Origin of the sequence: Streptomyces zhihengii (assembly GCF_016919245.1) — a bacterium.
Lineage (GTDB): Bacteria > Actinomycetota > Actinomycetes > Streptomycetales > Streptomycetaceae > Streptomyces > Streptomyces zhihengii.
Map to the genome: position 1 here is coordinate 1540229 of NZ_JAFEJA010000001.1, position 56219 is coordinate 1596447.

Annotated in this window: 50 protein-coding genes (2 of these 50 running past the window's edge); 23 read left to right on the forward strand and 27 right to left on the reverse strand. The window is 74.6% G+C overall.

Features of this window, described 5'->3' with window-relative positions; translation table 11 throughout:
• Positions 1-1286, reverse strand: the 5' portion of a protein-coding gene (locus JE024_RS06515) for an Hsp70 family protein (protein ID WP_205372681.1). It extends 454 nt beyond the left edge of the window; only the first 1286 of its 1740 coding nucleotides appear in the window; the start codon lies at positions 1284-1286; its stop codon lies beyond the left edge, outside the window.
• A 309-nt stretch (positions 1287-1595) separates the two neighbouring features.
• On the opposite strand from JE024_RS06515, the gene JE024_RS06520 reads away from it, so the two are divergent.
• Together JE024_RS06520 and JE024_RS06525 are read left to right on the forward strand one after the other, a co-directional pair.
• Positions 1596-2474: a CAP domain-containing protein gene (locus JE024_RS06520; RefSeq protein ID WP_205372682.1), complete on the forward strand. Its 879-nt coding sequence runs from the start codon at positions 1596-1598 to the stop codon at positions 2472-2474.
• 114 nt (positions 2475-2588) lie between these two features.
• Complete coding sequence (locus JE024_RS06525; protein ID WP_205372683.1) at positions 2589-3161, forward strand: GNAT family N-acetyltransferase; 573 nt, start codon at positions 2589-2591, stop codon at positions 3159-3161.
• 431 nt (positions 3162-3592) lie between these two features.
• Here JE024_RS06525 and JE024_RS06530 read toward each other — a convergent pair whose 3' ends face one another.
• Positions 3593-3991, reverse strand: a complete 399-nt coding sequence (locus JE024_RS06530; protein WP_205372684.1) for a DUF6221 family protein — start codon at positions 3989-3991, stop codon at positions 3593-3595.
• A 205-nt stretch (positions 3992-4196) separates the two neighbouring features.
• On the opposite strand from JE024_RS06530, the gene JE024_RS06535 reads away from it, so the two are divergent.
• The gene (locus JE024_RS06535; RefSeq protein ID WP_205372685.1) at positions 4197-4856 is read left to right on the forward strand and encodes a DUF4232 domain-containing protein; all 660 of its coding nucleotides are present in this window, start codon (positions 4197-4199) and stop codon (positions 4854-4856) included.
• A 13-nt stretch (positions 4857-4869) separates the two neighbouring features.
• Here the strand turns inward: JE024_RS06535 and JE024_RS06540 are convergent, their stop codons facing one another.
• A complete protein-coding gene (locus JE024_RS06540; protein WP_205372686.1) occupies positions 4870-6165 on the reverse strand; it encodes a sensor histidine kinase in 1296 nt (431 codons plus the stop codon).
• Positions 6162-6851: a response regulator transcription factor gene (locus tag JE024_RS06545; protein ID WP_205372687.1), complete on the reverse strand. Its 690-nt coding sequence runs from the start codon at positions 6849-6851 to the stop codon at positions 6162-6164. The genes JE024_RS06540 and JE024_RS06545 overlap by 4 nt, the downstream gene beginning before the upstream one ends.
• A 36-nt stretch (positions 6852-6887) precedes the next feature.
• On the opposite strand from JE024_RS06545, the gene JE024_RS40915 reads away from it, so the two are divergent.
• Complete coding sequence (locus JE024_RS40915; RefSeq protein WP_244882627.1) at positions 6888-7475, forward strand: hypothetical protein; 588 nt, start codon at positions 6888-6890, stop codon at positions 7473-7475.
• A gap of 73 nt (positions 7476-7548) precedes the next feature.
• Here JE024_RS40915 and JE024_RS06555 read toward each other — a convergent pair whose 3' ends face one another.
• A complete protein-coding gene (locus JE024_RS06555; RefSeq protein WP_205372688.1) occupies positions 7549-8082 on the reverse strand; it encodes a hypothetical protein in 534 nt (177 codons plus the stop codon).
• A gap of 48 nt (positions 8083-8130) precedes the next feature.
• Complete coding sequence (locus JE024_RS06560; protein WP_244882629.1) at positions 8131-10176, reverse strand: hypothetical protein; 2046 nt, start codon at positions 10174-10176, stop codon at positions 8131-8133.
• Positions 10177-10433: 257 nt separating this feature from the next.
• On the opposite strand from JE024_RS06560, the gene JE024_RS06565 reads away from it, so the two are divergent.
• The gene (locus JE024_RS06565; protein WP_205372689.1) at positions 10434-11060 is read left to right on the forward strand and encodes a TIGR03086 family metal-binding protein; all 627 of its coding nucleotides are present in this window, start codon (positions 10434-10436) and stop codon (positions 11058-11060) included.
• A gap of 374 nt (positions 11061-11434) precedes the next feature.
• Entirely contained in the window at positions 11435-12991 is a 1557-nt protein-coding gene (locus JE024_RS06570) for a carboxylesterase/lipase family protein (RefSeq protein ID WP_205372690.1), read from the forward strand.
• A gap of 29 nt (positions 12992-13020) precedes the next feature.
• Here the strand turns inward: JE024_RS06570 and JE024_RS06575 are convergent, their stop codons facing one another.
• The 9 genes from JE024_RS06575 to JE024_RS06615 all read right to left on the reverse strand — a co-directional run bounded on the left by JE024_RS06575 (position 13021) and on the right by JE024_RS06615 (position 21729).
• Positions 13021-13635, reverse strand: a complete 615-nt coding sequence (locus JE024_RS06575) for a 3'-5' exonuclease (RefSeq protein ID WP_205372691.1) — start codon at positions 13633-13635, stop codon at positions 13021-13023.
• Between the two features lie 764 nt (positions 13636-14399).
• Entirely contained in the window at positions 14400-15758 is a 1359-nt protein-coding gene (locus JE024_RS06580) for a nucleobase:cation symporter-2 family protein (protein ID WP_205376407.1), read from the reverse strand.
• A 393-nt stretch (positions 15759-16151) separates the two neighbouring features.
• Positions 16152-17552: an 8-oxoguanine deaminase gene (locus JE024_RS06585; protein ID WP_205372692.1), complete on the reverse strand. Its 1401-nt coding sequence runs from the start codon at positions 17550-17552 to the stop codon at positions 16152-16154.
• A 75-nt stretch (positions 17553-17627) separates the two neighbouring features.
• A complete protein-coding gene (locus tag JE024_RS06590; protein WP_205372693.1) occupies positions 17628-19019 on the reverse strand; it encodes a nucleobase:cation symporter-2 family protein in 1392 nt (463 codons plus the stop codon).
• Positions 19020-19093: 74 nt separating this feature from the next.
• The gene (pucL, locus tag JE024_RS06595; protein ID WP_205372694.1) at positions 19094-20017 is read right to left on the reverse strand and encodes a factor-independent urate hydroxylase; all 924 of its coding nucleotides are present in this window, start codon (positions 20015-20017) and stop codon (positions 19094-19096) included.
• Positions 20018-20020: 3 nt separating this feature from the next.
• Positions 20021-20413 (reverse strand): hydroxyisourate hydrolase, encoded by a 393-nt coding sequence (gene uraH / locus JE024_RS06600; protein ID WP_205372695.1) that lies wholly within the window; start codon positions 20411-20413, stop codon positions 20021-20023.
• Positions 20410-20922 (reverse strand): 2-oxo-4-hydroxy-4-carboxy-5-ureidoimidazoline decarboxylase, encoded by a 513-nt coding sequence (gene uraD / locus JE024_RS06605; protein ID WP_205372696.1) that lies wholly within the window; start codon positions 20920-20922, stop codon positions 20410-20412. The genes uraH and uraD overlap by 4 nt, the downstream gene beginning before the upstream one ends.
• 163 nt (positions 20923-21085) lie before the next feature.
• Positions 21086-21457 (reverse strand): helix-turn-helix domain-containing protein, encoded by a 372-nt coding sequence (locus tag JE024_RS06610; protein ID WP_205372697.1) that lies wholly within the window; start codon positions 21455-21457, stop codon positions 21086-21088.
• Positions 21454-21729 carry a thiamine-binding protein gene (locus tag JE024_RS06615; protein WP_205376408.1) on the reverse strand — a complete coding sequence of 92 codons (276 nt, stop codon included), beginning with the start codon at positions 21727-21729 and terminating at the stop codon, positions 21454-21456. The genes JE024_RS06610 and JE024_RS06615 overlap by 4 nt, the downstream gene beginning before the upstream one ends.
• 331 nt (positions 21730-22060) lie before the next feature.
• Here JE024_RS06615 and JE024_RS06620 point away from each other — a divergent pair, with 331 nt between their 5' ends.
• The 4 genes from JE024_RS06620 (at position 22061) to JE024_RS06635 (ending at position 28391) form a co-directional block, all read left to right on the forward strand.
• Positions 22061-24703 (forward strand): FUSC family protein, encoded by a 2643-nt coding sequence (locus JE024_RS06620; RefSeq protein WP_205372698.1) that lies wholly within the window; start codon positions 22061-22063, stop codon positions 24701-24703.
• A 229-nt stretch (positions 24704-24932) separates the two neighbouring features.
• Positions 24933-25772, forward strand: coding sequence for a TIM barrel protein (locus JE024_RS06625; protein WP_205372699.1), 840 nt, complete (start codon positions 24933-24935; stop codon positions 25770-25772).
• A gap of 35 nt (positions 25773-25807) precedes the next feature.
• Positions 25808-26701, forward strand: a complete 894-nt coding sequence (locus JE024_RS06630) for a 2-hydroxy-3-oxopropionate reductase (RefSeq protein ID WP_205372700.1) — start codon at positions 25808-25810, stop codon at positions 26699-26701.
• A 226-nt stretch (positions 26702-26927) separates the two neighbouring features.
• The gene (locus tag JE024_RS06635; RefSeq protein WP_205372701.1) at positions 26928-28391 is read left to right on the forward strand and encodes a catalase; all 1464 of its coding nucleotides are present in this window, start codon (positions 26928-26930) and stop codon (positions 28389-28391) included.
• 646 nt (positions 28392-29037) lie between these two features.
• Here JE024_RS06635 and JE024_RS06640 read toward each other — a convergent pair.
• Positions 29038-29589 (reverse strand): YdeI/OmpD-associated family protein, encoded by a 552-nt coding sequence (locus JE024_RS06640; RefSeq protein WP_244882630.1) that lies wholly within the window; start codon positions 29587-29589, stop codon positions 29038-29040.
• A gap of 155 nt (positions 29590-29744) precedes the next feature.
• Positions 29745-31532, reverse strand: coding sequence for a glyoxylate carboligase (gene gcl / locus JE024_RS06645; RefSeq protein ID WP_205372702.1), 1788 nt, complete (start codon positions 31530-31532; stop codon positions 29745-29747).
• A gap of 330 nt (positions 31533-31862) precedes the next feature.
• Between gcl and JE024_RS06650 the strand changes: the two genes are divergently transcribed.
• Together JE024_RS06650 and JE024_RS06655 are read left to right on the forward strand one after the other, a co-directional pair.
• Positions 31863-32579: a hypothetical protein gene (locus JE024_RS06650; protein WP_205376410.1), complete on the forward strand. Its 717-nt coding sequence runs from the start codon at positions 31863-31865 to the stop codon at positions 32577-32579.
• A 122-nt stretch (positions 32580-32701) separates the two neighbouring features.
• Positions 32702-33499, forward strand: coding sequence for a TIGR04222 domain-containing membrane protein (locus tag JE024_RS06655; protein ID WP_205372703.1), 798 nt, complete (start codon positions 32702-32704; stop codon positions 33497-33499).
• A gap of 21 nt (positions 33500-33520) precedes the next feature.
• On the opposite strand, the gene JE024_RS06660 is transcribed toward JE024_RS06655, so the two are convergent.
• Both JE024_RS06660 and JE024_RS06665 read right to left on the reverse strand, forming a co-directional pair.
• Positions 33521-35128 (reverse strand): AMP-binding protein, encoded by a 1608-nt coding sequence (locus tag JE024_RS06660; RefSeq protein ID WP_205372704.1) that lies wholly within the window; start codon positions 35126-35128, stop codon positions 33521-33523.
• Positions 35125-36807: an AMP-binding protein gene (locus JE024_RS06665; RefSeq protein WP_205372705.1), complete on the reverse strand. Its 1683-nt coding sequence runs from the start codon at positions 36805-36807 to the stop codon at positions 35125-35127. Before JE024_RS06665 ends, JE024_RS06660 begins: the two co-directional genes overlap by 4 nt.
• 141 nt (positions 36808-36948) lie before the next feature.
• Here JE024_RS06665 and JE024_RS06670 point away from each other — a divergent pair, with 141 nt between their 5' ends.
• Positions 36949-37767 carry a helix-turn-helix transcriptional regulator gene (locus JE024_RS06670; protein ID WP_205376411.1) on the forward strand — a complete coding sequence of 273 codons (819 nt, stop codon included), beginning with the start codon at positions 36949-36951 and terminating at the stop codon, positions 37765-37767.
• Between the two features lie 157 nt (positions 37768-37924).
• Here JE024_RS06670 and JE024_RS06675 read toward each other — a convergent pair whose 3' ends face one another.
• Entirely contained in the window at positions 37925-38518 is a 594-nt protein-coding gene (locus tag JE024_RS06675) for a TetR/AcrR family transcriptional regulator (protein WP_244882632.1), read from the reverse strand.
• A 59-nt stretch (positions 38519-38577) separates the two neighbouring features.
• Here JE024_RS06675 and JE024_RS06680 point away from each other — a divergent pair, with 59 nt between their 5' ends.
• Complete coding sequence (locus JE024_RS06680; protein ID WP_205372706.1) at positions 38578-39543, forward strand: DUF1295 domain-containing protein; 966 nt, start codon at positions 38578-38580, stop codon at positions 39541-39543.
• A gap of 96 nt (positions 39544-39639) precedes the next feature.
• Here JE024_RS06680 and JE024_RS06685 read toward each other — a convergent pair whose 3' ends face one another.
• Positions 39640-40176, reverse strand: coding sequence for a helix-turn-helix domain-containing protein (locus tag JE024_RS06685; protein ID WP_205372707.1), 537 nt, complete (start codon positions 40174-40176; stop codon positions 39640-39642).
• A gap of 205 nt (positions 40177-40381) precedes the next feature.
• Between JE024_RS06685 and JE024_RS06690 the strand changes: the two genes are divergently transcribed.
• The 8 genes from JE024_RS06690 to JE024_RS06725 all read left to right on the forward strand — a co-directional run bounded on the left by JE024_RS06690 (position 40382) and on the right by JE024_RS06725 (position 49471).
• Positions 40382-41731, forward strand: coding sequence for an MFS transporter (locus JE024_RS06690; RefSeq protein ID WP_205372708.1), 1350 nt, complete (start codon positions 40382-40384; stop codon positions 41729-41731).
• A gap of 104 nt (positions 41732-41835) precedes the next feature.
• Positions 41836-43059, forward strand: coding sequence for an amidohydrolase family protein (locus JE024_RS06695; protein WP_205372709.1), 1224 nt, complete (start codon positions 41836-41838; stop codon positions 43057-43059).
• Positions 43060-43102: 43 nt separating this feature from the next.
• On the forward strand, positions 43103-43555 hold the full coding sequence (locus JE024_RS06700; protein WP_205372710.1) for a nuclear transport factor 2 family protein: 453 nt from the start codon (positions 43103-43105) through the stop codon (positions 43553-43555).
• Between the two features lie 10 nt (positions 43556-43565).
• Entirely contained in the window at positions 43566-44504 is a 939-nt protein-coding gene (locus JE024_RS06705; protein ID WP_205372711.1) for a dihydrodipicolinate synthase family protein, read from the forward strand.
• Entirely contained in the window at positions 44497-45699 is a 1203-nt protein-coding gene (locus tag JE024_RS06710; protein ID WP_205372712.1) for an NAD(P)/FAD-dependent oxidoreductase, read from the forward strand. Before JE024_RS06705 ends, JE024_RS06710 begins: the two co-directional genes overlap by 8 nt.
• Positions 45696-45989: a (2Fe-2S)-binding protein gene (locus tag JE024_RS06715; protein WP_205372713.1), complete on the forward strand. Its 294-nt coding sequence runs from the start codon at positions 45696-45698 to the stop codon at positions 45987-45989. The genes JE024_RS06710 and JE024_RS06715 overlap by 4 nt, the downstream gene beginning before the upstream one ends.
• Entirely contained in the window at positions 45986-47452 is a 1467-nt protein-coding gene (locus tag JE024_RS06720) for an FAD/NAD(P)-dependent oxidoreductase (RefSeq protein ID WP_205372714.1), read from the forward strand. The genes JE024_RS06715 and JE024_RS06720 overlap by 4 nt, the downstream gene beginning before the upstream one ends.
• Positions 47453-47581: 129 nt before the next feature.
• The gene (locus JE024_RS06725; protein ID WP_205372715.1) at positions 47582-49471 is read left to right on the forward strand and encodes an AMP-dependent synthetase/ligase; all 1890 of its coding nucleotides are present in this window, start codon (positions 47582-47584) and stop codon (positions 49469-49471) included.
• Between the two features lie 82 nt (positions 49472-49553).
• Here the strand turns inward: JE024_RS06725 and JE024_RS06730 are convergent, their stop codons facing one another.
• The 4 genes from JE024_RS06730 to JE024_RS06745 all read right to left on the reverse strand — a co-directional run bounded on the left by JE024_RS06730 (position 49554) and on the right by JE024_RS06745 (position 53401).
• Positions 49554-50669, reverse strand: a complete 1116-nt coding sequence (locus JE024_RS06730; RefSeq protein WP_205372716.1) for a winged helix DNA-binding domain-containing protein — start codon at positions 50667-50669, stop codon at positions 49554-49556.
• Between the two features lie 82 nt (positions 50670-50751).
• Positions 50752-51492 carry a PIG-L deacetylase family protein gene (locus tag JE024_RS06735; protein ID WP_205372717.1) on the reverse strand — a complete coding sequence of 247 codons (741 nt, stop codon included), beginning with the start codon at positions 51490-51492 and terminating at the stop codon, positions 50752-50754.
• 7 nt (positions 51493-51499) lie between these two features.
• Positions 51500-52036, reverse strand: a complete 537-nt coding sequence (locus JE024_RS06740; protein ID WP_205372718.1) for a DUF6879 family protein — start codon at positions 52034-52036, stop codon at positions 51500-51502.
• A 45-nt stretch (positions 52037-52081) separates the two neighbouring features.
• Complete coding sequence (locus tag JE024_RS06745) at positions 52082-53401, reverse strand: MFS transporter (RefSeq protein WP_205372719.1); 1320 nt, start codon at positions 53399-53401, stop codon at positions 52082-52084.
• 92 nt (positions 53402-53493) lie between these two features.
• Here JE024_RS06745 and JE024_RS06750 point away from each other — a divergent pair, with 92 nt between their 5' ends.
• Complete coding sequence (locus JE024_RS06750) at positions 53494-53949, forward strand: SAM-dependent methyltransferase (RefSeq protein ID WP_205372720.1); 456 nt, start codon at positions 53494-53496, stop codon at positions 53947-53949.
• A gap of 56 nt (positions 53950-54005) precedes the next feature.
• Here the strand turns inward: JE024_RS06750 and JE024_RS06755 are convergent, their stop codons facing one another.
• A complete protein-coding gene (locus JE024_RS06755) occupies positions 54006-56003 on the reverse strand; it encodes an FAD-dependent monooxygenase (protein WP_205372721.1) in 1998 nt (665 codons plus the stop codon).
• On the reverse strand, positions 56000-56219 hold the final stretch of the coding sequence (locus JE024_RS06760) for a truncated hemoglobin (RefSeq protein ID WP_205372722.1). It continues 305 nt past the right edge of the window; 220 of the gene's 525 nt are visible here — the last part of the coding sequence; its start codon lies off the right edge, out of view; it ends in the stop codon at positions 56000-56002. Before JE024_RS06760 ends, JE024_RS06755 begins: the two co-directional genes overlap by 4 nt.

Sequence of the window (56219 nt, forward strand, 5' to 3'; positions counted from 1 at the left end):
AACAGCTTCCGGGGCAGCGCGACGGCGGCGCCGTACGAGCTGCGGGCCCGGCGCGAGTGGACGATCTCCGGCCGGCAGGCGTAGTGCACGGCGCCCGCGAGGACCGCGCGGGCCGGGCTGGGCGGGATCACGACGCGCACCCGCTCGCCGAACTCCCGGGTGACGTCCTCCGTCAGCCGGGACCTGACGTACAGCGACTGCGCGAAGCCGCCCACCACCACGATCCGCAGCGGCTCGCCGGGCTCGCGGTCGGCCAGCAGTGCACGGGCCTGGGTCACCACCTGGCGCACCAGCGGGTCGACGGTGCCCTCGAAGAGCGTGCGCATCACGTCCGCGGTGAGGACGATCTCGTCGTCGACGCCGTTCTGGCTGGAGGCGAGCCGCTCCAGGCCGCCGTGCCGGGTGATGGTGTTGCCGGCGGCGAACGAGAGCTGGACGCGCACCGGTTCGTCGGAGTCGACGCGGAAGGACGTCTTCGCGCCCTCGAACCCGTCGAGCAGCGCCAGCAGTTCGTGCTCGCGCTCCTGGAGCGCGCGGTACGCCTCGGGGCCGATCCGCCGCGCCAACTCCCGCTCGAAGCGCCGGTTGATGTAGTCGGACCCCTGCTTCCCGCCGACGGGCGTGCCGAGTTCCTCCAGCGTGCCGTCACCGCGGTCCCGGTACCCGGCGATGTCGACGGTGCCGCCGCCGCAGTCGACGACCAGGGTCGGCACGGTGGCGTCGCCGCCGATACCGGCACCCTGGTCGACCGCGCAGTACACGGCGGCCGCCTCCGGCTCGGTGACCAGGATCAACCGCTCCCGCCCGGCGGGGAATCCGGCCTCCTCCGCGGCCTGCCGCATCAGATTGCGCTCGGCGTCGTCCCAGATGGCGGGGACGGTCAGGCACCACCGCACGTCGTCGGGGTGGAAGCCGCCGCCGGTGATCGAGAGCAGGGCCCGGTTGCGCAGCTCCCGCAGATAGGCGGCGACCAGCGCCTTCGCCTCCTCGGGGGTGCCGCCCTCCTCCGCGTCCGGCTTCAGCCAGGTCTTGAACCCGCTCTCGAAGCGGCCCTTGACCTTGTTGGCGCGGGCGCGGCGGGCCGCGTAGCCCCATTCCAGGACCCGGCCGTCGTCGTCGAGGAGCAGCGCGGACAGGTTCTTCGGGTAGCTGACCGGCTGGTCCTTCCACTGGTCGAAGAAGTCGATCCGCCGGTCGGCGGGCTCCTCGCCCTCGTTCACCGCGCACCAGGCGAAGCCCGACCCGTGCGTACCGAAGTCGATCGCGGCCGCCACCCGTAACCCCATGCCGCACGCCCCGTCCCTGCCCGTCCCGCACTCCCTGACCATCTGTCATCCAAGCGCCTGCGGGGCGCCGGGACCAGCGCATTGGACAATTGCGGCAGACCAATTCCGCTCCGGGACGCGTCCGGCGGCGGGACGGGCCGCCTGACGGGACTTTGGCGGCTTTCTTATGGCTTCTTGAAGAAGAGCCCGTGAGCACCCGCAGGGGCGGCGGCCGGGCTTACGCTCAGGACAACCCCCCACGGATCCCGGCGGGCGCCGAGGCGCCTGCCGGGATTGTGCGTGACCGACTACCACCGAGGTGCCGTACGCATGAGTTCCCACCGGGCCGGCAGACGGTCCCGATCCCGTTCGCACGCCCGCCCCAAGGGCGGGCTGGCCCGTAACGCCGTGCTGACGCTCGGCGCGTTCACGGTCGCGGCGGGCGTCGGTGCCACCGTCCTCACGGACGGCCGGGGGGACGGGGCGGCCGACGGTGTCGCCGCGGGCGCCCCCGACGTCACCACGGCGACGGGCCCGCAGGGCGGGGCCGTGCCGCGCCCCGCGGACACGCCCGCGGCGAGCGCGAGCCCGTCCCGGTCGCCGCTGCCCGGCGCGACGCTCTCCCCGCAGCCGGACCGCTCCGCTTCGGAGGCGGCGCGCAAGGAGGCGGCCCGGGCGGCGGAGGCGAAGGCCGCGGCGAAGAAGAAGGCGTCGGCGAGCCCGACCCGTGCTCCGGCGACGACGGGCTCCGGCGGCGGATCCCAGGGCGGCGGGGACTCGTCCGGCTCCGGTTCGAACTCCGGCGGCGGCTCGGACACGACGCCGGACGGCGTCGAGGCGCAGGTGCTGGCGCTGGTGAACAAGGAGCGCGCGGCGGCCGGCTGCGGCCCGGTGACGGCCAACGCGAAGCTCACGAAGGCGGCCGACGACTACAGCGACGTGATGGCCGCGTCCGGCGTCATGTCCCACACCGGGCCGGACGGTTCGACGATGACCAGCCGGGTCGAGGCCGCCGGGTACGCGTGGTCCACGCTGGGCGAGAACATAGCCCGCGGGCAGGCGGACGCCGAGGCCGTGATGGACGCCTGGATGAACAGCCCCGGCCACCGGGCCAACATCCTCAACTGCTCCTTCGACGAGCTGGGCGTCGGCGTACACATGGGCGACGGCGGCCCCTGGTGGACCCAGAACTTCGGCGCCGGGCGCTGACCTCCCCGGCCCCGAGGGGGGAGGTGTCCGGCCCCGGCCGGACACCTCGTATCCCACCGACGGCACGCCCCTGACCGGCGGGCGCCACCACCGGCTCCGTGACATCGTGGCGCCATGACCATCGAGGTACGCCCGGCATCGGTCTTCGCGGACGTCCGCGCGGTGCTCGGCCCCAAGTCGCCGACGGCGAACGTCTGCTGGTGCCTGAGCTACCGGATCCCCTCGCGGCTCAACCAGGAGCTCCGCGGGCCGGCGCGCGGCGAGTACACGGCCGGTCTCTGCCGGGCGGACCCGCCGCCCGGGGTCCTCGCCTACGACGGCGACGTGCCGGTCGGCTGGGCGGCCGTGGCCCCGCGCTCGGAGACGACGTTCGCGCGCAACCGCAAGATCCCTCACGTCGACGACCTGCCGGTCTGGTCGCTGTGGTGCGTCCGGGTCCGCCCCGGACACCGCAAGTCCGGCATCTCCCACCATCTCATCGCCGGCGCCGTCGCATTCGCCCGCGCCCACGGCGCCCCGGCGGTCGAGGCGTACCCGCTCGACAACGGCGGTGCCCGGGTCGACCTGACCATGGCCTACGCCGGTCTCCGCGCGAACTTCGAACGCGCCGGATTCACCCACGCCGCCGACACCACCTCCGTCCTCGCCGGCCATCCCCGCGTGCTGATGCGGCTCGACCTGCGGTGAGGGGGCGGGGGCGGGCCAGGCCCGCCCCCGGATGACGCGGAGCCGGGGCCGGGGAGCGGCCCTGCCGGACCGGCGGAGGCGGACGACGCGGGGCGGGAGGCCGGGGCGACGGCCCCGCGGCGCGGGCGGAGGCGGGGCCGCGAGGCCGGGGCAAGGCCCTGCCGGACCGGCGATGGCGGAGGCGGACGACGCGGGGCCCGGGAACGGCCCTGCGGCAACGGCGGACGCGAGGCCGGGAGGCCCCGGCGAGGCCCTGCCGGACCGGCGGACGCGGATGACGCAAGGCGGGAGGCCGGGGCGACGGCCCCGCGGCGCGGGCGGACGCGAGGCCGGGAGGCCCGGGCGAGGCCCTGCCGGACCGGCGGACGCGGGGCCGGGCCGGCGGCCCCGTGGCGCGGGCGGACGCGAGGCCGCGAGGCCGGGGCCGGGTGCTAGCGGATGAAGCGGGGCAGCCACCTGGCCTGGTAGCCGGGGTGGCCCGCGTAGTCGGCCGCGAGCTGGCGGACGGCGAAGCCGAGGCCGACCGCGCGGCCGGAGTCGAAGTCGTCGGCGGGGCGGTCGGTGTCCCGGTGGGCGATCTCGCGGTACTCGTCCAGCAGCACACGGCTGGTCTCGATCCGGGCCAGCACCCGGGCGGGATCGTGCAGGGCGATGTGGCGGTCGAAGCCGGCGCCGCGCACGGTGAACGCCACTCCGGAGGTCCGGTCGCACACCTCCCCGGGCCGGTCGGCCGGGCATCTCCAGTTCTGGCCGCCGGCCTCGCGCGCGATCTGTTCCTCCTCGGCGAGCCGCGCCTCGATGAAGGACACCATGTCTGCGTTGGCGGCCATGCGAGATCGCACCCCTTCCCTGACGTGCTCGTCGGACTGCGGGACATTCTGGAGGACCGGACGCCCCGTGATCCACCCGGGTCACCCGTGCGGGCCGTGGTCGAAACGGCGAACGCCCGTCACCGTGCTGTGAAGATGCCGCGGGACGCTGATGGCGGGGCCGGCGCACGGAGCGCCGGACGCATCTCATCCGGGGGAACACACCATGCGCACCGTACACAGAGCCGCCGCCGTCCTCGCCGCCGTCACCGCCCTCGCCCTGACCGCCGCCTGCGGGCCCGCGGAGGACGACGGGGCCGCGGGAGCCGGGAAGCCCACGCCCGCCGGCTCCGCGGCCCCCTCGGCGACCGCCTCGCCGTCGGCGACCGCGTCACCGTCGGCACCGGCACCGGCATCGCCCTCGGCATCGGCATCGGAGGACGGGGCAGGCGGCGACGGCCCGGGGGACGACGTCTTCCCGTGCGGAACGGCCGTGCTGACGTTCACCGCGACGCTCGCGGAGCCCACGACCGGCAGCTATCTGCTGAAGGTCACCAACAAGGGGTCCCGCCCCTGCCGGGCGCTCGGCCACCCCGTGGTGACCTTCGGCGACCTGGACGGGGCGGCGACCGAGCGGGGCGAGGCGCCCGGCATCGAGGACGCGCTGCTGCTCGCGCCGGGCGCGACCGCCTACGCCGGCCTCATGGGCGGTCCCGACGACGGCGGCCCCGGCACGACCGTCGGCTCGATCGCGATGACCATGGAGACGGACTCCGACCTGGAGCAGACGCCCCTCGGCGCGCCGACGCCCGGTCTCCATGTCTCGCCCGACACCAACTCCGTGACCCCGTGGGTGGACAACGCGGAGGACGCGCTGAGCCTGTAGCGCGCCCGGCAGGTCAGGCGTCGGCGAGGGCGAAGGAGACCTGCACCCGCGCCCCGCCCAGCGGGGAGCGGGTGATCCGCAGGTCGCCGTCGCAGGCGCGGGCCGCGCGGGCCACGATGTCCAGGCCGAGGCCGGTGCCCCCGGCGCTGACACCCCGGGTGAGGGCCGCCTCGGGGTCGTCGACGCCGGGCCCCGCGTCGTCGACGGTCAGCACCGCGTGGCCGCCGGTCCGCTCCACCCGCACGGTGAACGCGGCGCCCTGCGGGGTGTGCCGGAAGACGTTGCCGATCAGGGCGTCGACGACGGCGGCCAGGTCGTCGTCGCCGAAGCGCACCGGGGCGGGGCGCGGGGTGAACGACCGCTCGCAGACCCGGTCCTGCTGTCCCGCGAGCACCGACCAGAAGTCCAGCCGCAGCGCGACCACCTCCGTCAGCTCGGCGGTCCGAGAAGCCGCGGCGGCGCCCGGCGGGTGCGCCGCGAGCGGGGTACGGGCGGCGGCGATGATGGAGTCCAGCTCGCTCTCCAGCTGGGCGACGGCGGCGCTGATGCGCCGGGCGCCGGGGGTCCCGCTCAGCAGGTCCGCCTCCAGGTAGAGCGCGGTGAGCGGGGTGCGCAGCCGGTGCGAGAGGTCGGCGACCATCTCGCGCTCGACGGCCAGCAGTTCGGCGACCCGGTCGGCCATGGTGTTGAACGCGAGGCCGGCCTCCTGGAGTTCCGGCGGCCCGTCCGGCTCCACCCGTACGTCGAGGTCGCCCGAGCCGAGCGCCAGGGAGGCGCTCTTGAGCCCGCGCGAGGAGCGGACCACCCGGGCGCCGAGGCGGTCGGCCACCAGCACCGAGCCGGCGACCAGGCCCACCGCGAGCAGCGACATCACGCCCCAGGAAGCCCAGACGCCCCGGGTGAGGTCCGCGCCCGGCACGAACGCCTCCACGACGGCGACCCGGTCCTTCGGGAGCACCACGGGCTGGAGGTGCACCCAGCCCTCCGGGGTGTCGGCGGAGAGCGTCTCGCGGCGGCGGACCGCCCGGTCCAGGGCCTCTGGGGGCGCGTGGGTGGTGCCGACGAAGGAGCCGTCGGGCAGCCGCACGGCGAGCCGGTCACGCCCGCCGAGCTCGGCGACGGCCTGCTGGACGTCGGCCCGGTCCGTGGTCAGGGCCAGCACCGGCGACAGGGCGCCGGCGCGCTGTTCGGCTGCGGTGGTGACCCGGTCGCGGGCCTGCTCGCGCACGAGGAGGGCGAGCGGGATGAGGAAGGAGAGCGCCACCATCGACGTCACGGCCAGGGCGATGCCCGCGAGCGCCCGCCTCATGGCGCGGTGACCAGTTTGATGCCGATACCGCGCACTGTGTGCAGATACCGGGGGTCCGACGGCTTCTCGCCCAGTTTGCGGCGCAGCGCGGAGAGATGGACGTCGACGGTCTGGTCCTCCACGTAGGGCTGCTGCCACACGTCGGCGAGGATCCGCTTGCGCGACATCACCTGGTCCGCGTTGGCGGCGAGATAGGCGAGGAGGTCGAACTCCCTCCGGGTGAGGGTGAGTTCGCGTTCTCCGAGGTGCGCGGTGCGGGCCAGCGGGTCGATCCGCAGTTCGCCGACCTGCACCACCTGCCGGCGGTCGCGGTCGGCCCCCGCGGGGACGGAGCGGCGCAGCACCGCCGCGATGCGGGCGGCGAGCTGGCCGCCGGAGAACGGTTTGACCATGTAGTCGTCGGCACCCGCGTTGAGCAGCCGGATGATCTCGGTGTCCTCGTCCCGGGCGGTGGCGACCAGCACCGGGACGCGGGATATGCCCCGGATCATCCGGAGCACGTCGAGCCCGTCCAGATCGGGCAGCCCGAGGTCCAGGACCACGATGTCCGGCGGGTCCTGGGTGACCTCGCGCAGCGCCTCGAAGCCCTGGTGGGTGGTCCTGACCGCGTAGCCCTGCCCGGTCAGCACCTCGATCAGGGCCGCGCGGATCACGGGGTCGTCCTCGACGACAAGTACGGAGGCCATGAGCAGGCACGTTAGCCGGTCGGTCACTATGGTGTCGTGTCCCGCCTACCGCGCTACCTGCTGATCTGGCTGTCGTGCACGGCGGCCAGTGTCACGGCCGTCATGCTGACCGTCCACTTCGTGGTGGGTTCGACCCGGCCGACGGCGCCGGTCGCCCGGTCCGCGCCGGACGGCTTCGACGCCTCCCCCGCGGCCTCGGTCTCCCCGTCGCCCCCGCCGTCCCGGAAGCCGAGCCCCACACCGCCGTCGCGCAAGCCCGGCCCGGCGCCCACCCGGACGACGGCGGAGCCCCGGCCGAGCCCCTCCCCCACCCCGCGCACGAGCACCCCCGCACCGCCTCCGCCGACCCAGGGGGCCGGCGCCGACGGGGCGGAGGCGGGCTGCGCGGAGGGCGGCTCCGGGGTGCACACCATCGACTCCGAGGGCGGCAAGGCGACGGTGCGGTTCGGCAGCGGCGGGGTGTGCCTGATCTCGGCCGTCCCCAGCCAGGGCTTCACCGCGAGTACGCGGCAGAGCGCCCCGCAGGCGCTGACGGTGACCTTCGCCGCCGACCGCCACCGCTCGGAGATCACCGCGTCGACCGAACCGTCCGACCGGGCAAGCGTGCGCGAGACCTCGTTCTGATCCCGGCCCGTTCCGGACCGGCCCGTCCGGGGCGCGGCCTCCGCCGCAGCGCGCCCGCCTGCCGCCGTCACCGTCAGGAGGGCGGGGGCAGGACGCGCCACTGGCCGCTGTGGCCGGGCGCGAGGGCCATGTCGTCGCGGACGGCCGCGTAGTAGTCCCGGCGCGCCTCGCGCTGGCGCGCCAGCAGCGCCTGCCACGCCTGCGGGTCCCGCCGGCCCTCGCGCAGGAAGCCCTCCATCTCCAGCACCACCTCCACCCAGGCACGGGCGCCGTCGACGGCCTCCCGGGAGCCCAGCATCAGCAGCGCCTCCCCCGACGGATCCCGCCCGTCGCTCGCCGCGGCGAGCAGCGGCGCCGCCTCCTCGGGGCTCAGCGGATGCGGATGCGGATCGTTCCCCAGGTGCGCGGCGACCCGGTAGTTGAGCGTGACGCTCTTCTTCAGCGACCGCGCGTAGTCGGCGTACACCTCCAGCCGCCGCTCCTCCCACCGCGCCGCCCGCTCCCGCCTGAACCGCGCGCGGTCACTGCGCATGATCGCCGTGTAGGAACCGAGAGCGCCGATCACGACGCCTATCAGCGCGGGGAGTTGCTGTATGAAGGCGGACATGCGGTCACGGTAGCGGGGTGCGGGCCGGGCGGGTGGCGGGAGCGGGGGTCAGTGGCGGGTGGGGTGGGCCGTCTTGCGGGCGTGGGCGGCCGCGTTCGCCACCGCGCGGTCCGGGTGGTGGGCCTGGAGGGTGGCCAGGACGCGCGGCGCGGTGGCGGGGGCGGCGTGGGCGAGGGCCTCGGCGAGGGCGGCGGGGCCGCCGGGCCATTCCGAGGCGGAGGCGTCGAAGACGGGGAGCAGGGTGTCGGGCGGGATGTCCGCCGGGCCGGGGATGCCGGTGCCGCCCGCGGCGGTCCGGCGCTCCACGTGGGCGAGCATGTCGTCGATCCAGCACTGGTCGAGTTCCTCGGCGAGGACCGTGGCGCGGGCGGTGAGCGGGACCTGGTCCTCGGGGGCCTGCTCGCCCCGGGCGAGCAGCACCCGGCGGGCGGCGGCCCCGGTGACCGGGTCGGTGAGCGCGGCGCGCAGCGCGGTGCCGGGGACGCCGGCGAGATCGAGGCGGGCGAAGTAGTCGGAGGTGCGGGTCAGGGAGAGGTCGGCGGTCTTGACCGCGGCGACGGCGTCGAGCAGCCGCCCCCACGCCTCGTCCGTGCCGCCGTGCCGCGCGGCCCAGTCGGCGAGCGCGGCGGCGCCGATCCGGGCGGGCCAGTGCCGGGCGGCGCCCACGGTCCCGGCCGCGTCCCAGGTCGCGACGGTGTCCCGGTCGGGCGCGGCCACCCGGCCGACGGCGAGGACGTGGCGCATGGCCGCGGCGCCGAGCGGGGTGAGCCCGTAGGCGTCGCCCGTGCGGAAGACGCATCCGGTGGCCGCGAGCTGGTCGACGAGTGCCGCCAGGCCCTGGGCGGGGACGTCGAGTGCGGCGCGGTCGGCCTCGGTCACGGCGGCCACGCCGAAGAGGCGGGCCAGCTCGCCGGCGGACGGGAGCGCGTAGGCGGCGGGGGCGCCCGGGGAGAGCGGCGCGGGGGCGTCCTCCAGCTCGGGCGGCAGGCCGTCGGCCCTGGCGTCGGCGGTCTTGCGGGCGACCGATTCGGGTGTGGAGCCGCGTTCGTACAGCGAGTAGAGGAGGTGCGCGGCGTCGAAGGAGTACGCCTCCTGGGGGCCGGTGACCAGGGGCATGCGCTCCGCCTGGGCGGCCAGCACGTCCGCGGCGAGCTCGGTCAGCTCCGCGGGCGTGCCGTCGGTCCACACCGCGGTGGCGGGGCCGGGCAGTCCGCAGCGTTCGGAGACCTCGCGCAGGTCCTCGTCGTCGCCGAAGGTCCCGGCGGCGAGCGCCGCTGGCAGCGGGGCGGCGTGCAGCAGCTCCCGGACGGCGCCGGGCCCGGGGAGTGCGGGCGGGGGCGGCAGCGGGACGGCGGAGTCGCCGTAGTAGTCGAGGTGTTCGTCGAGCATCCGGTCCGCGAGCGCCGCGTGCGGCAGGGCGGCGGGGCCGGGCGCGAGGTCGGCGTGGGCTCCGGCGAGGGCCGCGCTCAGCCCCTCGGCCGTCCAGCGGTCGGTCAGGGCGTCGGCGATCTCCTCCAGCGCGTCGCCGAGCGCGTCGTCGGGCCGGTCGGCGGCGAGCGGCGGCGCGGGCAGCAGCGGCCCGGCCGGCCCGGGCTCGTGCGCGTCGCGGGCGAAGGCGGCCAGCAGCAGTTCGGCGAGCAGCGCCCGGACGGCGAAGGTCCGGGCGGCGACGTCGGCGCGGTGCAGGCCGCCGGGCAGCGGCACCCGGTCCGCGCGCGGGGTGCGGGCGTGGGTGTCGAGCCAGGCCCGCACGGCGGCCCGGTCGCCGGCGTCCGTGCCGTCGGCGCGCAGCCGTGCGGCGTACCAGCGGTGCCAGGTGAGCCGTGCCGGGTCGTCGACGGCCTCGCCGAACTCCGGCGCGGCCTCGTCGACGGCCGCGAGGAGCCGTGCGTGGCGCTTGGCGTTCAGGCGCCCGGACTGGCGGACGCAGTCGGCGAGCGAGCGCAGCACGGCCGGGACGGCGGCGGCCTCCTCGGGTGACGCCCCCAGCAGGCCGGGCAGGTCCTCGCGGAGGATCCGGGCGACCAGGCGCGGCGTCGGTTCGGGCACTCCCGCTCTGCGGTCGGCGCCGTGCAGCGCGAGCAGCGTCAGCACCGCGTGCCCGGGAGCCGGGCGGCGCGCCGCCCGGCTCCCGGGCGGCCCAGTCGAGGAAGTCGTCGAGTCCGGTGTTGAGCGCAGGAGTAGGTGTCACGCGGGGAGCGTATGAAACCGGGCCCGCCCCACGGGGCCCGCCGGACGGTGGGTAGCCCGATCGGGGGACCGTGATCCGGGGGAAGGGCCCTGATCTGCGGGAAACGGGTGGCCGGGGCGGGCACCGATGAGTTCCGGCGCCCGGGCCGGTCCTTACCCGTATGACTGACGCAACCGAGACGACCGGTCCCTCCGGGACGACGCTCCCCGATCTCGCCGCCGCGGCGGCGGGTGTCGCCGCGCTGCTGCCCGGAGTGCGCGACGACCGCCTGGACGATCCGACCCCGTGCCCCGACTACGCGGTGCGCGAGATGCTCGCCCACCTCCTCGGTCTGGCGACGGCCTTCCGCGACGCCGCGGCGAAGGAGACCGGGCCGACGACGGCGACCTCGCCGGACGCGTCCAGGCCGGTGCTCGCCGGGGACTGGCGGACGGCACTGCCGGAGCGCCTCGCCGAGCTGACGGCGGCCTGGCGGCGGCCGGACGCCTGGGAGGGCATGACCCAGGCGGGCGGGGTGACCCTGCCCGGCGCGGTCGCGGGGCGGGTCGCGCTGAACGAACTGGTCGTGCACGGCTGGGACCTGGCCGTCGCCACGGGCCAGCCGTACGACGTGGACGAGGCGAGTCTCGCGGTGTCGCGGGAGATGCTGACGCCGACGGGCGACGACTCGATGCGGGACGCCATCTTCGGGCCGGTGGTACCCGTGCCCGAGGGCGCGCCCCTGCTCCACCGGATCGTGGGGCTGAGCGGCCGTCGCCCGGACTGGAGCGCCGCGCACCCGGCGTGAGCGCCCCGGCGCCGGGGGTGGCGCCGAGCGCCGAGGGTGAGGGCGGAGGCCGGGCGCGGCGCCGGACGCCGGGACGGGGCCCGACGCCGGAGGCGGGGCGGGGCCCGACGCCGGAGGCGGGGCGGGGCCCGACGCCGGAGGCGGGGCGGGGCCCGACGCCGGAGGCGGGCGGGGCCCGACGCCGGAGGCGGGGCGGGGTCGCGCCCGGCGAGGCGACGGCTCCGGCGTCCCCGGCGCCCGGCGCCCGGCGCCGATTGACACCGTCACCGCGTGAATGGGGCCGCGACCGGTGTTGGCGCCGCGGGCGCCGGTGGACCAGGCTCGTGGGCGGGCGCCCGCCGCGGGCGTCCGCCGACGCGAGGAGAGACCGCCGAGTGACCGCATTCTCCGGGGAGTTCCGCACGACCGCCGGTCCGGTGCGGGGCGCCGTGACGGCCCCGGACACCGTGGCCGTGCTGGGCATCCCGTACGCGGCGCCGCCCTTCGGGCCCGACCGCTTCCGGGCGCCGCGCCCGCCGCTCCCCTGGTCCGCCGTGCGCGACTGCACCCGGTTCGGTCCGGTGGCACCGCAGTCCGCGCGGCTGCCGGGGGCGCCGTACTGGTCGCCCGGCGACGAGGACGTGCTGACCCTCAACGTCTGGACGCCCGCACGGCGCGACAGCGCGGGCGGCGGCGGGGCGCTGCCGGTGCTGGTGTGGATCCACGGGGGCGCGTTCACCTTCGGGTCCTCGGCCCAGCCCGACTTCGACGGCACGGCGCTGTGCCGCGCCGGGCTCGTCGTCGTCACGGTGAACTACCGGGTCGGCTTCGAGGGGTTCGGGCATGTGCCCCCGGCGGGCGACGGGGACGACCGGCACCCCGACAACCGCGGTCTGCTGGACCAGATCGCCGCCCTGCGCTGGGTGCGGGACAACATCGCCTCCTTCGGCGGCGACCCGGGCAACGTCACGGTGGCCGGCCAGTCGTCGGGGGCCTCCTCGGTCGCCTGCCTGACGGTGGCGGAGGCGGCGCGGGGGCTGTTCCGGCGGGGCATCGCGCACAGTCCCGTCAACTCCTTCTCCTCCCCGGCGCTCGCCGCGGAGACGACCGGGCGGATCGCGGCGTCGGCGGGGGTGCCGGCGACGGCGGCGGGGCTGCTGTCCGCATCGCCGCAGGCCCTGGTGGCCGCGTCGGACGCGGTCGTCGCGGACTTCCGTGGTGACCCGGAGACGGAGCCGCGGCACTACGACCCCGTCCTCTACGCGCCCGTCGCCGACGGGCGCACCCTCGCCGCCGACCCGCTCGTCGCACTGGCCGGGGGTGCCGCGCACCCGGGCGTGGGGCTGCTGGTCTGCCACACCGCGCAGGAGTACTGGCTGCTGCACGCGGTCGGCAGCAGTGCCGAGGTCACCACCGAGGAGGGGCTCGCACGGTTCGCGGCGGACCTCCGGCTGCCGGCCGGACTGGTGGAGGAGTACCGGGAGCTGATGCCCGGGGCGCCGGTGCTCGACGTGTATCTCGCCCTCTACGGCGACGCGGTGTTCGGCGAGTACGGCTGCCGGCTCGCCGAGGCCCATGCGGCCGCGGGCGGCCGGGCGCACCTGTCCCGCTTCACCCGGCACCGGACGGACGCCGCGGGCGGCACCGTCCGGCCCTGGCACTGCGCCGACGTGCCGTTCGCGTTCGGCACCCTCGGGCAGGAGAGCGTGCGTTTCCTCGTCGGCGGCGGCGTCCCGGACACGGCCGACCACGACCTGTCCCGCCGGATGGTGGCCGCCTGGGCGTCCTACGCGGCGACCGGCGACCCGGGCTGGCCGCCGCTCGGCCCGTCCGGGGAGCCGGTGCGGCTGTGGACGACACCGGACGCGCACGAGGCGGCCCCCTGGACGGACGGGGGCACGGCGGTGCGGGCGGCCTGGCGCAGGGCCGGTCTGCCGCTGCTGGAACCGTGACCGGCGGGGCGGGGTCGCGAGGCTCCCGGTCAGCGGCCGGTGGACGCGGACGGGTCCCAGGCCATCAGGTTGCTGAAGAGTTCGGCCTGCTCGACGGCGTCGTCCAGGGCGTGATGGGTGTGCGGCCGGGCGGGCAGCAGCTCGCGCGGCATGGTCCGCTTGGAGACCGCGCGCAGCGGGAGCCCGGCCTTCACGGCGTACAGCGTCTTCATGTCCATGCAGCCGGAGTGCCCGAAGGGGCTCGCCCCGGTGAACCGGATCAGGTACCAGTACAGGAACGTCCAGTCGTACGAGGCCGGGTACCCGCACATCACCGGCTGCGCGCCGGCGGCCCGCGCCACCTCGCGCACCCAGTCCGTGAACTCCGCCATGGCGCGCGCCGGTTCGGCGCCGTCCCGCAGCAGCCGTTCCCGGTCGAGGCCGCTCACCGCGAGCGCCTCGGGGTCGAAGTCGGTCCCGATCGGGCGCAGTTCCCGGTAGAAGGTGTCGGCCGCGGGGTCGGCGGGCGTGTATCCGTCGGCGTCCTGCCGCCCGGCGACGGCGGCGCCGAGGCTGAGCATCGCGTAGGGGCCGGGGACGGGGCCGTCGGCCTCGACGTCGACGGAGATGTAGAGGCTGGGCTTCGGCGGCGTGTGTCGTGCCATGCCCGGCAGCATGCCAGCGGGGCGGCGGGGACCGCCCTGCATTTTCCGGGGCCGCCGGGCACCGGGGGCGGCGGCGCCCGCCGTTCCGGACGGCGCGCCGCTCGGCGCAGGGCGGGGCTCCCCTGAACGCCGGGCCCGGGTAGGGCCCGCCGGCTCGGAGGGCGCACCTGGGTCCGCGAGTTCGGGCCGCCGCCCGGCGAGCGGGGGCGCAGGCCGAAGTGAGCCACCTCCGAGCGCCATGTCCGGGTGCGAGCCCTCCGCCCGGACAGCGGCCCGGGTCCGCGAACGCCGGCCGCCGCCCGGGAAGCCCGCGCGCAGGGCGCAGTGAGCCGCCTCCGAGCGCCGCGTCCGGGCGGGGAGCCTTCCCACCCGGACGACGGCCCCGAGCCACGAACGCCGGCCGCCGCCCGGCAAGCCCGCACGCAGGGCGCAGTGAGCCACCTCCGAGCGCCGCGTCCGGGCGGGGAGCCCTCCGCCCGGACCACGGCCCCGGGCCACGAACTCCGGCCGCCGCCCGGCGGGCCGGGCAGGGCCGGAGTGCTTCCGTGAAGCGCCCCTGCGCGCGCACGCCCCGCACGCGGGGGCGTGCGGGGCGCGGAAGCGCCAAGGTGGACCTGCGGGTCGGGCCGTGCGCGGGCTCGGCCAGGAGCCCGCGCACGCACCGACCCGGCCGGAGCCGGTGCCTGCACCGACCCGGCCGGAGCCCGCACCGACCCGGCCGGGAGCGCGCACCTGCGCGCCCGCCCGCGGCGGCACGCCGCCCGTCAGCGGGCGGGCTCCGTCTTGGGCTCGGAGGCGGTGCGCTGCGCCGAGATCTCCCCTCCCGGCTCCATCGGAGCCGTCACCTCGTCCGCGTCGCGCCGCTTGCCGAGGTGGTTGAAGAGCAGGTTGAGGATCACCGCGGCGACGCAGCCGGTGGAGATCCCCGAGTCCAGGATGATCTTCGCGGTCTCCGGGAACGCGTGGTAGAACTCCGGCGCGCTGATCGGGATGATGCCGACGGCCAGCGAGACGGCCAGGATGAGCACGTTGTTGTCCTTCTCCAGACCGGCCTTGACCAGCGTCTGGATGCCGCTGGCGGCGACGGAGCCGAAGAGGACGACGCCCGCTCCGCCGAGCACGGGACGCGGGACGACGGCGATCAGGGCGGCCGCCATCGGACACAGGCCCATCAGGACCAGGAAGCCGCCGCCGCAGGCGACGACGAAGCGGCTGCGGATCCGGGTCATGGCCACCAGGCCGACGTTCTGGGCGAAGGCGCTGCACATGAAGCCGTTGAAGAGCGGGCTGAGCGCGGATCCGAGGGTGTCGGCGCGCAGCCCGGCGGCGATGGTCTTCTCGTCCGCGGGCCGTTCGACGATCTCGCCGAGGGCGAGCATGTCGGCCGTGGACTCCGTCATCGACACGACCATGACGACGCACATGGAGACGATGGCCGCCAGCGCGAACTGCGGGGCGCCGAAGTGGAACGGCGTCGGGAAGCCGATGACGTCGGCGTCGGCGACGGGGCCGAAGTCGGTGAGCCCGAAGGGGATGGCGATCAGGGTGCCGATCACCAGGCCGATGAGGACCGCGATCTGCTTGACGAACCCGCGGGTGAAGCGCCTCAGTGCGAGGACCACGAGCAGGGTGAGGCCGGCCAGGCCGAGGTAGGAGGCCGAACCGTAGTCGTCCGCACCGGGGTTGGGCCCCTGGGCCCAGCCGAAGGCGACGGGCAGCAGGGAGATGCCGATCAGGGTGATGACGGTGCCGGTGACGACCGGCGGGAAGAAGCGCACCAGTTTGCTGAAGAAGGGTGCGGCGAGGAAGCCGAGGACTCCGGCGACGATGATCGCGCCGAAGATGATCGGCAGCGCGTCGTCCTTGTCCGCGGTGGTGTCGACGATGGCCAGCATCGGGGCGACGCCGGCGAAGGTGACTCCGTTCACGAACGGCAGCCGGGCGCCTATCTTCCATATGCCCAGCGTCTGGAGGAAGGTCGCCAGACCCGCGGTGAAGAGGCTGGCGCCGGTCAGGAAGGTGAGCTCCTTCGCGGAGAGGCCGACGGCCGCCCCCACGATGAGCGGCGGGGCCACCACGCCCGCGTACATGGCGGCCACGTGCTGCAGGCCGCTGGTGAACATCTTGAGAGGGGGCAGGGTTTCGTCGACCGGGTGCTTCCGGTCTGCTGCATCGGCGGTCGGGGTGAGCGCGGCCACGGCGGTGCCTCCGGTCGGGTTACACGTCGTCGGCGACGTGTGGTGTCAAGGAGGTGGTGCGGGTGGTGCAGGAGTGCACGTACCGGTCGCCCGATCCGGCGGTGCGGGGTTGCGGGCTCGGGTCGTCGGACACGAGCCCGTGGTGCGGGCTCGGGTCGATGACACGAGCCGGGTGGCGACCCGGGTCGTTGACACGAGTCACCGTCACCGGGAGGCGCGCGGTACGGACCGCGCACCCCCCGGCTTCGGCTGCCGTGGACCCCGCTCGGGTCCACGGCCGCCGGCCGGGGGCCGTCCCCCCCGGCCGGAGTCCTGGGGTCAGCCCTGCGCGGCGATGCGCGCCAGGCGGCGTGCCTCGTCCCGCGTGGAGCGGGCGACGGCGTCCTCGTCCACCGTCGTGAGGTGGTTCGCCTCGACGACGGGCCTGCCGTCGACGAGCGAGAGGGTCACCGGTGCGGCGGCGCCGAAGACGAGCGCGATCACCGGGTCGGCGATGGAGGAGTGGGCGAGGGTGTCCAGCTTCCACAGCACCAGGTCGGCGAGCTTGCCCGGCTCCAGGGAACCGATCTGGTCGGCCCGGCCGAGGACCTGGGCGCCGCCGTAGGTGCCGAGGCGCAGCGCCTGACGTGCGTTCAGAGCGGCCTCGCGGTGGGCGCCGAGGCGGTTGATCAGCAGGGCGTTGCGCAGCTCGGTGTGGAGTTCGCCCGACTCGTTGGAGGCGGTGCCGTCGACGCCGAGGCCGACCGGGACGCCCGCCTTCAGCATGTCCGGGACGCGGGCGATGCCGGCGGCGAGGCGGGCGTTGGAGGAGGGGCAGTGGGCGACGCCGGTGCGGGTGCGGGCGAACGCCTCGATGTCGGAGTCGTTCATGTGGACGCAGTGCGCCATCCACACGTCCTCGCCGAGCCAGCCGGTGGACTCGAAGTAGTCGGTGGGTCCCATGCCGAAGAGTTCCTTGCAGAACTGCTCCTCCTCGACGGTCTCCGAGCCGTGGGTGTGCAGGCGCACCCCGAGCCCGCGGGCGAGTTCGGCGCCCCGGCGCAGCAGGTCGGTGGAGACGGAGAAGGGGGAGCACGGGGCGACGGCGACCTGGGTCATCGCGTCGAAGGAGGCGTCGTGGTGGCGCTTGACGGTCTCCTCGGTGGCGGCCAGCGCGCCGTCGAGGGTCTCCACGGCGAAGTCCGGCGGCAGTCCGCCGTCCTTCTCGCTGCGGTCCATGGAGCCGCGGGCGAGCGTGAACCGTACGCCCATCTCGCGGGCGGCGCCGATGATGGCGCCGGAGAGGTCGCCCGAGCCCTTCGGGAAGACGTAGTGGTGGTCCATGGCGGTGGTGACGCCGCCGCGGGCCATCATGGCGAGGGAGCCCTGCGCGGCGGCCCGCACCATCGGCTCGTCGATCCGCGCCCAGGTCGGGTAGAGCGCCACCAGCCAGTCGAAGAGGTTGTGGTCGGTGGCGAGACCGCGGGTGATCCACTGGTAGAAGTGGTGGTGGGTGTTGACCAGGCCCGGGGTGACGAGGTGGCCGGTGCCGTCGACGCGGCGCACGACGTGTCCGAGCCCGGCGGGGGCCGCGCCCGCGCCGACGGATTCGATCCGGTTGCCGGCGACGACGACATGGCCCGAGGCGTACTCGGTGTCGTGGGCGTCGACGGTGGCGATCGCGCAGTTCTCGATGACGATGCGCTCGGTCGCGCCGTCGGGGGATGCCGAAGGTGCCATGGTGCGTCCTTCTTCTGTCGGTTGTGGCGGCGGTCCCCCGGGCCGGCCGGACCGGGGGGAGGGCACGGCAGGACCCTAGGAGGATTTGAGTGCCACAGCCGGGTGGCTGCGGGTGCCGAGATGGTGGAAGAACAGGTTGAGAGCGACGGCGACGAGCGCTCCGGCGCTGATCCCGGAGCCGAGGACGGTCTGCGCCCAGGCGGGGAATCCCGCGTAGAAGGTGGGCGCGGCGAGGGGGATGATGCCCGCGCCGAGGGCCACGGCGACCAGGATGATGTTGGAGCTGTCGTCGAGTCCCGCCTCGGAGAGGGTGCGGATGCCGCTGACGGCGATGGAGCCGAACAGGACGATGCCGGCGCCGCCGAGGACCGGCATCGGCACGAGGGAGACGACCGCGCCGAGGACGGGGAAGGCGCCGAGGACGAGCAGGGCGGCGCCGGCCACGGCGACGACGTAGCGGCTGCGGACCCGGGTGAGGGAGACGACGCCGACGTTCTGCGCGAAGGCGGAGGTGGGGAAGCCGCCGAAGACGGGGCCGAGGAGGGTGGCGATCCCGTCGGTGCGCAGTCCCCGGGTGATGGTGCGTCCGTCGCTGCGGCGCTCGCAGATCTCGCCCAGTGCGAGCATCCCGGCGCTGGACTCGGTCATCAGCACCAGCATCACGATGCACAGGGAGAGGATGGCGGCGGGCTGGAACTCGGGTGCGCCGAAGGCGAAGGGGCTAGGCAGCGCGGCCACCGGGGCCTCGCGCAGTGCGGAGAAGTCGGCCATGCCGAAGGGGATGGCGGCGAGGGTGCCGATGAACAGGCCGAGCAGCAGGGCGACCTGGCGGACGAAACCGCGGCCGAAGCGCTGGAAGAGCAGGATCACGAGGAGGGTGAAGCCGGCCAGTGCCAGGTACTTCGTCGCGCCGAAGTCCGCGGCCGTCGCGTCGCCGCCGCGCGCCCAGGCGACGGGTACCGGCATCAGGGTGACGCCGATGAGGGTGATGACGACGCCGGTGACGAGTGGAGGGAAGAAGCGCAGCAGCCGCCCGAAGAACGGCCCGACGAGGAGGCAGAACACACCGGCGACCATCACCGCGCCGTAGATGGCGGGGAGTTGGCGTCCGGGGGCGCTGGTCTCGGCGATGGCGAGCATCGGCGCGATGCCCGCCGAGGACGCGGCGTTGACGAACGGGAGCCGGTTGCCGGCGATGTTCGCGACGCCGACGGTCTGGAGGATGGTGGCGAGACCGGCGATCAGCAGGCTTGCCGCGATCAGCCGGGTCATGCCGGCGGCGTCGAGCCCGACGGCCTGGCCGATGATCAGCGGAGGGGTGACAACGCCCGCGTACATGGCGGCGATGTGCTGGAGCGCGGCGGGAACGAGCCGCGCGAGGGGGAGCTTCTCGTCCACCGGGTGGACGTCGGAGGTGAGGAGCGTGTCCGGTGCCGGGTGAGCCGGCCCCGTGGGGGGCTGTGCCATGGTCTTCCCTCCGGCCCGCGGGGCCGCCCCGCCCGAACTGCGGGCGGGCGAGGCGGCCGGCGGCCTGGCGTCCGTCAGAGGTTGGTCATGTCGACCGGGATCCGCGGTTCGACGCCGTCCCGGAGCACGGTGGCCTCGATCAGACCGTAGGGACGGTCCGCCGCGAAGTAGACCTCGTTGTCGTTCTTGAGCCCGAAGGGTTCGAGGTCCACCAGGAAGTGGTGCTTGTTGGGGAGCGAGAAGCGGATCTCGTCGATCTCGCTGCGGCTGTTGATGATCCGCGAACCCATCTGGTAGAGGGTCTGCTGGAGCGACAGCGAGTACGTCTCCGCGAAGGCCTGGAGCATGTGCTTCCTGGCCTGGGCGTACGACTTCTCCCAGTGGGGCATGCGCTCCTCGTCCGAGGTCCAGTTGTACCGCCACTGGGCGGCCACCTGGGTGGCGAGGATGCGGTCGTACGCCTCCTTGAGCGTCGTGTACTTGTCCTTGACGTAGCCCCAGAACTCGGAGTTGGTCGAGTTCATCACGACCAGGTCCTTGAGGCCGGAGATGACCTGCCACGACTCGCCGTCGTAGGTGATCTCGGTGGTGCGCACCTCCTGGCCCTGGCGGACGAAGGAGTGCTTGACCTCGTCGGCGCCGATGAACTTGGAGTTGCCGTCGGAGGTCTCGATGCGCTCCCAGGCGTACTCCTCGATGCGGATGCGTGCCCGGTGGATCGGCTCCTGGCTCGTCACGAAGTGGCGGGCGAGGTGGATGCCGAACTGCTCGGCGGACTCTATGCCGTACTCCTTGGCGAACGCGTACACCGTGTTCTTGGTGGTGTCGGTCGGCAGGACGTTGGCGTTCGAGCCGGAGTAGTGGACGTCCTCCATGTCGCCGGAGAGGGCGACGGAGACGTTCAGGTCCTTGATGTGGTGGGTGTCCCCGTCCCGCGTGATCTTGACGACGCGGTTCTCTGCCTTGCCGTACTGGTTCTGTCCCAGAATCGTGGGCATCTGCTAGCTCCCTCGGTATACGGAGTAGCCGAACGGGTTGAGCAGCAGCGGTACGTGGTAGTGCTCGCCCGGCACGACGGCGAACGTGATCGCCACCTCCGGGAAGAACACGCCGCTGTCCCGATTCGCGGGGGCGTCCTGCTGCGCCTCGGCGTCTTGCTTCTTCGTGAAGTACGCCTCGGTCTCGAAGTCGAGACGTACCCGGGTCGTTCCCTCCGGCAGAGCCGGGAGGTCCTTGCACCGTCCGTCCGCGTCGGTGGCCGAGCCGCCGAGCGGCCGCCACTCGGCCGCCGGCCCCCCACGGGCCGACAGCGAGATCGCGACGCCTTCCGCGGGGCGTCCGGCGCTGGTGTCCAGGATGTGCGTGGACACCGATGCGGTGGTTTCGGTACTCATGCTTCTTCCTGCTCTACGAGGCGGGTCAGACGGATGCGGTTGATCTTGCCCAGTTCGGTGCGGACGATCTCCCGCTCCTGTTCGGGCGAGTTGCCGATCCGTGCCCGCAGGGCGTCCCGCATCTGCTCACCGGTGCGGCCGGTGGCGCAGATCAGGAAGACATGGCCGAACGTGTCCTGGTAGGCCAGGTTCAGTTCGAGCATCTCGGCCTTCAGGTCCTCGGACGCCCCGGCCATGCCGCTCTGTTCGCGCGACGAGGTCGGGTCGCCCGGCTTGGGCCGGCCGATCGGCGGGTGACCGGCCATCGCCTCGGCCAGGTCCTTTGCCGTCAGCTCCGCCGTGGCGGCGTCGCTGGCGGCGAAGAGGGCTTCGGTGTCGGCGTACGGGCGCCGGGCGAGGATCCTGCTCGCCCAGGCGCCGCTGGCGCAGACCTCGCGCAGCGCGGTGTCGGCCGCGCTGTCCTCGGAGGCGTTGAACCGGGCGAGGCCCGGGTTCTCAAGTGCAGTCACGGGAGCCTCCGTGGCTTGATCATCTCGGTGCGTCGGACGGGCTGCGGATAGCTAACGCCCTCAGGAACACGACGTCAACACTTTGTTGAAAAGTCGCGGACACAAAAGCCGCCGTCCGGAACACCGGACGACGGCTCGTGATCTGCGGCCGGGGAGCGGCGGCTCAGTCGCCCTTCGCCGCGTTCTCCCTGTTCAGGTAGTTGTACACGGTGAAGCGGCTGACACCCAGTGCGCCGGCCACCGTCTCCACGCCGTGGCGCACCGAGAACGCCCCCCGCGCCTCCAGCGTCCGCACCACCGACTGCTTGGTCCTGCGGTCCAGCTCGGCCAGCGGGCGGCCGTGCTGCCGCTCCAGCGCGGCGAGGATGTGGTCGAGGGAGTCCGCGAGCTGCGGCAGCCGCACGGCGAGGACCTCCTCGCCCTCCCAGTGCAGCACCACGTCGTCCTGCCCCGCGTCGGCGGGCTCGATCAGCGTGCCGCCCATGGCGTCGACGAGCGGCTTGACCGCCTGCGCGAGGGCGTGGTCGAGGCTCATCCCTCGCCCTCCGCGGCGCCGTCGGCGTCCGCCGCACCGACCACGTTGACCTGGAGGGACACCCGGGTCGCCCCGTTGTGCAGCGCCTCGCGCAGCAGGGCGCCGACGGCGTCGAGCACCTCGTCCGTCCCGCCCTCCGCCGTGTTCCCGAACGGACCGACGTCCACCTTGTCCAGCCCCGCCCCCTCGACGACGTCCCGCGCGGCGAGGGCGTGCGCCGGCGGTTCGTCCAGGTCGAAGGGTTCGGTCGTGAACTCCACTCTCAGTCGCACCATGCCCCCAAGGTAGCCCTCGGGCGGGCGGCGGGACCGGGGGGTGGGGGAAACCCTCCGGGGTGGGCGGGGGGCGGGGCGCAGGAGCCATGGAGCTGCGGGGGCAGGGGGGTGCGGGGGCGTGGGTGGCGCGCGGGCCGGTGGCGGCGAGGCGCGTGGGCCCGGTCCTGCCGCCCGGGTGCCGGCCGTCGCCGTGTGCACGGCCTGCGGCCGTGTCCTCCATCGCCGGACGGGCTGGAGAAGCCGGCCCACGCGACGCCGGCGCAGCGACCTCCCGACACGACCCCGCAGCGAGCCGCGGCGCGGCGGCCTCGCCCGTAGGCTCGGCGGGGTGAGATGGCTGCGGGTCCTCGGGGCGATCCTGCGCGCCGGGCTGACGATCGAGCGCACCCGGCTCGAACCCCTGGTGGCGCTGCGCGCCGCCGCCGGAGTGGCGATCGTGGTCGGCCTGTTCCTGTGGCTGGTCTCCCCGGCCTACGCCGCCTCCTCCGCCCTGGGCGCGTTCTCCGCCGGGACGGCGACGTTCCAGCGGAGCTGGCGTCCGCGGAAGGTGCTGGCGCTCGGCGCCGGGGCCGGGCTCGCGATCAGCACGTTCTGCGGCTACGTGGCCGCCGGTCATCCGGTGTCGTTCCTGCTGGTGCTCGCCACCTGGACCTTCCTCGCCGGCATGGCGTGGTCGGCCGGGCCGACGGCGGGCATCGTCTCCTGCGCCACCGTCGCGGCGATGCTGGTCACCGTCACCCTGCCGACCTCGGTCACCGAGGCGCTGGAGCACGCCGGGGTCATCGCGTTCGGCGGGCTGGTGCAGGCGGCGCTGATCTGGGCCTTCCCCATCCGCCGCTGGGGCGCCCACCGGGACGCCCTCGCCGACGCCTTCGCCGCGCTGGCGGACTTCGCCCGTCGGCTGCGGCACGACCCCGAGGCGCCGTTCGACGCCGAGCCGATGACCACCGCCCGCGACGCGGCCACGCTGACGCCCTCGCAGGCCCGGCGGCGCCCCGCCGTGCTGCACGGGTCGCGCGGCCTCGCCGAACGCATCCGCCCGGTGCTGGCGACCCTCGCCGACCCCGAGGTCGGCGCCCCCGCCGAGGGCCCGGGCCGCGACCGCGCCCGGGACCTGCTGGCCACCGCCGCCGGGATCCTGGACGCCGCCGCCCGCGCCATCCGCCGCGGGGAGCCGGTCAACGTGCCGGAGCACTCCGTCGAGGCGCTGCGGCGCGACACCCGGGGCCCGGACCCCGCCGCGGGCGACGGGGAGGCCCGGGATTCCGGCTACGCCGAGTACGCCTCGTACGCCGGGTACGACGGTGACTTCGACCCGGGGGCGCTCGACGGGTCGGCCCTGCGCGCCGCCCGGCGCCTGGCCGACCTGCTGGAACAGGCGGTGGAGATCGCGGACAGCGGGGACGCCCTGGCTCCCACCCGCGCGGGCGGGAGCCAGGGCGACGGCGGGCCGCTGCGCCGGCCGACCATGCTGCGGCTGGTCCCCGTGCTGCACCGGGCGTTCCGGCGCGAGCTGCGCCGGGACTCCACGGTGCTGCGCCACGCCCTGCGCCTGGCGGCGGTGGCCTGCGCGGGCTACGGGATCGGGACGGTCGTCTCCCCCGACCACGGCTACTGGGTGCCGATCACGGCCGTGATGGTGATGCGCCCGGACTTCCACCAGACCTACGCGCGGGCGGTGGCCCGCCTCGCGGGGACGGCCGTGGGGGTGGGGCTCGCCACGGCCACCGTGCAGCTCGCGCACCCCGGCTCCTGGGTCACCGGCGCGCTGGCGGTGGTCGCCGCCGGGCTCACGTACCTGCTGATGCGCACCGGGTACGCCGCGTCCCAGTGCTTCACCGCCGCGTACGTGGTCTTCCTGCTCGGACTCGGCGGCGAGACCTGGCAGGAGACGGCCGGGGACCGGGTGCTGCTGACGCTGCTGGGCGGCGCGATGGCGATGACCGCGTACGCGCTCTTCCCGGCGTGGGAGACGCCGCGCATCCTCGACCGGCTCGCCGACCGGCTGGCCGGGACGGGCCGGTACGCGGCCACGGTGGTGCGCGGCTACGCGGAACCGGCCACGGAGAGCCGGTCCGAGGTCCATGACGCGCTGCTCGCGGGCCGCGCGGCGGACGCGGCGTGGAACGAGGCGTTCCTGCGGGCGAAGCAGGAGCCCGTCCTCCACCCGGGCCTGACCCGCGAGGAGGCCGAGGAGGCCGACGACGCGCTGACGTCGCTGGGGCGCGCGGCGATGCTGCTGGAGACCCATCTGCCGGGCCCGGACGCCCGCCCCTCCCCCGGCGCGAGCCGGTTCGCCGAGGCCCTGGAGGCCGACACCGAGCAGGCGGTGCGCGATGTGCGCCGCCGCCGCGCGCTGGACTGGGACCGGGTGGAGCAGGCGCTCGACGAGTGGAGCGACAACGACGACCCGGTCGTGCGCGGGGCGGCCGAGCTCCAGACGCGTGCGCTGGGCGAGCTGACGGCGGCGGTGAGCCGCTCGCCGCTGGAGCAGGACGTGGAGCCCACCCGCCAGGTCCGCCGCGTCCAGCGCGAGGTCGAGGCGGAGGAGTCGGGCACGACCCCGGCCCCGGCCCTCGCGGACCGCACCCCGCCCCCACCGGAGCCCGACACCCCCGAGGCCCCGGCCGACGGCGGCCGGACCGCCGGCCCCACCGACGACCGGGCCGCCGACCCCACCCCGGACCGCCCGGCCGACGCGGGTGCCGGCGGGGCGGCGGCGGCGCGGCAGGCGGCACCGGCGGGCGCAGGGCGGCGGCGGCGCGCGGCCGACCGCTCCGGCCGGAACCCAGCCGCCACCGGAGAACGCACCCCCGCCCCGAACCGCCCGGCCGACGCGGGCGGCGACAGGCCCGGCACCGCCGACGGCACCGGCCGTCGCGGGGCCGACGGCGCGCACGGCGCGCGGGACGGCGACGGCGGCCGGGACGCGTCGCGGTCCCGGCCCGCCGGTGAAGGCCGCCCGGACTGACGCCCGGCGGCGCCCCCGCCGCATCCCCGCCGCACCCTCGCCGAGCTGCACCGATCCCTCGTTCCGCGTGCTCCGGCGCCCTGCCGCCGGAGCGGTGCGGGCGGGGGCTCGGCGTCGGCCGGCGGACCGGGATTTTTGCCGGCGCGTCTTGACAGGCTCCGCACCCCCTGAGCAGAATTCCATTAAGCAGAAAGAAACTTCCGCAATACGGAAGGAGCGCACAACCCTCATGGGATACGCGGACCAGCGCTTCGATGTGAACCTCTCGATCCTCTTCACGGAACTCCCGCTCCTGGAGCGCCCCGCGGCCGCCGCCGCGGCAGGCTTCACGGCGGTCGAGCTGTGGTGGCCCTGGATCGACACCCCCACCCCGCCGCAGGCCGAGCTCGACGCCCTCAGGAAGGCGCTCGACGACGCCGGCACGCAGCTCGTGGGCCTGAACTTCTACGCCGGCGAGCTGCCCGGCCCCGACCGGGGTGCGCTCTCGCTCCCCGGCACGGAGTCCGACCGCTTCCGCGCCAACATCGAGGTGGCCGCCGACTTCGCCGCCTCGGTCGGCTGCACGGCGCTCAACGCCCTCTACGGCAACCGCGTGGACGGCGCCGACCCGCAGGTCCAGGACGCGCTCGCCCTGGAGAACCTCGCGCTGGCGGCCCGCGCGGCCGACCGGATCGGCGCGATCCTGCTCGTCGAGACCCTCAACAAGCCGGAATCGCCGCTGTACCCGCTGGTCAGCGCCCCGGCCGCGATCGACGTCGTCGACAAGGTGAACGCCGCGACCGGCCTCGGCAACGCCAAGTTCCTGCTGGACGTCTACCACCTGTCGATGAACGGCGAGAACGTCTCCGAGGTCATCGCCGCGTACGCCGACCGGACCGGCCATGTGCAGATCGCCGACAACCCCGGCCGCGGCGCGCCCGGCACCGGCTCGCTGCCGCTGGAGCGGCTCCTCGACGAGCTGCGGGCCGCCGGATACGAGGGCTTCGTCGGCCTGGAGTACAAGGCGGGCGACCGGCCCTCCGCGGAGGCCTTCGACTGGCTCCCGGCCGCGGCGCGCCCCGCCAACTGACCTCACGCAGTACCTGTTTCGAGAAAGGCACCCTCATGAGCAGCTCCCTCCCCAAGGTCGCGTGGATAGGTCTCGGCATCATGGGCTCCCCCATGTCCGAGAACCTGCTGAAGGCGGGCTACCCCGTCACCGGCTTCACGCTGGAGCAGGACAAGCTGGACCGCCTCGCCGCGGCCGGCGGCACCGCCGCCGCCTCGATCGCCGAGGCGGTCGCCGACGCCGATGTCGTGATCACGATGGTGCCCGCGTCCCCGCAGGTCGAGGCGATCGCCTACGGTCCCGACGGCATCCTGGAGAACGCGAAGCGGGGCGCGCTGCTGATCGACATGTCGTCGATCACCCCGCAGACCTCGATCGACCTGGCGAAGGCCGCCGCGGAGAAGGGGATCCGCGTGCTGGACGCCCCCGTGTCCGGCGGCGAGGCGGGTGCGATCGAGGCCGTGCTGTCCATCATGGTGGGCGGCGAGCAGGCCGACTTCGACACCGCGGAGCCGATCCTCGAGGCCCTCGGCAAGACGATCGTGCTGTGCGGCCCGCACGGCTCCGGCCAGACGGTGAAGGCCGCCAACCAGCTCATCGTGGCCGTCAACATCCAGGCGTGCGCCGAGGCCGTGGTCTTCCTGGAGAAGTCCGGTGTGGACCTGGCGGCCGCGCTGAGCGTGCTGAACGGCGGCCTGGCCGGCTCGACCGTGCTGACCCGCAAGAAGGACAACTTCCTGAACCGGGACTTCAAGCCCGGCTTCCGTATCGACCTGCACCACAAGGACATGGGCATCGTGACCGACGCCGCCCGTACCGTCGGCGCAGCGCTCCCGGTGGGCTCGGTCGTCGCCCAGCTCGTCGCCTCGCTGCGCGCCCAGGGCGACGGCGGGCTCGACCACTCGGCGCTGCTGCGCGCGGTCGAGCGCCTCTCCGGCGCCCAGGTCTGATCCACGGGCCCTCCCCCCGCCGCCGCCCGGCACCCGCCGGGCCCGCGGCCCCCGATACCCCGGTCGGCGTCGGCGCTGACACCTGTCCTGTCGCGCCCAGGCGCCGACGCCGACCGGAACATCACCCACCGCTTTCAACAAACTGTTGACGTTTTCTTCGCGGCGAATCTACGCTCCTCGAACCGTCAGCCAGTGCAGCTCCCGTACGGAAGGCCGAACCGATTCCATGACGCAGCGCGTGCTTACCACCGAGTCAGGCGCCCCGGTCGCCGACAACCAGAACTCCGCCTCCGCCGGTGCCGGCGGCCCGCTCCTCCTCCAGGACCAGCACCTGCTGGAGAAGCTCGCGCGCTTCAACCGTGAGCGGATCCCGGAGCGCGTGGTGCACGCCCGCGGTTCCGGTGCCTACGGCTACTTCGAGGTCACCGACGACGTCACCGCGTACACCCGGGCCGACTTCCTCTCCGAGGTGGGCCGGCGCACCGAGACCTTCCTGCGCTTCTCCACCGTGGCCGACTCCCTCGGCGGCGCGGACGCGGTCCGCGACCCGCGGGGCTTCGCGCTGAAGTTCTACACCGAGGAGGGCAACTACGACCTCGTCGGCAACAACACCCCGGTCTTCTTCATCAAGGACCCCATCAAGTTCCCCGACTTCATCCACTCCCAGAAGCGCGACCCGTTCACGGGCCGCCAGGAGCCGGACAACGTCTGGGACTTCTGGGCGCACGCCCCCGAGGCGACCCACCAGGTGACCTGGCTGATGGGCGACCGCGGCATCCCCGCCTCGTACCGCCACATGAACGGCTACGGCTCGCACACCTACCAGTGGACCAACGCGGAGGGCGACGCCTTCTTCGTGAAGTACCACTTCAAGACCAACCAGGGCGTGCGCTCGCTCTCCTCGGAGCAGGCCGCCGAACTGGTCGGCCAGGACGCGAACTCGCACCAGACGGACCTGCTCCAGGCCATCGAGCGCGGTGTGAACCCGTCCTGGACGCTGTACGTCCAGGTCATGCCCGCCGCCGAGGCCGCGGAGTACCGCTTCAACCCGTTCGACCTCACCAAGGTGTGGCCGCACGCCGACTACCCGCTCCAGCGGGTGGGCCGCCTGGTGCTCGACCGCAACCCGGACAACGTCTTCGCCGAGGTCGAGCAGGCCGCGTTCTCGCCGAACAACTTCGTGCCGGGCATCGGCCCCTCGCCGGACAAGATGCTCCAGGGCCGCCTGTTCGCCTACGCCGACGCCCACCGCTACCGGCTCGGTGTGAACCACACCCAGCTCGCGGTGAACGCGCCGAAGGCGGTGGCCGGCGGCGCCGACAACTACGGCCGCGACGGCCTGATGGCCACCCGCCGCGGCTCGCGCCACGACAAGAACTACGAGCCCAACTCGTACGCGGGCCCCGCGCAGACGGACGCCGCGCTCTCGGCCCCGCTCGCGGTCCAGGGCTGGACCGGCACCCACGCCGCGCCCGCCCACGTCAAGGACGACGACTTCTTCCAGGCGGGCGAGCTCTACCGGCTGATGTCCGAGGAGGAGAAGCAGCGTCTGGTCGCGAACATCGCCGGCGGCCTGTCCCAGGTCACCCGTGACGACGTGATCGAAAAGAACCTGGCCCACTTCCACGCCGCCGACCCGGACTACGGCAAGCGCGTGGAGGCGGCGGTCCGCGCCCTGCGCGAGGACTGAGCCGGCAAGCTGCGTCCGGGGCCCGACGGGAGGTCGGCCCCGGACGCGAACCCCGCGCCGTGCGGCTCCGATGAGGGGTGGCCGCACGGCGCGGCGCAGGCGAGGACCGCGGCGGTCGGGAGATGCCAGTGCGGTGGTGAAGGCCACCGGCGCCCTCTCCGACCTGACGTGAGGCGCGCCGGGCGGTCAATCGCCCCCGCCGCGGTCCCGGCCTCACCCGGGGATCCGTCCGGCGGTGCGAATGTTCCACCCAGTCGGCCTCGCACCGTCGGGCGGGCACACGTTCCCGGGTACCCACCCTCACTCCTCCCGGCTCGGGCGCGCGGCCGGTATACGGTCCCGTACCGCGCGTCCGACGATCAGGGCCCGGCCTCCGCACAGAGGCCGGGCCCTGTCGCATGCGCGGGCGCGGCTGACCGTGCGGGCGCGGTGCCCGGCATGTGGCACCAGGCGCGGTGCGGGGCCCGACGCGGCGCGGCTGCGGCGCCCCGTACGCGCGCGGAGCGTGCGCCGTGCGCGCGCCGGCTACGGCGCGGGTGCGGTGGCCCGTACGCGAGCGCGGTGCGCGGGGACGGCCCGCCCACGGCGCGGGGCGTACGCGCGGTGCGCGTGCGCCCTGTGTGCGGCGCGGGCGTGCGGCGCCGGCTCAGGGGACGCGGTCGCCCGCCGCGAGGGCGGTCACCGCGCGGTCGAGGCGGGCGCGGCGGGTGCGGTCCGTCCTGGCCTTCAGCAGGCCGAGCACGATGCGGTAGCGCTCCGTCCTGCCCAGCCCCTCGAAGGCCGCGCGCGCCGACGCGTTCTCGGCGAGCGCCGCTTCGAGGTCCTCCGGGACGCCGGCCTCGCGCTGCGAGGCGTACGCCGCGTCCCAGCGGCCGTCCGCGCGGGCGGCGGCGACCTCCGCGAGGCCCGGATCCCGCATCCGCCCGGCGGCCGTGAGCTCGGCGACCCGGGCGATGTTGACCTGGGACCAGGTGCTGCGGGGCCTGCGGGGCGTGATCTTCTGCAGATAGCGCACCCCGTCGCCGGAGCGCCGCAGTCCGGTGATCCAGCCGTAGCAGAGCGCGGCGTCGTTGACGTCGCCCGCCGTGGGCGAGGGCACCCCCGAGTCCTTCCGGGCGACGGCCACCCACAGGCCGGCGGCCGTGCCGTGGTGCCGCTCCAGCCAGCGCTCCAGGTCGGCCAGGCCGTCGAAGGCCACCAGCGGCAGCCCGTCCGGCGTCTCGATGAGGGCCTCCCGTGTCCGGTGCCGGGAACCTTCCGCGTCCGGTCCCCGGGAGAGGGAGCAGCATACGCCGAGGGGCCGTCCACCGGATCGGTGAACGGCCCCTGGGCGCGGGGAAGTCGGCGTGCCGGTCAGACCTTCAGCGGGCTGACGGCGGTCGGCGCGTGGCCGGGCTCCGTGGCCAGCTCCTCGAACTCGGAGATGTCGCTGATGTCCATCGTCCGGCTCATGGAGATGTTGGTGATCCGCTCCAGGATCGCCTCGACGACGACCGGGACCCGGTACTCCGCGGCGAGCTTCTTCGCCTCCTCGAAGGCCGGCAGCAGCTGGTCCGGCTCGGTGACCCGGATCGCCTTGCAGCCGAGGCCCTCGACGACCTTGACGTGGTCCACGCCGTAGACGCCGAGCTCGGGCGAGTTGATGTTCTCGAACTCCAGGTTGACCTGGAAGTTGATGTCCAGGCCGATCTGGGCCTGGCGGATCAGGCCCAGGTAGGAGTTGTTGACGAGCACGTGGACGTACGGGATCCGGTGCTGGGCGCCGACCGCCAGCTCCTCGATCATGAACTGGAAGTCGTAGTCGCCCGAGAGCGCGACGACCTGCGCCTCCGGGTCCGCGGTGGCGACGCCGAGCGCGGCGGGGACCGTCCAGCCGAGCGGGCCGGCCTGGCCGCAGTTGATCCAGTGGCGGGGCTTGTAGACGTGCAGCATCTGCGCGCCCGCGATCTGGGAGAGGCCGATGGTGGTGACATAGCGCGTCTCGGGCCCGAAGGCGCGGTTCATCTCCTCGTAGACGCGCTGCGGCTTCAGCGGGACGTTGTCGAAGTGCGTCCGGCGCTGGAGGGTGGCCTTGCGCTCGGCGGCGGAGGCGATCCACGCGCTCCGGTCGGGCAGCCTGCCCGCCGCCTTCAGCTCCCGGGCGACCTCGACGAACAGCTCCAGGGCGGCCTTGGCGTCGGAGGCGATGCCGTAGTCCGGGGCGAAGATCTTGCCGATCTGGGTGGGCTCGATGTCGACGTGGACGAACTTCCGCTCGCCTCGGTAGACGTCGAGCTTGTAGCCGGTGTGGCGGTTGGCCCAGCGGTTGCCGATGCCGAGGACGAAGTCGGACTCCAGGAAGGTCGCGTTGCCGTAGCGGTGCGAGGTCTGGACGCCGACCATGCCCGCGTTGAGCTCGTGGTCGTCCGGGATGGTGCCCCAGCCCATCAGGGTGGGGATGACCGGGGTGCCGGTGATCTCGGCGAACTCGACGAGCAGGGCGGCGGCGTCGGCGTTGACGATGCCGCCGCCGGCGACGATCAGCGGGCGCTCGGACTCCAGCAGGAAGCCGATCGCCTTCTCGATCTGGGCGCGGGTCGCCGTCGGCTTGTAGACCGGCAGCGGCTCGTAGGTCTCCGGGTCGAAGTCGATCTCGGTGAGCTGGACGTCGATGGGCAGGTCGATCAGGACCGGGCCGGGACGGCCGGAGCGCATCAGGTGGAACGCCTGCTGGAACACGCCGGGGACCTGCGCGGCCTCCAGGACGGTGGTGGCGGCCTTGGTGACCGGCTTCGCGATGGACGCGATGTCGACGGCCTGGAAGTCCTCCTTGTGGATCACGGCGACCGGGGCCTGGCCGGTGATGCACAGGATCGGGATCGAGTCGCCGATCGCGGAGTACAGGCCGGTGATCATGTCGGTGCCGGCCGGGCCCGACGTGCCGATGCAGACACCGATGTTGCCCGGGTGGGTCCGGGTGTAGCCCTCCGCCATGTGGGAGGCGCCCTCGACGTGCCGGGCGAGCGTGTGGTCGATGCCGCCGCCGGCCTGGAGGGCCTTGTAGAAGGGGTTGATCGCGGCGCCCGGCACTCCGAACGCGTGGGTGACGCCTTCACGCTTGAGGATCTCAACTGCCGCTCGGGCTGCGGTCATACGAGGCATGGGGTGCTCCTGCTCCGGCTGGGGGATCGGGCTCCGTCGCGCCACCTGGGAACGCCCGACCCCGTGTCGGTCCTTGTTTCCGCCCTGTTTCCACAATGCGGAAGTCATGTTCTGCTATACGGAAGCAATCTAAATCGCGCGCCGGGCGGCGTCAAGGGAGACGGCCGGGCGGCCACGGGCCGGGGGCGGGGGCCGGAGTGCGCCAGCGCACAAGGGGGCGCAGTCGGAGAAGTGCCTCCCCAACCGCCGTTCCGTGATGGACGATGGAGCTCAGCCGCAGCCGTCGAGGGGGAGCTGCCGCCACGCATGAGGGGAAGGTGTGCCGCGATGATCGAGAGCGTGCCGGTCCGCTGCCCGGCCTGCCGGCGCGACCACCTGTACGCGGCGCCGGTCTACCCGTGCGCCTGCGGCGCCCCGCTCGCACCGCCGCTGCTGCGCGCCGCTCCCCCGGAGGTCGTCACCCACCGCACCTGGACGGACGACTGGGTGACGGTCCGCTGCCCGGCGTGCGAACGGCAGGACCAGTGGCCCCAGCCGGAGCTCGGCTGCCCGTGCGGCGCGGTGCTGCGCATCGCCGTCCGGCCGGTGAGCGCGCCGCCCAGACCCGCCGCGGCGCCGCCGCCCGCACCCTCGCGGCTGATACCGCCGCCCTCACCGGCCGCCGCCCGCCCCACCTTCCGGCCCGTCACGATCCGCACGGCCCGCGACGCCGTGACCGCGGCCGCCATGTATCTGCGCTGGCTCGGCTTCACCGACGTCGTCCGGCCGGGCAACGGCGCGAGCGCCGGCATCGACCTGCGCGGCACAGGCGTCGTCGCCCAGGTCGACCCCTCCACCCGCCCCACCTCGCTGCGCGACGTCGAATGCCTCTGGCTCAACGGGCTCGCGGCCTCCGCCCACGGGGTCTGCTTCTCCCTGGCCGGATACGCGGACGAGGCACGCACCCGGGCCGACGGCCTCGGGATACCGCTCTTCGTGATGGACCTCACCGGCTGCCCCCAGCCCGTGAACGCGCCCGCGGACGAACTCATCACGACCGTCACGTAGCGGACGCATCCGGCGAAAGCTCAAGGAGCGCTCAAACTTGCCGTGTTCGGGCTTCGCACCCCGCCCGGCCCGGGCATGAATCCTCCAGGGGCGTGCACCGCCCCGCGGGGGAGGTGGGCGCGATGCCCGTCGACATGTGGTGGTTCATCGGCGGCGCCTGGACGCTGCTCGCGGCGGCGGGCGCCCTGCTGCTCGCACCGGCGCCGGGCGCACGTCACGGCGGCCCGGCGCCCGACGCGCAGTCGGTCGCCCTGCTGCGCGGCGGCCGCCGGGCCGCCGTGACGGTGGCGCTGGTCGCGCTCCAGCAGCGCGGCGCGGTCACCAGCGGACGCCGGGGCACGATACGGGTCGACGGCTGGGGCACCGCCGTGCGCGACCCGCTCCAGCTCGCCGTGCACACCTCGCTGCGGCGCGCCGTCGGCATAGGGGTGCTGCTCACCGCGCCCCGCGTGCGCAGAGCCCTCGACGCGCTCCGCGACGGCTGCGCGCGGGCCGGACTGCTCCGCGCCAACCGGCGCTGGCGGACGGCCCGGGGACTGCTGTACGCCGTGCCGGTGACGGTGGCCGCCGGGCTGCTGCTCCACCGGCCGGCCGTCCCGGACGCGCCCCTGCGGGTGGGCGTCGCCGCCCTGACGCTCGCGGCGGCCGCCGCGCTGTGGCGGGTGCGGCGGCAGACGCCCGCGGGCCTGCGCCTGCTCGCGTCCCTGCGCGACGCCCATCCCCTGGAGACCCGCCGCGCGTCCGGCCCCCGCGTCCTGATGTCCGTCGCCCTCCACGGCGACCGGGCCCTGCTGCTCCACACCCCCCACTTCGCCCGCGACGGCGGCCTGCTGGGCACGGGCGGCACCGACCACGGCTTCACCCCCGACGAACGCGCCTCCGGCCGGGGGACGGACACGAGCGCGGGCGACCCGGCCTGAACCGTGGGGCGGGCCCGCCCCTCACCCCCCGAAGCGGCGGCGCAGTTCGATCTTGCGGACCTTGCCGCTCACCGTCATGGGGAACTCGTCGAGGATCTCCAGGCGGCGGGGGATCTTGTAGTGGGCGAGGCGGTCGCGGCAGAAGGACGTGACGTCGTCCAGGGACGGGGGCCGGGCGGCGTCGCGGGGGATGACGCAGGCGAGGATCTCCTCGCCGTAGCGCTCGTCGGGCACGCCGACGACCTGGACGTCGGCGATGCCGGGGTGGGTGTGGAGGAACTCCTCGATCTCCCGCGGGTACACGTTCTCGCCACCGCGGATGATCATGTCCTTGATGCGGCCGACGATCCGGACGCAGCCGTCCTCGCGCATGACGGCGAGGTCGCCGGTGTGCATCCAGCGTCCCGCGTCGACGGCCTCGGCCGTCTTCTCGGGCTGCTCCCAGTAGCCGAGCATCACGCTGTAGCCGCGGGTGCGCAGTTCGCCCGCCTCGCCGCGCGGGAGGGTCACCCCGGTCGCCGGGTCGGCGATCTTCACCTCGACGTGCGGCAGGACCCGGCCCACGGTGCCGGTGCGGCGCTCCAGGTCGTCGTCGCGCCGGGTCTGGGTGGAGACGGGGGACGTCTCCGTCATGCCGTAGCAGATGGAGACCTCCGCCATGTGCATCTCGCCGACCACCCGCTTCATGACCTCCACCGGGCACGGGGAGCCGGCCATGATGCCGGTGCGCAGGGTGGAGAGGTCGTAGGAGGCGAAGTCCGGGAGGTTCAGCTCGGCGATGAACATGGTGGGCACCCCGTAGAGCGAGGTGCAGCGCTCCTGTTCGACGGTGCGCAGGGTCGCCGCCGGGTCGAAGGAGGGCGCCGGGATCACCATGCACGCGCCGTGCGAGGTGGCCGCCAGATTGCCCATGACCATGCCGAAGCAGTGGTAGAAGGGCACCGGGATGCAGACGCGGTCGTGTTCGGTGTAGGCGATCGTCTCGCCGACGAAGTAGCCGTTGTTCAGGATGTTGTGGTGGGAGAGCGTGGCCCCCTTGGGAAAGCCGGTGGTGCCCGAGGTGTACTGGATGTTGACGGGGTCGTCGCAGGACAGCAGGGCCTCGTGGGCGGCGAGCCGTTCGTCGTCGACGGTGCGGGCGGCGTCGAGGAGGAGGTCCCAGGAGCCGTCCCCGATGTAGTGCACGGCCCGCAGCCCGGGGCAGTCGGCGCGCACCGCGTCGACCATCGCGCGGTAGTCGCTGCCCTTGTGGCTCTGCGAGGCGACGAGCAGCGAGACCCCGGCCTGGTTGAGCACGTACTCCAGCTCGTGCGCGCGGTAGGCCGGGTTGATGTTGACCATGATCGCGCCGATGCGGGCGGTGGCGTACTGGACCAGCACCCACTCGGCGCAGTTGACCGCCCAGATGCCGACCCGGTCGCCGCGGCCGATGCCCGAGCCGAGCAGGCCGCGGGCGAGCTGCCGCACGGTGTCACCGAACTCGGCGTAGGTCCAGCGGGTCCCGGCGGCCACGTCGACGAGGGCCTCGCGGTCGGGCCAGGCGGCGACCGCCCGGTCGAGGTTCGCGCCGATCGTGTCGCCGAGCAGCGGTGTGTCCGACGCCCCGTGGGCGTACGAGAGGGCGGTCATCGCAGGTCCCCTTCGCTGTACTCGGCGGCCGAGCCCTCCGCCGTGAGGCGGCGCAGCTCGACCCGGCGGATCTTGCCCGACACCGTCTTGGGCAGGTCGGCGAACTCCAGCCGGCGGATGCGCTTGTAGGGCGCGAGGACGGCCCGCGAGTGCTCGAAGAGGATCCTGGCCGTGTCCGGTCCGGGCTTCCAGCCCTCCGCGAGGACGACGTACGCCTTCGGCACGGCGAGGCGCAGCGGGTCGGGGGCGGGCACCACGGCGGCCTCGGCGACCGCCTCGTGTTCGAGCAGCGCGCTCTCCAGCTCGAAGGGGCTGATCTTGTAGTCGCTGGCCTTGAAGACGTCGTCGGAGCGCCCGATGTAGGTGATGTAGCCGTCGGCGTCGCGGGAGCCGATGTCGCCGGTGCGGTAGAAGCCGCCGGCCATCGCCTCGGCGGTGCGTTCCGCATCGCCGTGGTAGCCGGTCATCAGCCCGACGGGCGCGGCGGAGAGGTCGAGCGCGATCTCGCCCTCCGCCGCGCCGGGTTCACCGGTGACGGGGTCGAGGAGCTCCACCGTGTAGCCGGGGCTGGGGCGGCCCATGGAGCCGGTCTTCAGCGGCTGGCCGGGGCTGTTGGAGACCTGGACGGCGGTCTCGGTCTGGCCGAAGCCGTCGCGGACGGCGACGCCCCAGGCCCGGCGCACGGCCTCGATGACCTCCGGGTTGAGCGGTTCCCCGGCGGCCACGACCTCGCGCGGCGGGGTCACGAGCGAGCCGAGGTCCGCCTGGATGAGCATCCGCCACACCGTCGGCGGCGCGCAGAAGCTGGTGACGCCCGCGCGGTCCATCTCGGTCATCAGCCGGGCGGCGTCGAAGCGGGTGTAGTTGTGGATGAAGACGGTCGCCTCGGCGTTCCAGGGCGCGAAGAGGTTCGACCAGGCGTGCTTGGCCCAGCCGGGCGAGGAGATGTTGAGGTGCACGTCGCCGGGCCGCAGTCCGATCCAGTACATCGTCGCCAGGTGGCCGACGGGATAGGACACATGGGTGTGCTCGACCAGCTTGGGGCGGGCGGTGGTGCCGGAGGTGAAGTAGAGCATCAGGGTGTCGTCGGCGCGGGTGGGCCCGTCCGGCTCGAAGGCGTCGGGGCTCGCGTCGGCGCCCGCGTAGGGCAGCCAGCCCGCCGCCCCGCCCGGGTCGCCGACGCAGACGCGGGTGAGGTCGCCGGGGACGCCGTCGAACTTGGCGACGTCCTCGGGGCGGGCCACCACGTGCCGGACACGGCCGCGCTCCACGCGGTCGACGAGGTCGGCGGTGCCGAGCAGGGGGGTCGCCGGGATCACGACCGCGCGCAGCTTCATCGCGGCGAGCGCGGTCTCCCACAGCTCGGTCTGGTTGCCGAGCATGACGAGGATCCGGTCGCCGGCCGTGACGCCCTGCCCGCGCAGCCAGTTGGCCACCCGGTCGGAGCGGCGGGCCATGGCGGCGAAGCTCACCCGGGTCTCGGTGCCGTCCTCCTCGACGATGTGCAGGGCGGTGCGGTCGTTGTCCCGGGCGATGACGTCGAACCAGTCGAGCGCCCAGTTGAAGTGCTCGAACCGGGGCCAGGCGAAGCCGTCGCGGGCCGCCGCCCAGTCCTCCCGGTGTCGCAGCAGAAGGTCCCGGGCGGCCCGGAACCTCTCCGTCGCGCTGCCTGACGTCATGTGTCCTCCTCGTTGCGGGACCGGCGTCCGCCATCGTGTAATCGGTGACGCAGGTCTCACTACCCCCGGACGGGGGTGTCGTCCCCGGGCGGCGACCGACGGGAGGTACGGGGCGTGGGCGGAGCCGGTGAAGCGGTGGAGATGCGGACGGCGCTGCTGCGGCTGCGGCGCTCGACCGGGCTGCCCGTCGCGTTCGGCGGTCTGCTGGACGGCGGCGGGCCGCTGCGCATCGCGGAGCTGACGGGCGCGGCCACGGGCGCGCTGCGGGGACTGGCGATCCGCAGCGGCAACGGGCTCGGCGGCCGGTCGATGGCGCTGTCCCGGCCGTGCGCGGTGACGGACTACCCGCAGGCCCGCCACATCAGCCACGAGTACGACGCGGCCGTGGCGGCCGAGGGGCTGCGGTCCGTGGTCGCCGTGCCGGTCGTCGTGGGCCGCGCCGTGCGGGGCGTCCTGTACGGGGCGCTGCGGCAACCGCTGGCGCTCGGCGACCGGGTGCTCGACGCGGCGGTGGCGGCGGCCCGGGACGTGGAGCAGGCGCTCGCCGTCCGGGACGGCGCCGAGGCCGCGATCGCCGTGGTCAGGGAGCCGGCGGGTGGTGAGGCTGCGGGCGGTGAGCCGGGCGCGTGGGAGGCGGTCCGCGCGGCCCACGGCGACCTGCGGGCACTCGCTCCCCGGATCGCCGATCCGCTGCTGCGCGAGGAACTGCTGGAGGTGTGCGCCCGGCTGGCCGGGGCGGGCGGCGGACGGCCCGCGGGGCCTGCCGTCGCCCTGGCGCCGCGCGAGCTGGACGTGCTGAGCTGTGTGGCGGGCGGCGCGACCAACGCGTCCGCCGCCGCCCGGCTGGGGCTGCGGCAGGAGACGGTGAAGAGCTATCTGCGCTCGGCGATGCGCAAGCTGGGGGTGCGCACCCGGCTGGAGGCCGTGACGGCGGCGCGCCGGGCGGGGCTGCTGCCGTAGGGCGGCGCGGGACGGCTGCGGCGCGGCGGCCGCCGGCTCGGCGGGGTCCGGCGCGGGGCGGCGCGCGGCCGTCGGTCGCCGGAACCCGTGGTGCCGTTCGCCGCCGCGAGGGCGCCGGGCGGCGCCGGGCAGCCGGTCACCGGTCACCGGTCACCGGTCACCGCAGGATGCGGCGGATCACGACCGCGGCGGCGGCGATGTCGGCCGGTTCGCCGGTGATCAGTTCGCGGTAGTAGAAGGACTCGCCGACCCGTGTGACGGCATAGGCGAGGGTCGCGGCGTCGGTGTCCTCCGGTTCGCCGATCTCGGTCCGGATGAGCTGGGTGAGCGTGGAGGTCATCCGGTGCTGCATGACCCCGTCGCGGGAGGTCATGACCTTCAGGGCGGTGTCGGCGTGCTCCGCGACGAAGCGCCGCATCGCGGGGAGTCGCGCACTGGTGTGGAGCAGGGCGTGGACGAGTTCGGCGATGCCGTCGGCGCCCCGCCCGCGGCAGCGGGGGTGCACGCGGGCGAACTCCTCGGTGGCGATGCTCCAGATCGCCTCGCCGAGCAGCCGGTCGCGGTCCCCGTAGCGCCGGTACAGGGTGGCGCGGCCGATGCCGGCCTCCTGCGCCAGGGCGCGGGCGTCGATCCACCCGTCGCGCCGGAACATCGCGACGGCGGCGCGCAGTACGGGGTCGTCCGGGGAGAGCGGCGCCGGGGGCTCCGGCGGTGCCTGGGGGGCCGGCGACGCTTGCGAGGGAGACATCATGACCCTAGTGTCTCACCTGAGACACTCCAAGCATGGTGTCTCAGGTGAAAGGAGTGCCTGTGGCCGTCCTGAAGCGAGCCGCGCCGTTCATGGTCTACGCAGTGGTGTTCGCCGCCCTCGCGTCCCGGAGCGATGTCGCGGTCTTCGCCGTCGTCAACCTGGCGGTTCAGCTCGCCGTGTTCGCGGTGGCCGCGTGCGTGCCCGCCCACCGGACCGGGTTCATGTCGTACGTGGACGTCGCCTGGCCGTGGGGCCTCGCGGCGCTCGGGGTCCAGGTCCTGCTCTTCGGCGACCTCACCTCCCCCGCGACCGTCGCGGTCGGAGCGGTCTATCTGCTGATGGGACTGCGCATGGGCGCGTGGGCCCTCCGCTTCATGGTGATCGCCCGGCTGCCCGCCGAACTGCCCCGCTACCGCTACCAGCGGCGCCGGTGGGAACGGGACGGCTTCCGCAGCGAGAGGCTGTCGCTCCAGGTCGAGATCATGGTGCAGTGCGGGGCCAACGCGTCGGTGCTGGCGATCCCCGCCCTCCTCGCCACCACGCCGTCGGCGTCCCTCGGAGCCGTGGGCCTGGCCGCCGTCGCCCTGTGGGCGGCGTTCTTCGCACTGGAGTCCGCGGCCGACCGGCAGAAGGCGCGGTTCGCCGCGCGGTGCCGGCGCGAGGGGGTGCGCCGCACCTGCGACACCGGCCTGTGGCGCCACAGCCGCCACCCCAACTACTTCGGTCAGTGGATGCAGTGGAACAGCCTGATCCTGCTGTCCCTCCCCACCGCGGCGGGCCAGTGGTCCGACGCGCCCGCAGCGCTCGGCGTACTCACCCTCGGGGGCCTGGTCTGGATCTCCTGGACGATGTACCACACGCTCGTCCACTACACGGGCGCCGTGCCCGCGGAGCACTTCAGCAGCCGCAGGCGCCCGGACTACGCGCACTACCAGCGCACGACCAACCGGTTCTTCCCCGGGCCCCGGCGACCGCTCGGCGACGGGGAGACCACACCCGGGACAGGAGCCGTCCGCGGCGCGTAGCGGAGGAAACGGCGGACCGGCCCCCGCCCGTCCCGCGCCGCCCCGCCCCGCGCACCGCGCGGGCGGCCAGGGGCCGGGCGGTCAGGGGTTGGGCGGTCAGGGGTTGGGCGGTGTCACCGAGACGATGAACTCGACGGTCTCCGGGGTCTCGTTGCGGTACCGGTGCGCCTGACGCCCGTCGAACGTGATCGCCTCGCCCACCACCACCGTGCGGCTCTCGCCGCCGAGTTCGACCGTGAGCGTCCCCGTGAGCACGAAGGCGCATTCCAGCGAGGGGTGCGCCCACAGCTCGTCGGACGTCGACTCCCCCGGCGCGAGGACCCCTCGCAGGACCTCCATCTGCCCGTTGCTCGGCGTCAGACGCTCGTAGCGGAGCCGGCCGCGCGGCCCGGTGATGGTGGAGCGCTCGCCGGGGCGGCTCACCCACACCGGCGGGCTGTGCTGGTCGTCGAAGAGCGAGGAGACGGACTCGCCGAAGAACGCGGCGAGGCTCCGCAGCGTGGCCAGACTCGGCTCCGTCACACCTCGTTCGATCTGACTGAGCAACGTCGCCGACACACCCGTCTCGGCGGCCAGAGCCCGCAGGCTCAGTCCGCGGGTGGTCCGAAGCATCCGCAGTTGCTGACTGATCATGCGCCCCTCGTAAAGCCTCACTGCACACACTGCGTGTAGCACTGCATGTCATTGTTATCTAAACCAGAGCTTTGTAAAGCTTGACTGCACACTGGTGCTCGACTTAGCGTCCGGATGACGGGCTGAGCGAGGGACGAGCCGCACGACGAGCTCCTGCCGCCCCCGTCCCCACCGAGCGTTCCACCAGCTGGCTAGGAGTCTACGTATGGCTGTTCCCGCGGAAATCGAACCCTCCGACGGCCGATCCCTGCGCCGGGTCGTGGTGTCGAGCTCCGTCGGCACCGCGATGGAGTGGTACGACTACTTCCTGTACGTGGCCGGCGGCACCCTGCTGTTCGACAAGCTCTTCTTCCCGCAGCTCAGCCCCGCCGTCGGAACGATCGCCGCACTCGGCACGCTCGCGGTCGGCTCGCTGAGCAAGCCGCTGGGCGGCCTGATCTTCGGCCATCTCGGCGACCGGCTCGGCAGGAAGACCACCCTGGTGCTCACTCTGGTGCTCATGGGGGCGGCGACCACACTGGTCGGCCTGCTGCCCACCGCCGCGACCATCGGCATCTGGGCGCCGGTGCTGCTGATCGTGCTCCGCTTCGTCCAGGGTCTGGCCGCCGGCGGCGAATGGGGCGGCTCGGTACTCCTCGTGGCCGAGCACACCCCGGCGCACCGCCGCGGCTTCTACACCAGCATGACGCAGTCGGGGATCGCCCTCGGATTCCTCGCCGCGACCGGCATATTCGCCCTGTTCTCGGGCGTGCTGACCCAGCAGCAGTTCGAGAGCTGGGGCTGGCGCGTCCCCTTCCTGCTCAGCGTCTTCCTGGTGGCCCTCGGCCTCTACATGCGGCTCAGGATCGGCGAGAGCCCCGAGTTCGCCGCCCTCCGGGAGGAGGGCAAGGCCGCCCGCGCCCCGATCGCCGAGGTGCTGCGCGACCACCGCAAGAGCTCCCTGGTCACCATCGGCGCCCGCCTCGGCGAGTCGGGATTCTCCTCGCTCGTGCAGCTCGCCGTCCTCGTCTACGGCGTCGACGTGCTCGGCATCAGCCCGACCGTGGCCCTGCTGGCGCTGATGACCGGCTTCGGGGTCGAGATGGTGACCATGGTCGCGTTCGGACGGCTCAGCGACCGCGTCGGCCGCAGGCCCGTGTACATGGCGGGTGCGGTGGCGGCCGCCCTCATGGCCTTCCCCCTCGTCTGGATGCTGGGCACCGAGAACACCCTGTTCGTGTTCCTCGCCGTCGTCCTCGCCTTCGGTGTCGGGCACGCCGGAATGATCGGCGCCGTGCCGAGCTTCTTCACCGAGCTCTTCCCCGCGAACCTCCGCTACAGCGGGATGTCGGTCAACCTGATCTCCGGCGGCATCACCGCCGTGTTCCCGCTGGCCGTCTCCTCGCTGATCCTGCTCGCCGGCGGATCGCTCTGGCCCCTGGCCGGACTCCTCGCCGTGATCGCCCTCGTCGGTCTGCTCTCCACCTACTGGGCCGACGAGACCCACCACCCCGCACCCACCGCCGTCCCCGGGCCGGAGCGGGCCCCGGCCGTGGCAGCCGGCCCCGCGGACTGAGCCGGAGCCGGGCTCGGCCGCACCGCGGCACGGCACACACCGCGCCCACCCCACACAGGACCGCGCACCGCGCGCAACACCGCACACCGCACGGGAGAACCGACATGCACGCACAGCCGAACGACCTGGTGATCGCCGGGGCACGTGTCTTCGACGGCACCTCGGACCACGCTCCGCAGCAGCAGGCCATCTGGGTCAGCGGGGACCGCATCCGACGGGTGGGCCCCGTCGACGAGGTCCTGCGCGAGGCGTCCGCCGCCGACCCGCGGATCATCGACGCGCCCGACGCCACCGTGCTCCCCGGGCTGATCAACATGCACGTCCATCTGGACCTCGCCCTCCCCGGCGACCTGGCCCGCGTGGCCATGCTCAGCGACCCCGAACTCGCCCTGCACATGGCGGAGGAGGCACGCCTCACCCTCCTCGCCGGCGTCACCACCGTGCGCCTGACCGGCACCTACGGGCACCTCGACTTCGCGCTCCGCAACTCGATCGAGAGCGGCCGCACCCTCGGACCGCGGATCCGCACGGCCGGTCAGCTCGTCTGCTCCACCGGCGGTCACGGGTGGCAGCGCAGCCGCGAGGCCGACGGCCCCGCCGGCTTCGCGAGCGCGGTCCGCGAACAGATCAAGCACGGGGCCGACTTCATCAAGCTCGCCGTGTCCGGCGGCATGGCCGGAGAGCACGAGAAGGTGACGACCTCGCAGCTCCGTGACGACGAACTCGACGCCGTGCTCGAGGTCGCGCACGCCTGGGGACGCAAGGTGACGGCCCACGCCGGCCCCGCCGGACCCACCGTCGAGGCCGTCCGCCGCGGCCTCGACTGCGTCGAGCACGGCTACGAACTGACCGACGAGCTGTGCCGGCTGATGGTCGAGCGCGATGTCACCTACGTGCCCACCATCACCGTCACCCGGTGCAGGGAGTTCTTCCAGCGGCACAACATGCCCGTCTGGATGCAGGACCGCGCGCTCGCCTGGGGGGACCGCCACTGGGAGAGCCTGGAGAACGCCGTCCGTCACGGCGTCACCATCGCCCTGGGCAGCGACATGCCGCCGCACGCCGAGTTCGACGGCACCTCGGCGACCGTGCGCGAACTCGAGTTCATGGTGGAGGCGGGGATGACCCCGCACGCCGCCCTCGTCGCCGCCACCTCGGCCGGCGCCCGCTGGCTGGACATGGACGGCGAGATCGGATGCGTCCGCGAAGGCGCCCTCGCCGACCTCGTCCTGGTGGCGGGCGACCCGCTCCGGGACATCTCCGCGATGCGCGACCTGCGCATGGTGGTCAAGGGGGGCCGCACGGTCCTCGACCGGCGGACGCGATGACCGCCCCGGCCCGCCCCCTCCCCTGCGACCCGAAGGACCACGGATGACCGACGTACACGCCGAAGGGCACGTGCGCGCCCTGATAGGGGACCTCTACGCGGCGCTCGGCGACTGGGACGCGTTCGCCCGCCGGCTCGACCCGCGGGTCACCGTCTGGGAGAGCGACGCGGACGGGATGCTGCACGGCACCGGCCAGGTCGACGCCCTGCGCACACGGCGCCGGGCCGGCCTCACCGCCGCCACCGTGCCGCTCTCCGTGACCCCGGAGGACCTGCTCGTCGACACCTGGCAGGACGGCGCCGTCGCCCGCTACGTGCTGCGCGCGGCCTATCCGGGACACCTGTCCGACCAGTGCTACCGGGTGACCGACGTGCTGCGCCGCTCGGACGCCGGCTGGCACATCGTGCATCACCACTCCGAGGCGCTGCCGCGGGAGCCCGCCGCCGCCGCGGGGCCGCGGAGCACCGGTGGGACGACACCTCCGCAGGCGCGGTGAGGGAGCAGCCATGGATCGCGACACCGTCACCTGGCGCGGGTACATACCCGCGGTCACCACACCGTTCACCCGCCACGGCGCCCTGGACACCGGGGCCCTGCACGCCCAGTTGGCGTGGCTCGTCGACGAGGGCGTCCACGGAGCGATCCTGGCGGGCACGAGCGGTGAGTGGTTCTCGATGTCGGCCGGGGAGCGGGCCGAGCTGTTCACCGCGGGCGCGCGGCACCGGAGCGCGGCGTTCCCCGTCATCGGGGCCTGCAACGCCTTCACCCCCGGGGAGGCCGTCGCGCACGCCCGCGCGGCACAGGCCGCAGGACTCGACGGCATCCTCCTCACCCCACCGCCCTACGTGGTGCCCAACCGCGCCGAGATCGTGGCCTTCTACCGGGCCGTCAGCGACGCGACCGACATCCCCCTCACGGTCTACAACTGGCCCCGGGGCTGCGTCGTGGACATGGACACCGACCTGCTGAGCGAGCTCGCCGACCTGGAGAACGTGGTCGCGGTCAAGAACTCGACGGGCGACTTCTCCCGGTTCCTGGAGGCGATGTACGCCCTGGAGGGCCGTGTGCGGTACTTCGGACTGCCCACCGACGGCCTCGGCGCCGACCTCGCGCTGCTCGGCCACGGGGACGGGCTGATGGGCACGGGCGGTGTCCTCGGCCGGGACCACCCGGGCTTCTGGGACGCGATCGACCGGGGCGACCGGGAGCGCGCCCTCGAACTGGGCCGCCGGGACCGCGTCCTGATGCGGGAGTGGTTCCGGCCCGACTACGGGGCCCGGTTCGGCAACCAGCAGGCCGTCATCAAGACCGCGCTGAGGCTGCGCGGCGTCCCGGCCGGATTCGTCCGGGCACCGCTGCTCGACCTCGCCCCGCACGAGACCGCCCGCGTGGAGGCGACCCTGCGCGGCCTCGGCGTCGAGACCGTGCCCCTGCGCGATGAGTGAGAGGTGCGACCTCGTGGTCGTCGGCGGCGGGCTGCTCGGCTGCCTCACCGCGTGGATCGCCGCCCGGGACGGCGCGCGGGTGCTGCTCGCCGACAAGGACCAGGTGAACCAGCACGCCTCCGGCCAGAACGCGGGCAGTCTCCACTTCCAGCTGGAGTACCGGATGGTCGAGGCCGGCCCCGAGGCCGCCCGCGTCGCCGCCGAGGCGATGCCCCTGCACCTCGACGCCGCGGCCCGGTGGGCGCGGCTGGAGGACGAGATCGGGGAACCGCTCGGGGTGCGCCGCGCCGGCGGGCTGATGGTCGCCGAGAACGCGGACCAGGTCCGGACGCTGCGGTTCAAGGCGGAGCTGGAACGCTCCTGGGGGCTCGACGTCCGCACCCTGGACCGCGCCGAACTCGACGTTCTCGCGCCCTATCTGGCACCAGGGGTCGTCGCCGCCAACCTCAGCCCTCTGGAGGGCAAGGCGGACGCCAGGACGGCTGCCCCCGCGGCCTGCCGTGCGGCCGTCCGGGCGGGTGCGACGGTACGCACCCGCTGCCGGCTGACCGGTGCCGACCGGGTGCCGGGCGGCTGGGACCTCACGTTCCGGGAGTCGGACCGCGCGGGACGGACGCAGGACCGCACCGTGCGGACGTCCGCGGTCGTCCTCGCCGCGGGTGTGTGGACGACGGGACTCGGCGCGCTGTTCCACGCCGAGCTCCCCACCGTGCCGCTCGCCCTCACCATGACGGTCACGTCCAGGATTCCGCGTTTCCTGCCCCATCTCGTCCAGCACGCCGGGACGCGGCTGTCCCTCAAGCAGTCGGCCGACGGCACGGTGCTCGTCGGCGGCGGCTGGCCGGCCCGGCTGGCCCGCGACGCCGACGGCGCGCCCGCGTTCGACCGCAAGCACCACCTCGTTCCGCGGTCCGTCGCGGGCAACGCCGGTGCCGCCGTGCGCACCGTCCCCGCGCTGGAACGGGTGCCCGCGCTGCGGATCTGGGTCGGGGCGACCACCGTCGCCCCGGACCAACTGCCCCTCGTCGGACCGGTCGCGGGTGCTCCGGGCGTGTTCGTCGCCACCGGTGGTTCGGCGTTCACCCTCGGCCCGAGCTTCGCGCACCTGCTGGCCCGCCTCGTCTCGGGCCGCTCGCCCGAGATCGACCTCGCCCCCTACGACCCGGCCCGCTTCACCGAGAGGAGCACGGTATGACCCCCGACCCGGCCTGGCGGCCCACCCGGCGGCGGCCCGGCGGCACCCCCGTCACCGTCGTCGTGGACGGGCGCCCCCTTCCCGCAGCCCCGGGCGACACGGTGGCGGCGGTCATGATGCTGGCGGGCGCCTCCTTCCGGAGGGACCGCGACGGCGGCCCCCGGGCGCCCCTGTGCAACCTCGGGGCCTGCTTCGAGTGCGCCGCCACCGTCGACGGCCGGCCGCTGACCCGCACCTGTCTCACACCGGTGCGCGAGGGCATGACCGTCGAGACGCGGGAGCGGCGATGACCTTCGACCTCGCCGTCGTCGGGGCCGGCCCGGCCGGCATGGCGGCCGCCCTCGCCGCCGCGGACCGGGGTCTGCGCGTCGTGGTCGTCGACGAGCAGCAGCGCGCCGGCGGCCAGATATTCCGGCGGCCGCCCCCCTCGCGCGACACCGCCTTCCGCCCCTCCGCCGGCTACGCCTGGGCCGCCGGCCTGATCCGCCGATTCGACTCCGACACCCGGCTGACCAAGCGATTCGGCTGGTCGGCGGTCGGGGCGCTGTACGACGACGACCGGCCCGGCGTCCTGGAGCTGGCCGTCGACCGCCCCGGCGACGGCCTGCGGGTGATCGCCGCGCGCAGGCTGCTGATCGCGACGGGCGCCTACGACCTCCCCGTGGCCTTCCCCGGGTGGACCCTGCCGGGCGTGGTCATGGCGGGTGGCGCGCAGACCCTGGTCAAGGCCCAGCACATCGCGCCCGTGGGCGATGTCGTCCTCGCGGGCGCGCACCCGCTGCTGCTGCTGGTGGCCGACAAGCTGATGCGCGAGGGCGTCACCGTCCGGGAGGTCGCCTTCGCGCAGGGCGTCCCGAAGCCGGCGGAGCTGGTCCGTGCACTCGGCGCCGTACCCGGCCACGTCCGGATGCTCGCGGAGGCCGGTGGCATCGTGGCGGGGCTCGTACGGAGCGGTGTGCGCCTGTCGACCCGTACCGTCGTCACCGCCGCGGAGGGCGCGGACCGCCTCTCGCGGGTCCGCCTCGCCCGCCTGGACCGGAGCGGGCGGACGACCGGCCCCGCACGCGCCGTCGAGGCCGCCCATCTCGTCCTCGGGTACGGGTTCTCCCCGTCGACGGACCTCGCCCGCCAGCTCGGGTGCGACCTGCGGTGGGCCTCGGCCCGCGGCGGCTGGGTGGTCGCCCACGACGAACGTCTGCGCACGTCCGTCCCCCATGTCCTCGTCGCGGGGGAGCCGTCCGGCGTCGCCGGCGCGGACCACGCCCGCGCCCAGGGAACCCTGGCGGGGCTGGTCGCCGCCGCGGAGCTCGGACACCCCGTGCCCGCCCCGGCCTTCGCCGCGGCGCGGCGCGCCGTGCGCCGGGCGGCCCGCTTCGCCACCGTCGTGCAGCGCCTGTTCGCACCGGACCGCGAGGCACTCGGGCGGCTCGCCACCCCGGACACGCTGATCTGCCGGTGCGAGGCGGTCACCCGTGCCGACCTCGACGCCTGCCTCGCCGCGTCCCCGTTCATCAGCGGAGTGAACGCGCTGAAGCTCTCCTGCCGTGCCGGCATGGGCCCGTGCCAGGGCCGCTACTGCGAGAGCGGCGTCGCCTCCGTCCTCGCCGCCGCCCGTGGGCGGCACATCGGCCTGGGCGGGAGTTTCGCCGCCCATCTGCCGATCCGGCCCGTCCCGCTCGGCGACCTCCGCGCCCTCGATCCGGACGCCTCGGGGGACCGCCCCGGCGGCGACGAGACGCCACCCGGGCCGTAGCCCTCGCTTCCGCCGCGCACGGAGCGCGCCCGGTCGGCACCCGTGTGCCGTCGAGCCGTCCGTACCCGGGCATGCGCCCCGCGCACCGTCCGGACCTTGTACGCCCGCCCCCCGATCAGGAGTTCCGTCATGCCGCCAGCCCCGTCCGCGCCGTCCCCCGTCGACCGCCGCCCGCCGTCCGTGGCCCATCTCTTCCTCAGCAGGGTCGAGGCCACCCCCGACGCCGAGGCGTACCGCTACCCCGTCCCCGCTCCCGGCGGCCCCGGCGCCCCCGCTCCCGACGTGTGGCACTCGCTCACCTGGGCGCAGACGGCGCGGCGCGTCGAAGCCGTCGCCGCCGGGCTCCTGTCGCTGGGCATCCGGCCGGAGCAGCGGGTGGCGATCGCCTCGGAGACCCGGGTGGAATGGATCATCGCCGACCTGGGCGTCATGTGCGCCGGTGCCGCCACCACCACGGTGTACCCCGGCACCGACGCCGACGAGACGGCGTACATCCTGGCGGACTCCGGCAGCCGGGTGCTCTTCGCCGAAAGCGAGCGGCAGCTCGCCAAGGCCGCGGCCGCCGTCGAACGGCTGCCCGGCCTGACCCATGTGGTGCTGTTCGAGGAGCCCGCCGAACGGACCCCCGTCGAAGGGCTCACCGTCCTGACCCTCGGTGAACTGGAGCGGCGCGGCCTCGCGTTCCTGGAGCGGCACCCGGGGGCGGTCCGGGAGTCCGTGGCCGCCGTCGGCAGGGACGGGCTCGCCACGCTGATCTACACCTCCGGCACGACGGGCCGCCCCAAGGGCGTCCTGCTGCCGCACGACTGCTGGGCCTACCAGGGCGTCTCCCAGGAGGTCAGCGGTGTGCTCCGCGCCGACGACGTCCACTACCTGTGGCTGCCCCTGTCCCACGCGTTCGGCAAGGCGCTGCTGGCGGGGCAGATCCGCACCGGCCATGTGATGGCCGTGGACGGCCGGGTGGACCGTGTCATCGACAACCTGACCGTGATCCGGCCCACCGTCATGGCGTGCGTGCCCCGCATCTTCGAGAAGGTCTACAACGGGGTCCTGGGGAGGGCGAGGGCCGAGGGCGGCACGGCCCACCGGCTGTTCCTCCGGGCCGCGGACGTCGCCCGCCGCCACACGGCCCTCACCGAGGCCGCCCGGGCCGGCGGCGGGAAGCGGCTGCCGGCGGCCCTGCGGTTGCAGCACGCGCTCGCCGACCGGCTGGTCTACGCGAAGGTCCGTGCCGCGTTCGGCGGGCGGCTGCGCCACGCGGTCTCGGGCAGCGCCGCGCTGGCTCCGGGGGTGGGCCCCTTCTTCACGGGTGCGGGGATCCCCGTGCTGGAGGCGTACGGCCTCACCGAGACTTCGGCCGGTGTCGCGATCAACCCGCCGGGAGCCCCGCGGAGCGGCACGGTGGGTACGGCGCTGCCGGGGTCCGAGGTCCGGATCGCCGGGGACGGGGAGATCCTGCTGCGGGGCCCCGGCGTCATGCGCGGGTACCACGGTCTGCCGGAGGTGACGGCCGAGGTGCTGGAGAGCGACGGATGGCTGCGCACCGGTGACGTCGGCGAGCTCGACCCGGAGGGCTACCTGCGCATCACCGACCGCAAGAAGGACATGTTCAAGACCTCCGGCGGCAAGTACGTCGCACCGAGCGAGATCGAGGGCAGGTTCAAGGCGATCTGCCCCTTCGTCGGCACCGTCGTCGTCATCGGCGACGGCCGCAACTACTGCACCGCGCTGATCACGCTGGACGAATCGGCCCTGATGCCCTGGGCGGCCGAGCACGGCATGCGGGGCGTGCCGTACTCCGGCGTGGTCGCCGACCCGCGCACCCGGGCGCTGGTCGACGGGTTCGTCGAGCAGCTCAACGGCGGCCTCCAGCGCTGGCAGACGCTGAAGAGGTTCACGCTGCTCCCCCGCGAACTCGGCGTCGCGCAGGGCGAGCTCACCCCGAGCCTCAAGGTGCGGCGCCCGGTCGTGGAGCAGGCCTGGGCCCGGGAGATCGCCGCGATGTACCCCGGCGCCTGACGGGAGGCCCCGCCCCTGCACCGTGCGGCATCGTGGGAGACCCCGCCCGGCACGCGGGGCGCGCGGGTCGCCGTCCGGCCCCTCAGGCGTCCGCGAAGCGGATGTCGTGGCGGGGTGCGGCGGACATCAGGGCGAGGGTCCGGGCGGCCTCCTCGGTGAGGCCGGCGCGCAGGGCGCGGGTGAGGGGGCCGAAGGGGCGCACGGTCAGGGTCGCGGTGGCGGCGGATTCTTCGAGGTCCCAGGTCCCGGCGAGGAACCCGTCGGCCAGGAAGGTGCGGTGGGCCTGGTTGCCCGTCCAGGTGCGGCCCTTGTGCTCCGCGGGCACCACGCGGGTGCGGTCCGCGTGGGAGAGCAGCAGGTTGTCGAACTCGGGCAGGAAGCGGGGCGGGGCCGGGGTGGCGGGGTCGGGGCGCGGCGCGTCGGGGAGGTCGAACAGCTCGGTGCCGCGCTCGTCGCGGAAGACCAGCAGGCGTGGCCGCAGGCGTTCGAAGACCTCGCGCATCCTGGTCAGCCCGGACCAGGTCTGCATGTCCTTGACGGACGCGGGCCCGAAGGCGGCGAGGTAGCGGAGCACGGTGCCGTCGGCGGGGGGCGCGGGCTCGGCGGGGCGGCCCAGCCAGTGTTCCGCGGTGGTCAGTTCGACCTGTCCGCTCGCGCCCCACAGCCCGCGCGGGGTGACCTGGACGAGCGGGAGGGTGCAGCGGGCGGCGACGGAGAGCGCGAAGGGGTCGGCGTCGGGCCAGTGGACGAGCAGGGCCTCCCGGAGCTGCTTCATGGTCCGCGGCCGCTCCTCGACGAGGTCGCGCACGACGCGGGCCAGGCGCGCCAGGTCGACCCCGGTGAGCCCGCCTCGGAACTGGCGCAGTTCGCGGTCGCGGGCCGCCTGGACGAGGGGGCGCAGCGTCAGGCAGTCGTCGGCGGTGTGGGTGTGCACGGTGGACCGCAGGGTCACCAGGCGGGCGACTTTCCGGCCGGCCATGGCATCGGAGAGCTCCCGCGGGTCGAAGTCCGCGATGCGGGCGGCCAGGGCGAAGTAGGGCGGTTTGACATTCTGCGCCTGGAGCCCGACGAGGCGTTCCACCGCCGCCTCGGCGGTCGGGCGGGTGTGCGGGTCGCGCCGGAGCAGGAACTGGCGTTCCAGGGTGGCGCGGTTGAGGGCGCGGACGCCGAGTACGGGAGGGTTCGCCGTGTGGGCCATGGGACGACGGTACCGAGCCTTGCGGACAGGGTGTGTCCGCAAGGCCCGGTCCGCTCCGCTCCCGGCGGGCCCGTCGCCGGCGTCAGACGCCGATCAGCTCGAAGGCGATGGCCGGCACGCCGCCGAACCGCTCGCCGAAGGTGCGCACCTTCTTCTCCAGGAACCCCCGCGCGTCGGCCATCGGGTGGCCGGGGCCGAGGTCGTCCAGGTAGTCGAGGTAGGAGCGGTGGGCCTCCAGCGCGGCGACGCCCTGGTCCATGCAGCCGGTGACGTCGACGGCGTGGCCGGCGAACGGGGAGCCGCCGACGGCGACGTAGCGGACGCCCTTCCACGGTTCGAGGCCCTCGGCGGCCAGTTCGGGGAAGATCCAGCGGTTGCCGGCGTCGCTCGCGGCGTCCAGCAGCGCCCGGCCGACGTGGCGGTGGTCCGGGCTGTTCCAGTCGCCGCCCCGCCAGCGCTCGTGGAAGTTGAGCGTGACGAGGATGTCGGGGCGGTGCCTGCGGATGGCGGCGGCGATGTCGCGGCGCAGCGGCAGTCCGTACTCGATGGTGCCGTCGGGGTGGTCGAGGAACTCGATCTCCTTGACGCCGACGAGCGCGGCGGCCCGGATCTCCTCCTCCTCGCGGATGCGCCCGGCCTCCTCGGGCGTCACGGTGTCCATGCCCGCCTGTCCGCGGGTCACCATCAGATAGGAGACCTCGCGGCCGGCCGCGGTCCAGGCCGCGACGGCCAGCGCGGGGCCGTACTCCAGGTCGTCGGGGTGGGCGACGACGGCCAGCGCGCGCTGCCAGTCGTCCGGCACGGGTGCGTAGGGTTCGGCCACCGCAGGATCAGCCGTTCGACCCGGCGGGCGTCCACTCGGGCGTGTAGTCCCCGTGGTCGATGCCGCGCTCCCAGGCGGCCTCGAAGGAGTCGGTGCACATCTTCGCGATGGCCGGGTCCTCGTTCAGGGTGTGCGGGCCCCAGGAGCCGTCGCCGTGGAACTCGGTGAACCGGACCAGCTTGCCGTCGAACACCCAGAAGTCGTTGCCGGGGAACAGCAGGTCGGACACCCGGCTGCGGGGCAGCCAGCGCACGTCCTCGCCGGCGGGGACGTTGACGATGGTGGTCGTCTCCCACTCGTACCGGATGAAGTCCGTCACCGGCTCGGAGACGATGCGCAGCCGCCGCCAGGTGACGCCCCGAGCCAGGGTCTCCTGCACGAGTTCGACCCAGTCGAGGTGCCGGTCGTACTCGATCGGCTTGCCGGCCTGCCAGTCCACGAACACCGGGCCCTTCGGTGTGTACGTGTCACGCATCTCCAGGTGGATGGCCGAGTGCTTCGCCTGGCCGATCAGTTCCTTGAATGCGGGGAGGTTACTGGACATCGCTGACTCCTCTGCACGAGCCGGACCCAACCGGCTGCCGGGGGCTCATTGTTGCGGCGCCGTCGCGCCGGGAGCGCCTTGCAGATTGCTCTCTTCGGCGGCCTCGGCGGCCTGTGCCGCGGGGACCCTGGTGCGCACCGCCCAGCGGGTCACGGGGCCGCTGAGGGCGAGCGAACCGGTGAACAGGACGGCGAGCAGCAGCCAGCCGACCGCCCCGAGGCGGTCGGGCACGGTGGTCACCAGGACGGGGCCGGCGATGACGGCGAGGGCGTCCCCGGTGGCGAACACCCCGCCGTACTGGCCCTGGGCGTTCTCCGGGGCGAGTTCGTAGCGCAGTCCCCAGCGTGCCGCCTCGCCCCAGATCTCGCCGAGGGTGAAGAGCACGGTGGCGACGGCGAGGGTGGCGGCGGCGGCCCAGGCGGGGACGTCCCCGGAGAACGCGGCGACCGCGCAGGCCACGGCGAGCACGAGGAAGGTCCACTTCTGGAGGCGGCTCGCGCCGGCCACGGTGTCGGCGTCCCGGGCGACGTAGACCTGGAGGAAGACGACCATCAGGGTGTTGATGAGCATCAGCCAGGCGGCCATGGCGCGCGGGGCGTCGGTGTGGGTGACCAGCCACAGCGGCACACCGAGGGCGAGCACGGTCGGGCCGATGCGGGCGAGCCCGGAGACCTGGGCGACCATGATGTACGGGACGTCACGGACGGCGGACTGCTCGCGCCGGCCGCGCGGCTGCCGGGGCTGCGGCGCCACCCGGGGCAGCCGCATGTACAGCCCGGCGACGAGCACCATGGCGATCGCGTTGCCCCAGAACAGCCCGAGGTACAGCGAGCGGGAGTCGACCGCGATCACGAAGCCGGCGGCGAGCGAGGCCACGGCGAAGCCGCCGTTGAAGACCGAGCGCATGTAGGCGGAGAGCTTGACCCGGCCCTCGCGCCCCATCACCCCGGACACCAGCGCGCCACGGGCGACATGGCCGGTCTGTTCCGCGGTGCCCAGCAGCGCGGCCATCACCAGGTACAGGGCGAAGGAGTCGACGAAGACGGCGAAGACCAGCATCGCCGCCTTGCACAGGGCGAGCACGGCGGTCGTGCCGCGCGGCCCGAAGCGGTCGGCGAGGAAGCCGACGGGGACGCCGAGGACGAGCGCCATCACACCGGCGACGGAGAGCCCGATGCCGATCTGCGCCGGGGACAGGCCGACGACCCGGGCGAAGTAGACGGCGCCGCCCGCCATGTAGAGGCCGTTGCCGAGGCTCGCGACGGCCGTGCACAGCACGAGGAGCCGCCCGGGCCCCGGTTCCGGCAGCAGCGCGGACAGGAAGGACCGCCGGCCCTGCCGGGCCTCCTGCGCGGATTCAGTCATCGGTGACTCCCGGTGCATACGAGGATTGACGTGGCGTCAGGACGCGGGCATGATCGGGCCAAACCCGCACTTTTCCGTCGAAAGGCGATTCCATGCCGCATGCCTTCGTGCCCATCGGCGTCGTCCGCGGCCCCCGGCAGGGGACGAGGCAGGACGACTGGGGGGACGTCGAGTGCAGGATCGAGCTGAGCCCCGCGGAACTGGAGCCGGAGGCGACGCTCGGGCTGTCGGACTACTCGCACGTGGAGGTCGTCTTCGGCTTCCATCTGACCGACCGGGTGTGCCGGGGGACGCAGCATCCGCGCGGCAACCCGGACTGGCCCCGGGTCGGGATCCTGGCCCAGCGGGCTCCGAACCGGCCCAACCATCTCGGCGTCACCGTCTGCGCGCTGCTGTCCGTGGACGGGCTGACGCTGACCGTGCGCGGGCTCGACGCGCTGGACGGGAGCCCGGTCCTCGACGTGAAGCCGTACCTCCCGCAATTCGCCGCCCGGGGGGCGGTCCGCGAGCCGGGGTGGTCCGCCGAGCTGATGCGCGACTACTTCTGACCGGGCGCCCGCCGGGCCGGTGCCGGGGGCCGGATCCGCCGGTGGGCCGGTGCCGCTCATCCGGCGGCCTCCGGAGCCGCGTCCCCGGGCACCTGGGCGCACCGGGCCACGAGGTCCGCCCGGCCGGCGGCGACGAGGGTGTCCGCCTCGTCCGCCGGCAGCCCGGCCTCCGCCAGCAGCACCACGGGCAGCACCCCGGCGGCGGTCAGCTCCTCCGCCCGCCGGGTACGCGAGACACGGCCCGCGCCGGGCCGCACGGGTACGGCGAGGAAGTCGAACCCCCGCCGGGCCGCCCACGCGGCAAGCTCTGCCGCCGGGGCGGGGGCGGGCAGGCCCGCCGCAACCGGAGCGCCGGGCGGGACGCCCGGCACGGCGGAGGCGTCCACGACGGGGCCCACCCCACCGGCGGCGCCGGCCGCGGGGCCCGCCCCACCGGAAGCGTCGGCCCGGAGGGCAGATGCATCGGGGACGAGGGTGACGGGGTCCCTCCCATCGGGGGCGCCCGCCCCGCCGGAAGCGTCGACGGCAGAGCCCGCCGCACCGGGAGCGTCCACCGCGAGAGCCGTTGCGTCGGAGACGAGGCCGACCGGGCCCCTCACACCGGGGGCACCCGCAACGGGGCCCGGCGCACCGGCGGCGCCGGCCGCGGGGCCCGCCCCGCCGGATGCGTCCGCGACAGGGTCCGGCTCGGCGGAGGCGTCCAGAAGCAGGCCCACCGCGGGGGCGGCGGGCGTGCCGGGGCGGGTGGCGGGGGCGGCGGTCGGGGGCAGGAGCGGGCAGCGCACGGTGCCGTGCGCGGTGGGCACCAGCAGGACACCGCCGCCACCGGCCGCCGTGGCGAGTTCGGCCTCGGCGAGACGGCCCGTCGCCGTCAGCGCGCCGAGGGCGACGGGCACCTCGCTCGGGGCCGTGGCCGCGCCCCCGCCCGCGAGGCGGGCCAGCGTCCGCGCGGCGAACTCCGGGTCGCGCTCGCGCAGCCGCGCCCAGGTGTTCATCCGCCGGCGGCTGCGCAGCGCGAAGACCGTGCGGTGCCCGTCCACCCGGCCGCGGCGGCAGAGGGTCTCGAACCACTCGACGCTCTCCGCCGCCTCGGACTGCGCGGCCTCGACCACGGGCCGGCGCTCCCGCTCGTAGGCGTCGAGCGCCTCGGGGACGTCGGCGGCGCCGGCCAGCAGACGGGCGAGGCAGAGCGCGTCGTCGACCGCCAGGCTGGTGCCTGACCCGATGGAGAAGTGCGCGGTGTGGGCGGCGTCGCCGACCAGCACCCACCGCCCGTCGTGCCAGCGGGAGTTGGCCACCGTGCGGAACGGCTGCCAGCGCGCGGTCTGCGCGTGCAGCGGCGCGCCGCGCAGCTCGTCGGCGAAGATCACGGCGAGTTCCTTCTCCGTCTCCGGCAGCGGCCTGTCCCCGCCCAGTCCGTGCGCGGCGAGCGTGGCGGGGTCCGACTCGACGATGAAGGTGCTCTCCTCGGCGCCGTGCGGGTAGGCGTGGACGACCAGCAGCCCCGGGCGCACGTCCTTCAGGACGAACTGCGGGTCGAGGCGCACCGGTGCCGAGGCCCACAGGAAGTGGGTGCGGCCTTCGGTGACGGTCGTGCCGAACGCCTCGGCACGGGAGCGGCGCAGCGCGCTCCCGGCCCCGTCGGCGACGACCACCACATCGGCCCGCCCGGGCGCGGAACCGACGGTCCCGCGCACCGCCCGCACCCGGGGGCCGGCCTCCGCCAGGGCCCGGGTGCGGGCGTGGAAGGCCCGCCGTCCGAGGGCGACGGTCCCGTAGGCGCCGGACCAGATGTCCTCGTCGCCGACGCGGGTCAGGGTGCGGTCCCAGGTGCCGGTGGCGTCCGGCGGCAGGTCGAAGACGCCGGGGAAACGGGGCCGGAGCCCGTCCATGAACTCGGTGGACATCACGATCCCGGCGCCCGGCCCGCGGCCGTCCCGGTCGTGGAGGTCGATGGTCACGTCCGGTCTCAGGCGTGACAGCTCCAGGGTGAAGAACGCCCCCGCCGCTCCCGCCCCGACCACGGCGACATGCCGCAGCCCCGTGCCGGTCATCCCCGTGTCCCGTCCCAGTGGAAGCGTTCGCCGCGGGCCAGGGCGGCGCCCCGGGAGGCGGCCATCATCTCGCCGCTGGCGACCTTCATGATGGTGAGGAACTCGCCGAACTGCGGCTCGGGGGCGGCGATGTCGCGCCCGGCCCGGGCGATGAGCTCCAGCCAGCGGACCCGGTGGTCGCGTCCGATCAGGAAGTGGCTGTGCGCCTGGTGCAGC

Excerpts from the sequence above, each read along its gene's own strand:
- JE024_RS06520 (WP_205372682.1), top strand. The coding sequence starts at position 1,596 with ATGAGTTCCCACCGGGCCGGCAGACGGTCCCGATCCCGTTCGCACGCC.
- JE024_RS06525 (WP_205372683.1), top strand. The coding sequence starts at position 2,589 with ATGACCATCGAGGTACGCCCGGCATCGGTCTTCGCGGACGTCCGCGCG.
- JE024_RS06530 (WP_205372684.1), bottom strand. The coding sequence starts at position 3,991 with ATGGCCGCCAACGCAGACATGGTGTCCTTCATCGAGGCGCGGCTCGCC.
- JE024_RS06535 (WP_205372685.1), top strand. The coding sequence starts at position 4,197 with ATGCGCACCGTACACAGAGCCGCCGCCGTCCTCGCCGCCGTCACCGCC.
- JE024_RS06540 (WP_205372686.1), bottom strand. The coding sequence starts at position 6,165 with ATGAGGCGGGCGCTCGCGGGCATCGCCCTGGCCGTGACGTCGATGGTG.
- JE024_RS06545 (WP_205372687.1), bottom strand. The coding sequence starts at position 6,851 with ATGGCCTCCGTACTTGTCGTCGAGGACGACCCCGTGATCCGCGCGGCC.
- JE024_RS06555 (WP_205372688.1), bottom strand. The coding sequence starts at position 8,082 with ATGTCCGCCTTCATACAGCAACTCCCCGCGCTGATAGGCGTCGTGATC.
- JE024_RS06565 (WP_205372689.1), top strand. The coding sequence starts at position 10,434 with ATGACTGACGCAACCGAGACGACCGGTCCCTCCGGGACGACGCTCCCC.
- JE024_RS06575 (WP_205372691.1), bottom strand. The coding sequence starts at position 13,635 with ATGGCACGACACACGCCGCCGAAGCCCAGCCTCTACATCTCCGTCGAC.
- JE024_RS06580 (WP_205376407.1), bottom strand. The coding sequence starts at position 15,758 with ATGTTCACCAGCGGCCTGCAGCACGTGGCCGCCATGTACGCGGGCGTG.
- JE024_RS06585 (WP_205372692.1), bottom strand. The coding sequence starts at position 17,552 with ATGGCACCTTCGGCATCCCCCGACGGCGCGACCGAGCGCATCGTCATC.
- JE024_RS06590 (WP_205372693.1), bottom strand. The coding sequence starts at position 19,019 with ATGGCACAGCCCCCCACGGGGCCGGCTCACCCGGCACCGGACACGCTC.
- pucL (WP_205372694.1), bottom strand. The coding sequence starts at position 20,017 with ATGCCCACGATTCTGGGACAGAACCAGTACGGCAAGGCAGAGAACCGC.
- uraH (WP_205372695.1), bottom strand. The coding sequence starts at position 20,413 with ATGAGTACCGAAACCACCGCATCGGTGTCCACGCACATCCTGGACACC.
- JE024_RS06610 (WP_205372697.1), bottom strand. The coding sequence starts at position 21,457 with ATGAGCCTCGACCACGCCCTCGCGCAGGCGGTCAAGCCGCTCGTCGAC.
- JE024_RS06625 (WP_205372699.1), top strand. The coding sequence starts at position 24,933 with ATGGGATACGCGGACCAGCGCTTCGATGTGAACCTCTCGATCCTCTTC.
- JE024_RS06630 (WP_205372700.1), top strand. The coding sequence starts at position 25,808 with ATGAGCAGCTCCCTCCCCAAGGTCGCGTGGATAGGTCTCGGCATCATG.
- JE024_RS06635 (WP_205372701.1), top strand. The coding sequence starts at position 26,928 with ATGACGCAGCGCGTGCTTACCACCGAGTCAGGCGCCCCGGTCGCCGAC.
- gcl (WP_205372702.1), bottom strand. The coding sequence starts at position 31,532 with ATGCCTCGTATGACCGCAGCCCGAGCGGCAGTTGAGATCCTCAAGCGT.
- JE024_RS06655 (WP_205372703.1), top strand. The coding sequence starts at position 32,702 with ATGCCCGTCGACATGTGGTGGTTCATCGGCGGCGCCTGGACGCTGCTC.
- JE024_RS06660 (WP_205372704.1), bottom strand. The coding sequence starts at position 35,128 with ATGACCGCCCTCTCGTACGCCCACGGGGCGTCGGACACACCGCTGCTC.
- JE024_RS06665 (WP_205372705.1), bottom strand. The coding sequence starts at position 36,807 with ATGACGTCAGGCAGCGCGACGGAGAGGTTCCGGGCCGCCCGGGACCTT.
- JE024_RS06670 (WP_205376411.1), top strand. The coding sequence starts at position 36,949 with ATGCGGACGGCGCTGCTGCGGCTGCGGCGCTCGACCGGGCTGCCCGTC.
- JE024_RS06675 (WP_244882632.1), bottom strand. The coding sequence starts at position 38,518 with ATGATGTCTCCCTCGCAAGCGTCGCCGGCCCCCCAGGCACCGCCGGAG.
- JE024_RS06685 (WP_205372707.1), bottom strand. The coding sequence starts at position 40,176 with ATGATCAGTCAGCAACTGCGGATGCTTCGGACCACCCGCGGACTGAGC.
- JE024_RS06690 (WP_205372708.1), top strand. The coding sequence starts at position 40,382 with ATGGCTGTTCCCGCGGAAATCGAACCCTCCGACGGCCGATCCCTGCGC.
- JE024_RS06695 (WP_205372709.1), top strand. The coding sequence starts at position 41,836 with ATGCACGCACAGCCGAACGACCTGGTGATCGCCGGGGCACGTGTCTTC.
- JE024_RS06700 (WP_205372710.1), top strand. The coding sequence starts at position 43,103 with ATGACCGACGTACACGCCGAAGGGCACGTGCGCGCCCTGATAGGGGAC.
- JE024_RS06705 (WP_205372711.1), top strand. The coding sequence starts at position 43,566 with ATGGATCGCGACACCGTCACCTGGCGCGGGTACATACCCGCGGTCACC.
- JE024_RS06710 (WP_205372712.1), top strand. The coding sequence starts at position 44,497 with ATGAGTGAGAGGTGCGACCTCGTGGTCGTCGGCGGCGGGCTGCTCGGC.
- JE024_RS06715 (WP_205372713.1), top strand. The coding sequence starts at position 45,696 with ATGACCCCCGACCCGGCCTGGCGGCCCACCCGGCGGCGGCCCGGCGGC.
- JE024_RS06720 (WP_205372714.1), top strand. The coding sequence starts at position 45,986 with ATGACCTTCGACCTCGCCGTCGTCGGGGCCGGCCCGGCCGGCATGGCG.
- JE024_RS06725 (WP_205372715.1), top strand. The coding sequence starts at position 47,582 with ATGCCGCCAGCCCCGTCCGCGCCGTCCCCCGTCGACCGCCGCCCGCCG.
- JE024_RS06730 (WP_205372716.1), bottom strand. The coding sequence starts at position 50,669 with ATGGCCCACACGGCGAACCCTCCCGTACTCGGCGTCCGCGCCCTCAAC.
- JE024_RS06740 (WP_205372718.1), bottom strand. The coding sequence starts at position 52,036 with ATGTCCAGTAACCTCCCCGCATTCAAGGAACTGATCGGCCAGGCGAAG.
- JE024_RS06745 (WP_205372719.1), bottom strand. The coding sequence starts at position 53,401 with ATGACTGAATCCGCGCAGGAGGCCCGGCAGGGCCGGCGGTCCTTCCTG.
- JE024_RS06750 (WP_205372720.1), top strand. The coding sequence starts at position 53,494 with ATGCCGCATGCCTTCGTGCCCATCGGCGTCGTCCGCGGCCCCCGGCAG.
- JE024_RS06755 (WP_205372721.1), bottom strand. The coding sequence starts at position 56,003 with ATGACCGGCACGGGGCTGCGGCATGTCGCCGTGGTCGGGGCGGGAGCG.